This is a genomic window from Micromonospora sp. 067-2 (assembly GCF_046549295.1).
Lineage (GTDB): Bacteria > Actinomycetota > Actinomycetes > Mycobacteriales > Micromonosporaceae > Micromonospora.
Map to the genome: position 1 here is coordinate 1 of NZ_JAJPWB010000005.1, position 56,238 is coordinate 56,238.

Annotated in this window: 53 protein-coding genes, 2 tRNA genes and 1 rRNA gene (1 of these 56 only partly in view); 17 read left to right on the forward strand and 39 right to left on the reverse strand. The window is 71.7% G+C overall.

The window, feature by feature from the left end:
* Positions 1-123 (reverse strand): 16S ribosomal RNA (locus ACLJN9_RS12770); the annotation flags it as partial.
* 629 nt (positions 124-752) lie between these two features.
* Between ACLJN9_RS12770 and ACLJN9_RS12775 the strand changes: the two genes are divergently transcribed.
* Positions 753-977, forward strand: a complete 225-nt coding sequence (locus ACLJN9_RS12775; RefSeq protein WP_410811461.1) for a hypothetical protein — start codon at positions 753-755, stop codon at positions 975-977.
* Positions 978-981: 4 nt separating this feature from the next.
* Here the strand turns inward: ACLJN9_RS12775 and ACLJN9_RS12780 are convergent, their stop codons facing one another.
* Both ACLJN9_RS12780 and ACLJN9_RS12785 read right to left on the reverse strand, forming a co-directional pair.
* Positions 982-1,779: a carbon-nitrogen hydrolase family protein gene (locus ACLJN9_RS12780; protein ID WP_410811462.1), complete on the reverse strand. Its 798-nt coding sequence runs from the start codon at positions 1,777-1,779 to the stop codon at positions 982-984.
* Between the two features lie 39 nt (positions 1,780-1,818).
* A complete protein-coding gene (locus tag ACLJN9_RS12785) occupies positions 1,819-2,652 on the reverse strand; it encodes an EamA family transporter (protein WP_410811463.1) in 834 nt (277 codons plus the stop codon).
* A 41-nt stretch (positions 2,653-2,693) separates the two neighbouring features.
* Between ACLJN9_RS12785 and ACLJN9_RS12790 the strand changes: the two genes are divergently transcribed.
* The gene (locus ACLJN9_RS12790) at positions 2,694-3,320 is read left to right on the forward strand and encodes a helix-turn-helix domain-containing protein (protein ID WP_410811464.1); all 627 of its coding nucleotides are present in this window, start codon (positions 2,694-2,696) and stop codon (positions 3,318-3,320) included.
* Positions 3,321-3,344: 24 nt separating this feature from the next.
* Here the strand turns inward: ACLJN9_RS12790 and clpX are convergent, their stop codons facing one another.
* From clpX to ACLJN9_RS12815, 5 genes are all read right to left on the reverse strand, one after another.
* Entirely contained in the window at positions 3,345-4,640 is a 1,296-nt protein-coding gene (gene clpX / locus ACLJN9_RS12795) for an ATP-dependent Clp protease ATP-binding subunit ClpX (RefSeq protein ID WP_357818000.1), read from the reverse strand.
* A gap of 212 nt (positions 4,641-4,852) precedes the next feature.
* Positions 4,853-5,515, reverse strand: a complete 663-nt coding sequence (locus ACLJN9_RS12800; protein WP_410811465.1) for an ATP-dependent Clp protease proteolytic subunit — start codon at positions 5,513-5,515, stop codon at positions 4,853-4,855.
* Positions 5,516-5,525: 10 nt separating this feature from the next.
* The gene (locus ACLJN9_RS12805) at positions 5,526-6,167 is read right to left on the reverse strand and encodes an ATP-dependent Clp protease proteolytic subunit (RefSeq protein WP_410811466.1); all 642 of its coding nucleotides are present in this window, start codon (positions 6,165-6,167) and stop codon (positions 5,526-5,528) included.
* Between the two features lie 223 nt (positions 6,168-6,390).
* Positions 6,391-7,737: a trigger factor gene (gene tig / locus ACLJN9_RS12810; protein ID WP_410811467.1), complete on the reverse strand. Its 1,347-nt coding sequence runs from the start codon at positions 7,735-7,737 to the stop codon at positions 6,391-6,393.
* 135 nt (positions 7,738-7,872) lie between these two features.
* A tRNA-Pro gene (locus ACLJN9_RS12815) sits at positions 7,873-7,946 on the reverse strand.
* 193 nt (positions 7,947-8,139) lie between these two features.
* Between ACLJN9_RS12815 and ACLJN9_RS12820 the strand changes: the two genes are divergently transcribed.
* A tRNA-Gly gene (locus ACLJN9_RS12820) sits at positions 8,140-8,213 on the forward strand.
* A 69-nt stretch (positions 8,214-8,282) separates the two neighbouring features.
* On the opposite strand, the gene ACLJN9_RS12825 is transcribed toward ACLJN9_RS12820, so the two are convergent.
* Entirely contained in the window at positions 8,283-9,125 is an 843-nt protein-coding gene (locus ACLJN9_RS12825) for a hypothetical protein (RefSeq protein ID WP_410811468.1), read from the reverse strand.
* A complete protein-coding gene (locus tag ACLJN9_RS12830) occupies positions 9,122-9,631 on the reverse strand; it encodes a SigE family RNA polymerase sigma factor (RefSeq protein ID WP_410811469.1) in 510 nt (169 codons plus the stop codon). Before ACLJN9_RS12830 ends, ACLJN9_RS12825 begins: the two co-directional genes overlap by 4 nt.
* Positions 9,632-9,825: 194 nt before the next feature.
* Here ACLJN9_RS12830 and ACLJN9_RS12835 point away from each other — a divergent pair, with 194 nt between their 5' ends.
* From ACLJN9_RS12835 to ACLJN9_RS12845, 3 genes are all read left to right on the forward strand, one after another.
* Complete coding sequence (locus ACLJN9_RS12835; RefSeq protein ID WP_410811470.1) at positions 9,826-11,967, forward strand: M14 family zinc carboxypeptidase; 2,142 nt, start codon at positions 9,826-9,828, stop codon at positions 11,965-11,967.
* 200 nt (positions 11,968-12,167) lie between these two features.
* Entirely contained in the window at positions 12,168-12,320 is a 153-nt protein-coding gene (locus tag ACLJN9_RS12840) for a hypothetical protein (RefSeq protein WP_410811471.1), read from the forward strand.
* Entirely contained in the window at positions 12,281-13,507 is a 1,227-nt protein-coding gene (locus ACLJN9_RS12845) for an aKG-HExxH-type peptide beta-hydroxylase (protein WP_410811472.1), read from the forward strand. Before ACLJN9_RS12840 ends, ACLJN9_RS12845 begins: the two co-directional genes overlap by 40 nt.
* A gap of 48 nt (positions 13,508-13,555) precedes the next feature.
* On the opposite strand, the gene fxsT is transcribed toward ACLJN9_RS12845, so the two are convergent.
* From fxsT to ACLJN9_RS12860, 3 genes are read right to left on the reverse strand one after another with little or no spacing between them, the layout of a single operon-like run.
* Positions 13,556-16,756: an FxSxx-COOH system tetratricopeptide repeat protein gene (gene fxsT / locus ACLJN9_RS12850; protein WP_410811473.1), complete on the reverse strand. Its 3,201-nt coding sequence runs from the start codon at positions 16,754-16,756 to the stop codon at positions 13,556-13,558.
* On the reverse strand, positions 16,753-17,721 hold the full coding sequence (locus ACLJN9_RS12855) for a trypsin-like peptidase domain-containing protein (protein ID WP_410811474.1): 969 nt from the start codon (positions 17,719-17,721) through the stop codon (positions 16,753-16,755). Before ACLJN9_RS12855 ends, fxsT begins: the two co-directional genes overlap by 4 nt.
* A gap of 57 nt (positions 17,722-17,778) precedes the next feature.
* Positions 17,779-18,171 carry a CU044_2847 family protein gene (locus tag ACLJN9_RS12860; RefSeq protein ID WP_410811475.1) on the reverse strand — a complete coding sequence of 131 codons (393 nt, stop codon included), beginning with the start codon at positions 18,169-18,171 and terminating at the stop codon, positions 17,779-17,781.
* A gap of 130 nt (positions 18,172-18,301) precedes the next feature.
* Here ACLJN9_RS12860 and ACLJN9_RS12865 point away from each other — a divergent pair, with 130 nt between their 5' ends.
* The gene (locus ACLJN9_RS12865; protein WP_410811476.1) at positions 18,302-19,066 is read left to right on the forward strand and encodes a class I SAM-dependent methyltransferase; all 765 of its coding nucleotides are present in this window, start codon (positions 18,302-18,304) and stop codon (positions 19,064-19,066) included.
* A gap of 167 nt (positions 19,067-19,233) precedes the next feature.
* Here the strand turns inward: ACLJN9_RS12865 and ACLJN9_RS12870 are convergent, their stop codons facing one another.
* Positions 19,234-19,779, reverse strand: a complete 546-nt coding sequence (locus ACLJN9_RS12870) for a hypothetical protein (RefSeq protein ID WP_410811477.1) — start codon at positions 19,777-19,779, stop codon at positions 19,234-19,236.
* A 141-nt stretch (positions 19,780-19,920) separates the two neighbouring features.
* Here ACLJN9_RS12870 and ACLJN9_RS12875 point away from each other — a divergent pair, with 141 nt between their 5' ends.
* Entirely contained in the window at positions 19,921-20,289 is a 369-nt protein-coding gene (locus ACLJN9_RS12875) for a hypothetical protein (RefSeq protein WP_410811478.1), read from the forward strand.
* 5 nt (positions 20,290-20,294) lie between these two features.
* Here ACLJN9_RS12875 and ACLJN9_RS12880 read toward each other — a convergent pair whose 3' ends face one another.
* The 4 genes from ACLJN9_RS12880 to ACLJN9_RS12895 all read right to left on the reverse strand — a co-directional run bounded on the left by ACLJN9_RS12880 (position 20,295) and on the right by ACLJN9_RS12895 (position 23,554).
* Positions 20,295-20,762: a ribose-5-phosphate isomerase gene (locus ACLJN9_RS12880; protein ID WP_410811479.1), complete on the reverse strand. Its 468-nt coding sequence runs from the start codon at positions 20,760-20,762 to the stop codon at positions 20,295-20,297.
* A gap of 86 nt (positions 20,763-20,848) precedes the next feature.
* Complete coding sequence (locus ACLJN9_RS12885; protein WP_410811480.1) at positions 20,849-22,048, reverse strand: DUF1015 family protein; 1,200 nt, start codon at positions 22,046-22,048, stop codon at positions 20,849-20,851.
* Between the two features lie 89 nt (positions 22,049-22,137).
* Positions 22,138-22,734: a hypothetical protein gene (locus ACLJN9_RS12890; protein ID WP_410811481.1), complete on the reverse strand. Its 597-nt coding sequence runs from the start codon at positions 22,732-22,734 to the stop codon at positions 22,138-22,140.
* A 193-nt stretch (positions 22,735-22,927) separates the two neighbouring features.
* Complete coding sequence (locus ACLJN9_RS12895; protein ID WP_410811482.1) at positions 22,928-23,554, reverse strand: disulfide bond formation protein DsbA; 627 nt, start codon at positions 23,552-23,554, stop codon at positions 22,928-22,930.
* 220 nt (positions 23,555-23,774) lie between these two features.
* On the opposite strand from ACLJN9_RS12895, the gene pepN reads away from it, so the two are divergent.
* Complete coding sequence (gene pepN / locus ACLJN9_RS12900; protein ID WP_410811483.1) at positions 23,775-26,318, forward strand: aminopeptidase N; 2,544 nt, start codon at positions 23,775-23,777, stop codon at positions 26,316-26,318.
* A 68-nt stretch (positions 26,319-26,386) separates the two neighbouring features.
* On the opposite strand, the gene ACLJN9_RS12905 is transcribed toward pepN, so the two are convergent.
* The 14 genes from ACLJN9_RS12905 to ACLJN9_RS12970 form a co-directional block, all read right to left on the reverse strand.
* Positions 26,387-26,794 (reverse strand): DUF5130 family protein, encoded by a 408-nt coding sequence (locus ACLJN9_RS12905; protein WP_410811484.1) that lies wholly within the window; start codon positions 26,792-26,794, stop codon positions 26,387-26,389.
* Positions 26,781-27,077 (reverse strand): hypothetical protein, encoded by a 297-nt coding sequence (locus ACLJN9_RS12910; protein WP_410811970.1) that lies wholly within the window; start codon positions 27,075-27,077, stop codon positions 26,781-26,783. Before ACLJN9_RS12910 ends, ACLJN9_RS12905 begins: the two co-directional genes overlap by 14 nt.
* Positions 27,078-27,149: 72 nt before the next feature.
* A complete protein-coding gene (locus ACLJN9_RS12915; protein ID WP_410811485.1) occupies positions 27,150-28,613 on the reverse strand; it encodes an amidase in 1,464 nt (487 codons plus the stop codon).
* Between the two features lie 396 nt (positions 28,614-29,009).
* Positions 29,010-30,011, reverse strand: a complete 1,002-nt coding sequence (locus ACLJN9_RS12920) for an amidohydrolase family protein (protein WP_410811486.1) — start codon at positions 30,009-30,011, stop codon at positions 29,010-29,012.
* Entirely contained in the window at positions 30,011-30,535 is a 525-nt protein-coding gene (locus ACLJN9_RS12925) for a 3-hydroxyanthranilate 3,4-dioxygenase (protein WP_410811487.1), read from the reverse strand. Before ACLJN9_RS12925 ends, ACLJN9_RS12920 begins: the two co-directional genes overlap by 1 nt.
* Positions 30,532-30,954, reverse strand: coding sequence for a RidA family protein (locus ACLJN9_RS12930; RefSeq protein ID WP_410811488.1), 423 nt, complete (start codon positions 30,952-30,954; stop codon positions 30,532-30,534). The genes ACLJN9_RS12925 and ACLJN9_RS12930 overlap by 4 nt, the downstream gene beginning before the upstream one ends.
* The gene (locus ACLJN9_RS12935) at positions 30,951-31,724 is read right to left on the reverse strand and encodes a 2-keto-4-pentenoate hydratase (protein WP_410811489.1); all 774 of its coding nucleotides are present in this window, start codon (positions 31,722-31,724) and stop codon (positions 30,951-30,953) included. The genes ACLJN9_RS12930 and ACLJN9_RS12935 overlap by 4 nt, the downstream gene beginning before the upstream one ends.
* Positions 31,721-32,776: a 4-hydroxy-2-oxovalerate aldolase gene (gene dmpG, locus ACLJN9_RS12940; RefSeq protein ID WP_410811490.1), complete on the reverse strand. Its 1,056-nt coding sequence runs from the start codon at positions 32,774-32,776 to the stop codon at positions 31,721-31,723. The genes ACLJN9_RS12935 and dmpG overlap by 4 nt, the downstream gene beginning before the upstream one ends.
* Entirely contained in the window at positions 32,773-33,702 is a 930-nt protein-coding gene (locus ACLJN9_RS12945) for an acetaldehyde dehydrogenase (acetylating) (RefSeq protein WP_410811491.1), read from the reverse strand. Before ACLJN9_RS12945 ends, dmpG begins: the two co-directional genes overlap by 4 nt.
* 62 nt (positions 33,703-33,764) lie before the next feature.
* Positions 33,765-34,559: a 2-keto-4-pentenoate hydratase gene (locus ACLJN9_RS12950; protein ID WP_410811492.1), complete on the reverse strand. Its 795-nt coding sequence runs from the start codon at positions 34,557-34,559 to the stop codon at positions 33,765-33,767.
* Positions 34,560-34,582: 23 nt separating this feature from the next.
* Positions 34,583-36,064, reverse strand: a complete 1,482-nt coding sequence (locus ACLJN9_RS12955; protein WP_410811971.1) for a 2-hydroxymuconic semialdehyde dehydrogenase — start codon at positions 36,062-36,064, stop codon at positions 34,583-34,585.
* 23 nt (positions 36,065-36,087) lie between these two features.
* Complete coding sequence (locus tag ACLJN9_RS12960) at positions 36,088-37,425, reverse strand: FAD-dependent oxidoreductase (RefSeq protein WP_410811493.1); 1,338 nt, start codon at positions 37,423-37,425, stop codon at positions 36,088-36,090.
* Positions 37,422-38,735, reverse strand: coding sequence for a kynureninase (gene kynU, locus ACLJN9_RS12965; protein ID WP_410811494.1), 1,314 nt, complete (start codon positions 38,733-38,735; stop codon positions 37,422-37,424). Before kynU ends, ACLJN9_RS12960 begins: the two co-directional genes overlap by 4 nt.
* A 20-nt stretch (positions 38,736-38,755) precedes the next feature.
* Positions 38,756-39,658, reverse strand: coding sequence for a tryptophan 2,3-dioxygenase (locus tag ACLJN9_RS12970; RefSeq protein WP_410811495.1), 903 nt, complete (start codon positions 39,656-39,658; stop codon positions 38,756-38,758).
* 146 nt (positions 39,659-39,804) lie between these two features.
* Between ACLJN9_RS12970 and ACLJN9_RS12975 the strand changes: the two genes are divergently transcribed.
* From ACLJN9_RS12975 to ACLJN9_RS12985, 3 genes are all read left to right on the forward strand, one after another.
* Positions 39,805-40,269 carry an Lrp/AsnC family transcriptional regulator gene (locus ACLJN9_RS12975; protein WP_410811496.1) on the forward strand — a complete coding sequence of 155 codons (465 nt, stop codon included), beginning with the start codon at positions 39,805-39,807 and terminating at the stop codon, positions 40,267-40,269.
* A 104-nt stretch (positions 40,270-40,373) separates the two neighbouring features.
* On the forward strand, positions 40,374-40,895 hold the full coding sequence (locus tag ACLJN9_RS12980; RefSeq protein WP_410811497.1) for a hypothetical protein: 522 nt from the start codon (positions 40,374-40,376) through the stop codon (positions 40,893-40,895).
* 69 nt (positions 40,896-40,964) lie between these two features.
* Entirely contained in the window at positions 40,965-41,738 is a 774-nt protein-coding gene (locus tag ACLJN9_RS12985; RefSeq protein ID WP_410811972.1) for a class F sortase, read from the forward strand.
* A gap of 267 nt (positions 41,739-42,005) precedes the next feature.
* On the opposite strand, the gene ACLJN9_RS12990 is transcribed toward ACLJN9_RS12985, so the two are convergent.
* On the reverse strand, positions 42,006-42,542 hold the full coding sequence (locus tag ACLJN9_RS12990) for an HNH endonuclease (protein ID WP_410811498.1): 537 nt from the start codon (positions 42,540-42,542) through the stop codon (positions 42,006-42,008).
* A 301-nt stretch (positions 42,543-42,843) separates the two neighbouring features.
* Between ACLJN9_RS12990 and ACLJN9_RS12995 the strand changes: the two genes are divergently transcribed.
* The 3 genes from ACLJN9_RS12995 to ACLJN9_RS13005 all read left to right on the forward strand — a co-directional run bounded on the left by ACLJN9_RS12995 (position 42,844) and on the right by ACLJN9_RS13005 (position 45,913).
* A complete protein-coding gene (locus ACLJN9_RS12995; RefSeq protein WP_410811973.1) occupies positions 42,844-43,866 on the forward strand; it encodes a mechanosensitive ion channel family protein in 1,023 nt (340 codons plus the stop codon).
* Positions 43,867-44,098: 232 nt separating this feature from the next.
* A complete protein-coding gene (locus ACLJN9_RS13000; RefSeq protein WP_410811499.1) occupies positions 44,099-45,430 on the forward strand; it encodes an MFS transporter in 1,332 nt (443 codons plus the stop codon).
* Positions 45,431-45,487: 57 nt separating this feature from the next.
* On the forward strand, positions 45,488-45,913 hold the full coding sequence (locus tag ACLJN9_RS13005) for a globin (protein ID WP_410811500.1): 426 nt from the start codon (positions 45,488-45,490) through the stop codon (positions 45,911-45,913).
* A gap of 15 nt (positions 45,914-45,928) precedes the next feature.
* On the opposite strand, the gene ACLJN9_RS13010 is transcribed toward ACLJN9_RS13005, so the two are convergent.
* The 4 genes from ACLJN9_RS13010 to ettA form a co-directional block, all read right to left on the reverse strand.
* The gene (locus tag ACLJN9_RS13010) at positions 45,929-46,513 is read right to left on the reverse strand and encodes a YbjN domain-containing protein (RefSeq protein ID WP_410811501.1); all 585 of its coding nucleotides are present in this window, start codon (positions 46,511-46,513) and stop codon (positions 45,929-45,931) included.
* A 131-nt stretch (positions 46,514-46,644) separates the two neighbouring features.
* Positions 46,645-47,388 carry a hypothetical protein gene (locus tag ACLJN9_RS13015; RefSeq protein ID WP_410811502.1) on the reverse strand — a complete coding sequence of 248 codons (744 nt, stop codon included), beginning with the start codon at positions 47,386-47,388 and terminating at the stop codon, positions 46,645-46,647.
* Complete coding sequence (locus ACLJN9_RS13020; protein ID WP_410811503.1) at positions 47,385-47,831, reverse strand: acyl-CoA thioesterase; 447 nt, start codon at positions 47,829-47,831, stop codon at positions 47,385-47,387. The genes ACLJN9_RS13015 and ACLJN9_RS13020 overlap by 4 nt, the downstream gene beginning before the upstream one ends.
* 12 nt (positions 47,832-47,843) lie before the next feature.
* Positions 47,844-49,520 (reverse strand): energy-dependent translational throttle protein EttA, encoded by a 1,677-nt coding sequence (gene ettA, locus ACLJN9_RS13025; protein ID WP_410811504.1) that lies wholly within the window; start codon positions 49,518-49,520, stop codon positions 47,844-47,846.
* Between the two features lie 529 nt (positions 49,521-50,049).
* On the opposite strand from ettA, the gene ACLJN9_RS13030 reads away from it, so the two are divergent.
* Both ACLJN9_RS13030 and otsB read left to right on the forward strand, forming a co-directional pair.
* Entirely contained in the window at positions 50,050-51,450 is a 1,401-nt protein-coding gene (locus tag ACLJN9_RS13030; protein ID WP_410811505.1) for a trehalose-6-phosphate synthase, read from the forward strand.
* A 41-nt stretch (positions 51,451-51,491) separates the two neighbouring features.
* On the forward strand, positions 51,492-54,053 hold the full coding sequence (gene otsB, locus ACLJN9_RS13035) for a trehalose-phosphatase (RefSeq protein WP_410811974.1): 2,562 nt from the start codon (positions 51,492-51,494) through the stop codon (positions 54,051-54,053).
* Positions 54,054-54,430: 377 nt separating this feature from the next.
* Here otsB and cobA read toward each other — a convergent pair whose 3' ends face one another.
* On the reverse strand, positions 54,431-55,711 hold the full coding sequence (cobA, locus tag ACLJN9_RS13040; protein WP_410811506.1) for a uroporphyrinogen-III C-methyltransferase: 1,281 nt from the start codon (positions 55,709-55,711) through the stop codon (positions 54,431-54,433).
* Positions 55,708-56,238, reverse strand: partial view of a nicotinate-nucleotide--dimethylbenzimidazole phosphoribosyltransferase gene (gene cobT / locus ACLJN9_RS13045; protein WP_410811975.1) — the end only. It continues 555 nt past the right edge of the window; only the last 531 of its 1,086 coding nucleotides appear in the window; its start codon lies beyond the right edge, outside the window; the stop codon is at positions 55,708-55,710. Before cobT ends, cobA begins: the two co-directional genes overlap by 4 nt.

A 56,238-nucleotide genomic window follows, 5' to 3' on the forward strand; every position in this document is an offset into this window, starting at 1 on the left:
GGTTGCTCACGTGTTACTCACCCGTTCGCCGCTCGAGTACCCCGAAGGGCCTTTCCGCTCGACTTGCATGTGTTAAGCACGCCGCCAGCGTTCGTCCTGAGCCAGGATCAAACTCTCCAACAAAAAAATAGTTGAACAGCATCCTGACAACAAACAAATGTTGCCAAAGGAATCCCAACCAGCCAGAAAAACTGACCAGTCCGGGGTATAAATCATAATTGGCACTGACTTTACAAGCACCCTGTTGAGTTCTCAAAGAACAACCACACACCGATCAACAAGCCCCACACCTGGGACCCAATCTCGGGGCAACCGCTCAAACCTACTTGGTCGAACTTTCATTGTCAACCTCGTGTTCGAGGTGATCAATGTGAATTCGTCCGACCCACGATGACGCACGCCGTACTCGGCGGTCGTTACTGTCGTGGGAAGCCGCAGACCGGCCGATCGCCGCTTCGCGGCTCTCTGCCCGGCTCCTGCCGGCTTCAGAACTCTACCCGGTCGGCTTCGCGTTTGCAACCCGTGTCCGGGATGTTCCGCACCGCCCGCTCCAGCCTCGCTCGGCGTCTCCGCCACGAGCCTGGGCGCCCGTTCTCGGCCGGTTCGTCCGGCCTCCCCCGTGCAGAGAGAAAGTTACGCGGACGGTCCGGAGAAGGCAAATCAGGGTTCATCACTGGTTCGGCCCGGCAGGGCGCAACGGTCTCTGCCGCAGCCGGCGACGCGGGGTGTGTCGGCGTGCCAGAGTGTCAGGCATGGATGAGTCCGGGCTCGGCGCCACCGTGTTCGCCGAGGAGGCGCTACTCGGCCTTCTCCTGCCGTTCTGGCAGGTGGTGATCGGTGCTGTCGTGCTGGTCGTGCTGGTGCTCTCGGTGGGTCGGCTGGCACGTCGCGGCCCGTCCCGGATGACCACCGCCCTGCTGGTCACCGCCGCGGCCATCGCCGGCCTGGCGGCGATCGGCGTCCTGCTGCAGGGCTGAGGGCTCACATCCGACGGTTGGCCAGGCTGGGCAGCTCGGCGCGGATCGCAGTGAGTCGGTCGAGGTCCAGGTCGACGACGGACACCCCCGGGCCGTCCGGCAACTGGGTGAGGACCGTTCCCCACGGATCGACGACCATGCTGCGCCCGAAGCAGGTGCGGTCGGGCTCGTGGTCGCCGGTCTGGCCGGCGGCCGCCACGAAGCACTGATTCTCGATCGCCCGGGCCCGCAGCAGGACCTCCCAGTGGTCCCGTCCGGTGTGCAGCATGAACGCCGCCGGGACCACCAGCAACTGGGCGCCACCGTCGGTGGCCAGCCGTCGGTACAACTCCGGAAAGCGCAGGTCGTAACAGATCGACAGGCCGACCCGGAGGCCCTCGACGTCCACCACGACGGGCTGGACACCGGCGACGACGCTCGCCGACTCGAGGTAGGAGACCCGACCGGGGATCTCCACGTCGTACAGGTGGATCTTGCGGTAGCTCGCGGCGAGGGTGCCGGACCGGTCGAACACCAGCGACGTGTTCCAGGTGTGTTCCGGGTCGGGGCCGGCCTCGTGGAACGAGCCGGCCACCAACCAGATGCCGAGTCGTCGGGCGAGCCCAGCGAAGAAGGCGCCCACCTCGCCGTCCACCGGCTCGGGCTCGGGCAGCCCCGCGGCGGGACCGAGGTAGTCGACGTACTCCGGAAGGACGGCGAGATCTGCGCCGCCGGCGGCGGCGCGTTCCAGCAGGGCCTCCGCGGCGGCCAGGTTGGCCTTTCGGTCGTCCCGGGCGTTCAGTTGGCAGACGGCGACGCGCATGCGCCCAGGGTACGGCCGCGGGCGCCGGTGCGGACAGCATCAGATGCTGGCGAGCACCAGAGCCCCCGCGGCGAAGCCGAGACCGGCGACCTGGAGCGGGCGCAGCCGTTCGCGGTCGACGGCGAGCGCGAGCAGCACGGTGCTGGCCGGGTAGAGCGCCGCGATCGCCGCGACGATGCTCAGGTGGCCACGGGCGGCGGCGGCGAGGAAGAGCGCGTTGGCGGCGCTGTCGAGCAGTCCCGCCAGCGCGGCCCAACCCAGCACCCGGGGACCCAGTCGGAGTCGCACGCCGCTGCCGACGGCGAGCGCCAGACCCAGCGCGATCGAGCTGGCCCGCACCGCCGCCACCGGCCACATGCCGGCGCCCTCACCGGCCTGGCCCAGCAGCGTGAAGAAGACGCCGAAGAGCGCGCCAGCGGCGAGTGACAGCCCCACCAGCCGTGCGGGAACCGACCGTCGGCTGCCGCCCTCCCCCAGGCTGACCAGTGCGATCGCCAGCACTGCGAGACCCGCGCCGGTGAGCGCCGCGGCGCCGGGGAAGGTCGAGGTGAACAGGCCGGCGATGATCGGAACCACGGCTGCGGTGATCGCGGTGATCGGCGCCACCACGGCCATCATCCCGCCGGCGAGCGCCCGGTAGAGGAGCATGATCCCGGCCGCCCCAGCCAGCCCGGCGAGCAGCCCCCAGGCGATGTCCGCGACCGTCGGGGTCCCGGGCACGACCAGCACCAGGACGACCAGTAGCGGAAGGCTCAGCAGCTGCGAGACCACGGTCACGGCGATCGGGTCGGCACGGCGGGACGCCTTCCCGCCGGAGAAGTCGGCGGTGCCGAACGCGACTGCCGACATCGCTGCGAGGACAATGGGGAGCATGGCACTGTCGTATCACAATAGTGACCGCGAGGGTTAGTCTGATGACCGAAGCCGGAACCGGTCGGGTGGGTGCGGTCACCGCAGCGGTGGCCCAGCAGGTACGCGACCTACGCGCCGCGCGGGGCTGGTCCTTCGAGGAACTGGCCGGCCGATCCGGGGTGAGCAAGGGCATGCTCGTGCAGATCGAGAGCGCCCGCACCAATCCCAGCGTCGGCACCCTGTGTCGCGTCGCCGACGCGTTCGGCGTCAACATCGCCCGCCTCCTGGAGCCCGGCGAGGAACGGCCCGTGAAGATCACTTCTGCCGCCGAGGCGCCGGTGCTCTGGCAGGGCGAGCACGGCGGCTCGGCCCACCTGCTCAGCGGGCTCGGCGAACCGGACCTGGTCGAGCTCTGGGACTGGCGAATAAGGCCCGGGGAGGCACACCGCTCCCCCGACCACCCACGCGGCACCCGGGAGGTGCTGCACGTGCTGACCGGCGCGGTGGTCGTCCTCGTCGACGGACAGGATCACCTCGTCCGGGCCGGCGAGACCATCGAATTCCACGCCGACCGGGAGCACGGCTATCGCAACGACGCCGACGCGCCGGCCCGGCTGATCATGGTGGCGATCACGCCGTCGGGCGAGTGGGACCGACGAACCCGCTCGCGCCGGCCACGTCAGGACTGAGCGGCCGGCGCGACGCGAGACCGATCAGGCCGACTTCTCTTCGCGGTCCCGTCGGGCCCGACGGCCGGTGAACTCGCGCGGCACGATGGTCGGGTTGACGTTTTCCAGGACCACCTCGCGGGTGATCAGCACCCGGGCGGCGTCGGGGTTGCTCGGCACCTCGAACATCGCGGAGAGCAGAACCTCCTCGATGATGGCCCGCAGGCCACGGGCACCGGTGCCCCGCAGCATCGCCTGGTCGGCGATCGCCTCCAGTGCCGGCTCGTCGAACTCCAGCTCGACGCCGTCCAGCTCGAAGAGGCGCTGGTACTGCCGGACCAGCGCGTTGCGTGGCTCGGTGAGGATCCGCACGAGGGCGCTGCGGTCCAGGCTGCGTACGTTGGTGATCACCGGCAGCCGGCCGACGAACTCGGGGATAAGCCCGAACTTGAGCATGTCTTCCGGCATGACCTGGCTGAAGATGTCATCGGTCGATCGCTCGGAGACCGACCGGAGCCGGGCACCGAACCCGGTGCCACCCTGACCCGTGCGGGACTCGATGATCTGATCCAGGCCGGCGAAGGCGCCACCACAGATGAACAGCACGTTTGTGGTGTCGATCTGGATGAACTCCTGGTGCGGGTGCTTGCGACCACCCTGCGGCGGCACGTTGGCCACCGTGCCCTCGAGCATCTTGAGCAGGGCCTGCTGCACACCTTCGCCGGAGACGTCCCGGGTGATCGACGGATTCTCCGACTTGCGGGCGATCTTGTCGACCTCGTCGATGTAGATGATGCCGGTCTCGGCGCGCTTGATGTCGTAGTCGGCGGCCTGGATCAGCTTGAGGAGGATGTTCTCCACGTCCTCGCCGACGTAGCCCGCCTCGGTCAGAGCGGTGGCGTCGGCGATGGCGAACGGGACGTTCAACATCCGAGCCAGGGTCTGCGCCAGGTGGGTCTTGCCGCATCCGGTCGGGCCGAGCAGCAGGATGTTGGACTTGGCCAGCTCGACGGCGTCATTGCCGGAGCCCGGCGCGTTGGCCGCCTCGGCCTGGATCCGCTTGTAGTGGTTGTAGACCGCGACGGCGAGGGCCTTCTTGGCCTGGTCCTGCCCGACGACGTAGTTGTCGAGGAACTGGCAGATCTCCATCGGCTTGGGAAGCTCTTCCCACTTCACCTCGCCGGACTCGGCCAGCTCCTCTTCGATGATCTCGTTGCAGAGGTCGATGCACTCGTCGCAGATGTAGACCCCGGGGCCCGCGATGAGCTTCTTCACCTGCTTCTGCGACTTGCCGCAGAAGGAGCATTTCAGTAGGTCGCCGCCGTCACCGATCCGTGCCACCTACGTTCTCCCTGCACTCATCGGCCGGAGACCCGGCCCTGACCTGCGGACGCTGCGCTTCGTCCGGCTCTCGTTTCCTGCGCCGGCCGAACCGGCGAAGCGGTACGGACCCGACGTTACCCGCTGGCGGGACATTCTCCGACCCCCAAAACGGGTGTGTCAGAGGTCGGCCGGGAACCGCACGCCCCGGCCAACCTCTGACCCGGTGTGGCTCAGCTCGTGGAGTGGGCCGCCAGCAGGCCCTTCTTACGGCTGGTCAGGATCGTGTCGACCAGCCCGTACTCCTTGGACTCCTCGGCCGTCATGATCTTGTCACGGTCGATGTCCTTGCGGACCTGCTCCATGGGCCGGTTGCAGTGCCGGGAGAGCATGTCCTCCAGCTGCGTCCGCATCCGCAGGATCTCCCGAGCCTGGATCTCGATGTCCGAGCCCTGCCCGTAGCCGCCCTCGGTGGCCGGCTGGTGAATGATGATCCGCGAGTTCGGGAGGGCCATCCGCTTACCCGGCGTGCCGGCCGACAGCAGCACCGCGGCGGCGCTGGCGGCCTGCCCGAGGCAGACCGTCTGGATGTCGGGACGGACGTACTGCATGGTGTCGTAGATCGCCGTCATCGCGGTGAACGAGCCACCCGGCGAGTTGATGTACATGATGATGTCGCGGTCCGGGTCGGTGCCCTCGAGCGTCAGCAGCTGGGCCATCACGTCGTTGGCCGAGGCGTCGTCCACCTGCACGCCGAGGAAGATGATCCGGTCCTCGAAGAGCTTGTTGTACGGGTTGGACTCCTTGACGCCGTACGACGTGCGCTCGACGAACGACGGAAGCACGTAGCGGTTGTGCACGGCCGCGAACTGGGGCGGCAAGCTCAGATCGGTCATCGTCAGCTCCTCAGCTCAGGGTCCCGGCGCCATCCGGAACCTGAGCGGCCCCGATGATCACCTTGTCGATGAAGCCGTAGTCCATGGCCTCCTGGGCGGTGAACCAACGGTCCCGGTCCGAGTCCGCCTCGATCTGCCCCTGGGCCTGGCCGGTGTGGTGCGCGACCCGCTCCTGGAACATCCGCTTCGTGTAGAGCATCTGCTCCGCCTGGATGGCGATGTCGGACGCCGTGCCGCCCAGACCACCGGACGGCTGGTGCATCATGATCCGGGCGTGCGGCAGGGCGTATCGCTTGCCCTTGGTGCCCGCGCAGAGCAGCAGCTGGCCCATCGAGGCCGCCATGCCCATCGCCACGGTCGACACGTCGTTGTCGATGAACTGCATGGTGTCGTAGATCGCCATGCCGGAGTAGACGGAGCCACCCGGCGAGTTGATCCACAGATTGATGTCGCGGTCCGGGTCCTCCGCGGCGAGCAGCAGCAGCTGCGCGCAGATGCGGTTGGCGACCTGGTCGGTCACCTCGCTGCCCAGGAAGATGATGCGCTCCTTGAGCAACCGGTTGTAGACCGAGTCGTCGAGGTTGCCAATGGTGTCGCCACCTCGGGCATCAATCGCCCGGAGCGGCTTCGCTGGGATGTGCATGTCGGTCATGGCAGCCCTTCGCTCTCCGTACCGTCTTTCCCGACACTAACCGCTGTGGGGGGCGGCAGAGTCCCGGTCGGGGCACTGTTCGCTCTCAGCGCAGCTGTGTCGGGCGCACCCGCGGCGCGGGCTTCCGGGCGTACCCCGGCAGTGCTGGCCACCCGGGCGTACGCCCGGAATGGATTCGGCCGCCGTCCACCGCTGCGCGGCGGACGGCGGCCGCACCCGACGATCAGTGCTCGTGGTTGTGCTCCGCCTCGTTGGCCGCGCGCAGCGCGTCAAGGGTGACCTCGTTGCCGGCCGAGTCCTTGATCTTGATGCGCTCCATGACGGCCGCGAGCGCCTTGCCCCGACGGACGTCACCGAAGATCGCGGCGGCCGCGCCGGAACGCACGAGCTGGTCGTAGTACTGCTGCGGGGCCATCCCGGCGCGCTGCGCCCGGTGCACGATCTCGTGACCGAACTCGTCGTCGGAGACCTGGACGTCCTCGGCATCGGCCAGAGTGTCCAGCACCAGCTGCACCTTGACGCCCTCGGTCGCGGCCTCGGTCAGCTCGGCGTCGATCTGCTCCTCGGTCTTCTCCTCGGCTGCGAGGTATTCCTCCAGGGAGGCGCCGATCCGCTCCAGCTGGTCGACCATGGCCTGCTTGCGGCTGGCCACCTCCTCGCGGACGATCCCCTCCGGCGCCGGCACGTCCGCGGCCTCGACCAGCTCCGCGAGCGCCTTGTCGCGAGCCGCGTAGATCTGCTCGACCTGCTTGCCCTGGGTGACCCGCGCCCGCAGGTCGCCGCGCAGCTCCTCGATCGTGTCGAACTCGCTCGCCATCTGGGCGAACTCGTCGTTCAGCTCCGGCAGCTCCTTCTCCTTGACCGTGCGCACGGTCACCGCCACCTCGGCGTCCCGGCCGGCGAAGTCGCCGCCGACCAGCTGCGTGGTGAAGGTGGTGTCGTCGCCGGCGGCGAGGCCGACCACGGCCTCGTCGAGGCCCGGCAGGAGCTGCTTGCTGCCCACCTCGTGGGAGATGTTGCTGGCCTGACCGCCCGGCACGTCCTCGCCGTCGACGGTGGCGTTCAGGTCGATCTGGACGTAGTCGCCCTCGGCGGCGGCCCGCTCGACGGTCTTGAGGGTGGCGAACCGCTCCCGCAGGTTCTTCACCTGCTCGTCGATCTCGCTCTCGTCGATCTGCAGCTCGTCGACGGTCACCTCGATGGTGGTGGCGTCGGGGATGGTGATCTCCGGACGGACGTCCACCTCGGCGGTGAAGTTCAGCGAGTCACCGTCGTTGAACTCGGTGATCTCGACCTCGGGACGCCCCAGCGTCTTGAGGTCGTGCTCGCGCACGGCGGCGAGGATGTTGTCCGGAATGGCGTCCTGGACCGCCTCGTTGAGGACGGTGCCCCGGCCCACCCGCTGGTCGATCACCGCGGTCGGCACCTTGCCTCGGCGGAAGCCCGGGACCTGGACCTGCGAGCCGATCTCCCGGTACGCCTTCTTGAGGCTCGGCTCGAGCTCGACGAACGGCACCTCGATGGCGAGCCGCACGCGCGTCGGGCTCAGAGTCTCGACGGTGCTCTTCACAGGCGTACTCCTTGACGGATCTCAGTTGAGTCTTGGCATGGTTTCAGCGCATCGAGTGTAGGCGAGCCGGCGTGCCGCTCCGGCAGCGCCCGGAACCGCGTGGGTTTTCCGAGCGCGCCGGTCCGCGAACAACTGTCGGGGTGGCGGGATTTGAACCCACGGCCCCTCGCTCCCAAAGCGAGTGCGCTACCAAGCTGCGCCACACCCCGTGGCGACGTGCAGTCTATGCCGTCGACGCGCCTCGGGCGGTGCCGGGGCATCCCCCTACCGGACACATCACCCGAAGGCACCCTTAACGCACACTCATGCCCCCGAGGCCGGCGTGGTGCGCAGTGGTGCGGCTGCGCGGTCGGCACCGGGATTGGGTACGCTCTCAGCACGTCCCGCACTGGCGGGGCGTACGCGGGCGTAGCTCAATGGTAGAGCTTCAGTCTTCCAAACTGACTACGCGAGTTCGATTCTCGTCGCCCGCTCCACGCACGAAGGCCCAGGTGGACCGCACGATCGCGGCACCTGGGCCCACTCGGCCAGGCCGAGTCAACGTGTCAGCGCAGGTGGAACCGTTCGTCGACCGCGAGGGCCGCCAGCTCCTGCTCGGAGAACGGCAGCTTCGTCAACCCCGGCCCGTTCTCGTCGAACCGCGCGCCCTGCGCCACGAAGACCACCACACCGTCCGGGTGCCGGTAGGCCGACCACTGGTCGAGCCGATCGTCGCCGCTCGGTTCAACCACCACGCCGACCTGCGCCGCGCCGACGGTCTCGACCTGACACCGGCCCCGCATGCCCCAGAAACTCCGGGCCAGCGCGCACGGCTCGGTCGGCAGTTGGTTGCCGGCGTCGTGCACCTCGACGAGCACGCGCCCGGTGCCCTTCCCCTTGGCCACGGCGACCGAGGACAGATAACTCCACAGGTCGACGCCGTTCACCTTGGCCTCGAACTGCGCCTCGTGGGTCCGCAGCGTTCTCTGGTCGGCGGGTTGGTTGGCCGGATCGTCCGGCGCGGTGTGGCCGGCCGGCACCACGGAGACGACCTCGTCGAGCAGGCGGGAACCCTGGTCGTACCTGGAACCGGCCCGCGCGGTCCGGTCCTCCTGGGGGCGACCGTCCGGCCCGGTCGGCCACGCCTCCTTGGTCTCCGCCGACTCCTGCGAGGTGGTCGGTGGCCCGTGACCCGCCGGTTCGTAGACACCGTCGCCCGGGGTGCCGACCGCAGCGAAGCCGGCGACCGCCAACACGACCGCCGCCGATCCGAGGGACGCCCACATCGCGCGACGGCGGAGTCGCACCCTGCGCGCCACGCCGAGCGTGACCCCCGTACTCAGTGGTGGTGGCGGGGTGGCGCCCGCCATCTCGCTACGCAGCGCGTCGCGCAACTCTTGTTCGTTCATCGCTCCCCCATCTCGATCCCGCTGTGTGTGGGTGCCAGGAGGCCACGCAACGTGTCGAGCCCGCGTGCCGCCTGGCTCTTCACCGTCCCCGGAGAGCACGCCAGCAGGGCCGCGACGTCCTCGATCGAGAGGTCCTCCCAGTACCGCAGAACCAGAACGGCCCGCTGGCGCGGTGCAACGGAGGCCAGTGCCTGGAGCAGCACCAGCCGACTCTCCGGCGAGTCGGGCGCGATGACCTGTTCGGCGTCGTCGCCCCCCACCCGTTCACGTCGCCACCAGCCGCGGCGCCGCTCGTCGAGGAATGTCCTGATCAGGATCTGGCGTACGTAGTTGTCGAGCACCTCGTGCCGCGCGACCCGGTTCCAGACCAGATAGAGCTTGACGAAGGCGGTCTGGACCAGGTCCTCGGCCCGGTGCCAGTCGCCGCACAGCAGGTACGCGGTGCCGCGCATGGCACCGGACCTCGCCGCGAAGTACTCGGCGAACGCCTCGTCGCGATCGCTCATTCATGCCTCCGATCCCCGTTTCGAGGTAGACACGCGGGGTCCAGCTCAGCGGGTTGCACCGCGTCCGTGGAACGTTCCGGACCGGGTGCCGGTTGCGTGTCGGCCCGTGGCACCCACCGATCACCTCCCTTGACAGGTGTCGATCTATGCACTGGTCTGAGAACCAGAGACATCGATGTCCGTCAGGAGGGCACATGATCGTCCGACGACGGTGGACAGCCGCCGCAACCACAGCGATCCTGATCAGCGCGGTGCTGTCCCACCCCGGTCCGGGCACCGCGGCACCCGCCGCTCCGGCCACCCCGATCACCCTGACCACCGCCGAGACCGCCCTGGTGCGGGTCCAGCTACGCGATCAGGCGCAGCTCGACCGGCTGGTCGCCGCCGGCGCCGACCTGGCCAACCGGCCGCGGGCCCGGGACGGGCGGATCCTCGCCGACCTGGTGCTCACCGGCGCCCAACTCGCCGACCTGACCGCCCAGGGTGCGACCGCCGTCCAGATCGTGCAGCGCACCGGAGACGGCAGCCGGCACTTCGCCGACAGTGTCCGCGCGGCGCAGGCCCGCACCAGGGCCGGCCTGCGCGCCCCGGCCGCCGGCCAACGGACCACCGCGGCCGCGGACACCCTCCAGGTGCAGCAGGCGTACTGGTGGACCACGGGTGGACAGACCTTCCTGCAGGCCCAGGTGGCCACCACCGCCACCGACGACCCGGACGTGGAGATCACCGTCAACTGGCGGACGGTCGACGGCGCCACCGGCTCGTTCCCGCTTTACCGCTTCGAGGACTCCGGCGAGTACCAGTACCACTACGCACTGCCCCAGCCGGTGCCGAGCCGGCCGGTCGCGCTGACCGCCACCTCCAGCCTCGGCGGGGTCAGCCGGGTGGTCACCCCGACGCTCTGGCCGGACGCCGCCCCACCGCCGCTACCGGCCGGCTACCAGAAGGACTTCATCGACGCGTACCTGACGCCGGTGGACATCCAGGCGCGGATCAAGCGGCTGGGCCGTCAGTACCGGGACCTGGTGGACGTGATCGACCTGCCGAACAAGACCCAGGGGTACCGGCGCACCGCGGTCGCGTACCTGGGCGACCCGGCGGCGGCAGCCGTGGTGGTCGAGTCGATCCGTTTCGGCGACCAGAGCATGAACGGGGTGCAGGTGCGCACGGTCGACCCGGGCCGGCCGAACCGGGCGCTGACCGTCGGCTACCGGGACCGCGTCCTCACTGTCTCGCTGGGCACCGACGGCGCCGGCAAGACGGTGAGCACCACCGACGACGTCGCGGCTGCGATCAACGCCCGCCAACCGACCCGGTTCCGGGCCAGCGTCGAGGACGGCTCGGCCGGCCTGCCCATGCCGGTCGCCGGCCCGGCCCGACTCGACGACGGCCTGCAGGGCACCGAGGTGCCGGCGCGGCCGTGGACGGTGCAGGCGCTGCGCCTCGGCGTGCACCGGGACGGTTCTCGGGTCGGGGTGCTCGCGTACTCCCAGGAGCACGCCCGGGAGTGGGCCACGCCGCTGGTGACCCTCGAGTTCGCCGAGCGGATGCTTGCCAACGCACGCACCGACCCGGCCACCCGCGAGTTGCTGGAGCAGGTCGACGTCTTCGTCATCCCGACGGTCAACCCGGACGGCGCGAACTACTCGTTCAACGACTACAACTTCCAGCGCAAGAACCTGGTCAACCACTGCACCGGGCCGACCCGCGACCCGAGGTACCGCAACTCGTGGGGCGTCGACATCAACCGCAACTACACGGTCGGGTCCTACTTCGACGGTTACGTGGGGGCCAGCGCCAACTGCCTCTCCGGCAACTACGCGGGCACGGGCGAGCTGTCCGAGCCGGAGAGCCGCAACGTGATCGCGCTCGCCCAGGCCCATCCGAACATCAGGTTCGCGATGAACGTGCACTCCTTCGGCGGGTACTTCATGTGGCCGCCGGGGGCGTACCGGGCGGACGGGCGGATCACGCTGCCCCGGCCGTCGATCGACGAGTCGACGCTGTTCCTCGACAGCGCCCGACGCATCGTCGGCGCCATCGCCCAGGAGCGGGGCACCGTCACCTGGCCGTCGCAGACCGGTCCGGTCGCGGACGTGCTCTATTCCGCCGCCGGGAACTCCGCCGACCAGCTCTACTACGAGCTGGGCATCTTCGCCTGGGACTTCGAGGTCGGCAACGACCGGTGGAACCCGGCCACCGGCGAGTGGGAGGGCGTCGGTTTCCAGCCGCCGTTCGACGAGGCCCACGGCGAGTCCCAGGAGTACGCGGGCGGGCTGGTCGAGCTGGTCCGGGTGGCCCGCGACCACGCCGCCGCCGAGGCGGCCACCGGCTGACCGGGTGGTCCCGTACCGTCGTCGGCCGCACCCGGCGACGGTACGGCTCGGCGCCCCCGTTCCCGCCGGCAACCACCGGTGACCCCCGGTGAGCCGATGGTGATCATAGATGCTGACGTGTTTTCATATCAGCACGCCTGCGTGAACCCGGGACATCGATGACTGAGCAACCCGTACCTGATCACCTGGATGTGGTTGACGTGGCAACGCAGGGCCTGAGCCGCCTGCTACGCGACGAGGATCCGGAACTGGCCCGATGGATCGAAGAGCTGGTCGCGACGCTGAAGAGCCCCCGGCAGACCACGCTGACCGGGTGGAACAGTTTCCTCGACCCCGGAGCCGACTCCACCTGAGCCGGTCGGAGTTCGCCCGGCTCGCCGACGGTCGGGCGGACCCCGCCGCTGTTCAGGGTCTGCGGCGCGCACAGCGCAACCGCACGATGCTCGTCCTCAAGAGCCTCGCCGACCGGGACGAATCCCTGTCGGCTGCGGCGCATCTGCTCGGTCACGCTCAGCACATCGACCCCGTCGCCGTCGACGAGCTGCTCGGGCATCCGTGGCTGGCCGTCTGGGCGGTCGACCGGGTCCGGCGCGCCAGCACCGTTCGACCGGAATACCTCCCCTTCGCAGCGCTCGCGGCGGCCGCCCGCGCCGGCTGGACGGAGGCGCCGGTCCCGGTGCGGGCGTACGCGGGGCTGGTGCCCGTGCCGGGGCTCGGGGTGCTGCGCCGAGGCGACGGCGTAACGGTGGTGACGCCAGCCGATCTCGCCGGACGGCGGTGGACGCCCGTCCGCCGGTGGTGTTTCACCCACCTGTCGCTCACCCTCGACCTGCGTGTCGACGACCTGGACCCCTACCGCGACTGCTTCGGCCGGCCGGTCGCCGCCCGGCTCACACCGCAGCAGGCGGCCGGCCTGGAACGTACCGTCGGACGGGCATGGCGTCTGCTGGTCGCGAGCGCACCGGGGCACGCCGCCGAGCTGGGTGCCGGGATGAACGTGTTCGTGCCACTGGCCGGCGGCGCCACGGGCGGGCACAGCGTCACCCACGCCGACGGCTTCGGGGCCTTCGCCGCCGACGTCGACCTCACCCCCGTCGAGCTGGCCGTGACGATGGTGCACGAGCTGCAGCACAGCAAGCTCAACGCCCTGCTGGGCCTGGTCCAGCTCGCCGAACGGGCCGATCCCGAGCTCTACTTCGCGCCCTGGCGGCCCGACCCCCGCCCGATCGACGGCCTGTTGCACGGCACGTACGCCTTCACCGCGGTCGCGGAGGTGTGGGCCGCGCTCCGCGCGTACCCGGGACTGGCGTCCCAGGCCACCGAGCGGTTCGCGACGGTGCGGGCGCAACTGGACCGCGCCCTGCGGGAACTCGACCGGGCCCGGAGTCTCACCTCCGCCGGGCGTCTCTGGACCGATCTCCTGGCCGGACGGATCCGACGCCTCGCTGCCGTACCCGTCCCGGTGGCGGCCGACGCGGCGGCGCGGCGGGAGGTGGCGGAGATGGAGCGGGCCCGCCAGCGAACGATCGCCGCGGGTTGAACAAACCCGCCGGCACCGGCCGGTCGTGCCACCACGCGGAACGCCGGGTCAGGTCAGCCCGACGGTCTCGATGTCGCACTCGATGCGTCGCTGCCCGCGGGCGGCGTCCACCTCGGGATGATCCGGCCCGAACAGCGCCTCCAGCCCGGCGGTCGCCCCGTCGAGCAGCTCACGGCCCCGGGCCTCGTCGCCGACCTCGATCAGGTCCACCGCGGCGTTCACCGCGCAGTAGAGCGTGTACGGATGCTGTGGCCCCCGCAACCGGCGGGAGTCCTCGAGAATCGACGCGGACAGTTCCTGCGCCTGTGCCAGCCGGTGCGAGCGCACCAGGTTGATCGCCTGCGCGGAGCGAGCACTCAGCAGGTACGGATGGGTGACCGGCAACGCCTCCCCCATCGCCTGCAGGGTGGCCTCGCCGAGCGCCCGCGCATCACGGTCGAAGTTGCGGGCCCGCAGGATCACCCCGAGGTTGACCGCCGCGCAGAGCGTGACCGGATGCCGCTCCCCGAAGACGGTACGGAAGGTGGCGTGACCCTGGGTCGCCAGGGCGTGGGCCTGCGTGGCGTCGCCCGCCGCGCGCATCGCGTTGGCACAGGTCATACCCGCCTCCGCCGCCAGCACGTGGTCGGCCCCGAAGCGGCGGGTCACCGTGCGGTAGTTGGTGGTGCCCTCCGCCACGGCGGCGTCCAGTCGGCCGGTCTTGCGCAGGCAGGCGATGTGGATACAGGTGGCGCGCAGCACGGTGAGGTGTTCCGCGCCCAGCAACGACCGCTGCACCGGCAGGGACCTGTCCAGCAGCGCCAGCGCGTCCTCGTACCGGCCGAGCAGGTAGAGGTCGCGGGCCTGGGCTTCCTGCGCCAGCACCAGCGGGTAGGTGCCATCCTCCAGGGCCGCGCCGGCATGCCGCTCCACCTCGAGGTTGAGCTCGTACGCCCCCTCGAAGTCGCCGATCAGGCGAAGGTCGATGGCCATCGAATTCATCACCCGCAGCGTGCTCGGATGCCCGTCGCCGAGCACCCTGCGGTGGACGTCGAGGTTGCGCCGGTCCAGGTCGGCCGCGGCCGGGAAGTCGCCCGTCCGGCGCAGATCGGCACCGACGCTGTTGGCCGCGCCCAACGTGTACTCGTGCTCCTCCCCGAGGCTCGCACGCATCCGTTCCAACGCCTCGAAGCCGAAGTCGGCGGCACGGGGGTCGGCGAGCAGCCGCAGGGCGTCCGCGTATCGCCGCAGAGCCAGCAGGGTCAGTGGGTCGCCACTGCGCTCGCCACCCGGCTCCGGGTGGTCCCAGGCGGCCAGGATCTCCTCGGCGAAATCCCGGCAGCCTTCGAAGTCGCCGAGGTTGTAGATGTAGCGCAGCTGGTCCATCGCGGTACGACGGGCGTCGATGGCACCGTGGATCAGACCGGCGGGGCGGACGTGCGGCGCGATGTCGGCATGGCGCGGCCAGGTGCTCCGGTCGTCGGGGAAGCCGGGGTTGGCGGCGGAGAGCAGCCTTCGCGCGTTCTCCAGAGCGGTGTCGTCGCCCTGCTCGGCCAGCCCCTCCCGGATGACCGCCTGCACCAGCCGGTGCACCTGCACGTGCCGACCGGCGTTGTCCGCTTTCGCCAGACCGAACGACGCCAGTTGCCGGATGGCGCGGGCGATGTCGTTGCGCTCCTGCAGGATGGCGTGCAACGGGCCGGTCAGCTCGGCGCGGCGCCCCTCCCACAGCAGGCGCATCGGGACGGGCTCCGGGCTGAGGAAGGACAGCAGCTGGATCAGCTGGGCGGCGGCGGGGTTCTGCTCCCGCAGGGCGGCGAGCGCCATCGAGACGACCGTCAGCACGGTGCCCCGGTACTGCCGGGGCTGCCCCTCACCCAGCAACTCACGAGCGTGCTGCTTGAGGTCGGTGAGGTATTCGTCGACCGAGGAGAGCATCGTGAGCAGCCAGCTGGCCGCCTGTTCCAGGGCCAGCGGAAGGTCGCCCAGCTCGGCGGCGAGCCGGCGGGCGTCGTCGTCGGAGATCGACGGACGGCGCTTGCGCAGCAGCTCCACGCTCTCGGCGCGGGTGAACACGTCGACGTCCAGGGTCTGCGCGCTCGCCGACCAGGCCATGTTCCGCGAGGTCACCAGGACGTGGCCGCGTTCACCGACAAGGTTCGACGAGGGCATGAGCGACGCCAGCTCGTGGGGATCGTCGGCGTTGTCGTAGACCAGCAACCAGCTGAGCGAACTGGTGGACAGGGAGTCGAGCACCGTACGCACGGTCTGCTCGAGACTGGTGCTCGCCGGCAGGCCGAGCCGCTCGCCGAGGGCCGCGAGGGAGGTGCGCACCGCGCTGAGGTCCTCGGCGGTCATCCACCAGATGAGCTGGTAGCGGTCCGCGTACCGGTAGGCGAACTCGATCGCCAGCTGGGTCTTGCCGACTCCACCGACACCGCGCAGTGCGGCCTCCGGCAGCACCGAGGCCCGGTGCTGCGACGAGAGCAGCTCGTCGAGCTCGACCAGCTGCCCCTGCCGACCCGTGAAGTACAGGTTGCGCGGCGGGACGCCGCCCCGGATGAGAGTTCGGGAACGCTGGGGCGTCGTCTCCTCGATGATGATCGTCCTGCGCATGTCAGATTCAGGTTCCTCTCCACCGGCCTCGACCGGTGCCGCCTGTTGCGGGGATCGTAGCGACGCCCAGTGCGCCTTCGCAGCCACGCGCAGCTCGTCGAGGTCGGCGGTGCTGAGTCGCATGACCGCGGCGGCGTCCCGCAACCACTGCTCGATCGGCCTTCCGTCCGACTCGATGCCGGTGAGGACCAGCCCCGCCAACGCCACCGCCGCGGGTGCCGCCCACGCGCCCGTCGGCTGCCATCCGACGGCATCGACGAGCTCGACGAGGTTCTCCCGCGACAGCTGGGTGCCCGTGACCGCGGTGGCCGCCGCGGCCAGCACGTCGGTGGGCACGTCGGCCAGAAGCTGCGCCAGCAGCCAGGAGAGGTACACCTGCTGGGCGCCGGTGACCGCGGCGGCACCCGGATGGAAGTTGGAGATGACCTGCAGCAGCACCGGCACGCCCCGGGGCTCCTGCGCGCAGGCCCGCACGATGCGGTAGACGTCGTAGCGGACCTCGGCGTGCCTCGGCACCGACAGCGGCTTGCGCAGCTCCCCCTCCACCTCGTCGAGGTAGAGCGACCGGGTGTTCGCGTCGTTCATCGAGGTCAACGACAGCAGCGCCTCACAGATGGCCTGCACCTGAGCGGTCGGCATCCGGGGTGTCGTCACCGATTGTCCTCCGTACGCGTCAGCAGGCCCAGGCTCTCGGCAAGGTCGTGGAACGCCTTGACGGGCCTGCTGTCGTGCCCTTCCATCGCCAGCAGGACGTGATAGAGGGCGGGAATTCCATCGTCGTATTCTAAGCCCGTCCGGATCAGACTGAACATGTCGAGGCCGAGCGGCCCGAATGGGTGCACCGCACGCCACATATGCGGGGGCAGTGACTGGGTGACCAATTGACGGCTGTCAGGGTTGCGGAGTACGGGAACGTCTTCCAGCAGCCGGGCCAGCGCCATCTTCTCCGCGAACGAAACAGCTCCCACGGGCCGGCGGGCCGCCCCGGTCGCCGTCCGCCCGGCGGAGGGCAGCAGACCGGTCGGTAGCAGGCCGCTCGGGAGCAGGGCACGCCACAGCCGAACCGGAAGCATCCAGGCGACCAGTTGCTCGCCGACTCTCGTCCGGGCCATCACCATGCCCACCACGGCGCCGTCGGCGTCGTACACCCCGGCGCCACTGAAACCTCGGTCGATCCCCGCCGTCACCGAGGAGACCCGGTCCAGTTGGCGCCAACCGGTGGCGGCGTCGACCGGACCGACGGTCCGTGCCGTCACCACGACGGACGCCGGGGTGTTGGCCGGAAAACCCACGATCCGGACGTCGAACTCGTCGTTCCCACGGTCGGCAAGGGTGGCGGGAGCGGACGGCAGGGGTGTGGCGCAGCGCAGGACCGCCACGTCGCCGTCCCCCTCCGGGCCGACGCTGCGGGACCACGCCACCTCGGCGGTCACTCGCGCCTCGGGGTGGGCCGGGGTGTCGACGAGCAGCCCCGTCGGGTTCGACCCGGCGCCGTCGTGGACGACGTGCCAGCAGGTCAGCACGTGATCCGAGGTCAGTTGGATGCCCGCGCCGACGACCGACGCGGGCCGGCCGGCGAGCACCCGCACCCGACCGTCGAGCGGCCGGGTGCCGATCATCGGCGGCCCCGCGACAGGTCGACCTGGGCGCCGGGCCACCGGCGGCGGGCCGTGCCGTCAGCCATTCGCGGCGATCTCGTCCGACCCGGTCCGGTGTGCCCCCGCGCCCTGCCGGGAAGCGGCCCCGGCCGGTGCCTCGTCGAGGCCGTCGGTCCAGATCAACGTGACCTTCAGGTGGCCCTGCACGCTCGTCCGGGCGACCACGGCGCCGGCCTCCGCGGTGAGCGTCACGCCGATCTCGACCTCGACCTGACCGGGCCGCGCCGGCATCTCGCGGACCACCCCGAGCACCGCGCCGAGCGCGGGCTTGATCTGGGCCAGTGCCGTTTCCAGCGACTGCCGTGCGGGACGGATCCGGTCGAGCAGACCGACCCGTTCCAGATCGGTGCCGACGTGTTCCTCGACCAGCAGCACGCCCTGCTCGGATTCGAAACGTAGGAGATCTGCCACGCGAGGAATTCTCGCCGAGAGATCCTTCGGAATCGGTGTCAGATCACTGACAGTGGTCATTGACTACGCCCCGTGCCGACACGGGCATTCCTGCTTGCGACCGAGGTGGTTGCCCTGTCAGCCTGGCGGAATGTATGACACGGCGACCTTCGAAGATCTGCTCGTCGAAGGCGCGAGCGCGCCCGTCGATGGCTGGGACTTCTCCTGGCTCCAGGGTCGTGCGAGCGAACAGCGCCCGTCCTGGGGATATCTGAGACTCATCTCGGCCCGCATGGCGGCGGCCCGCGCCGCGCTGGACATCCAGACCGGCGGCGGGGAGGTCCTCTCGGAGGTGCCGAAGCTTCCACCGGTGACGGTGGCCACCGAACACTGGCCGCCCAACCTCCGGCTCGCCAGGCGCACCCTCGAACCGCGCGGCGTACGGGTCGTCGACGTCGCCGAGGACGCTCCGTTCCCGTTTCCCGACGAGAGCTTCGACCTGGTGGTGAGCCGCCATCCCAACGTGGTGCGCTGGGACGAGATCGCCCGGGTTCTGATCCCCGGCGGAACGTACCTGGCCCAGCAGATCGGGCCGGGCTCGAACCGGGAACTGGCCCAGTTCTTCACCGGTCCCCGCCCGATCGGCGACGAACGAAGCCCGGAGCGTGCGGCGGCCTCCGCCCGGGCCGCCGGCCTGGTGGTCGACGAACTGCGGCACGAGGCGCTGCGGACCACCTTCGACGACGTGGCCGCGGTGGTGTACTTCCTCCGCAAGGTCATCTGGGCGGTGCCCGACTTCTCCGTGGACCGATACCGGCCCCGCCTCGCCGACCTGCACGAGCACATCCGTCGCCACGGCCCGTTCGTGGCCCACGCGCAGCGTGTCCTGGTGCGAGCCCACAAACCGCAACGGTGAACCGGCCGCGGATGAACCGGGGCCGAGCGGGTAAGTAGCCGCCGGCCTGGTGGGGAGACGACCGGGTCGCGGGTCTGCCGCGATCGGGCGCGCGGACGGGCGGCGCTGGCCGGCCCGTCCGGGCGTACCCCGAGGGCTTCGTCGGGCGCCCGACCGGCCCACCGGGATCAGTTCGAGGTGACCCAGTTCCAGGCCGACACGACCCACTCGGTCTGCTGCAGCCAGGCAACACCGAGACCGGCCAGGAACACCGCCGTCGCCAGGTGCGCGCCGCGCGCACTGCGCCGGACCCGTCCCAGCTGCCGCTCCAGCACCACCCGGCCGATCAGACGGAACAGCGCGAACAGGCCGACCGCCACCAGCAGGCTCACCACCAGCACGAGGAGCGGGCCGGTCAGGTCACCCTGGCCGGAGAGCGCCCAGATCCCCCAGCACACGAACGCGAAGAGCCCGGCCGCGACGCTCCACTCGCCGCCGCGACGCAGTTGCGCCAGACGCCAGCTCAGCGGCCGGCGCGGCACCGCGTCGCCCGGCCAGCCGGTGCCGGTCGGCTCCTGCTCGACCACCGGGAACGGCTCGGTCCGCGGTGTGCGCGGCTGGCCCACCGAGGCCACGCCCCGGCGGAAACCGTCCCGCTGCGCCGGCACCCCGACGTCGCCCTGCGGTGGCACCTCAACGGTCCGCTCCGCCCACGGCTGCGTCTGGTCTGCCATTTCGCCCTCCCCCTGACCGGTGGCACGACCGCCACCTGAATGCGAGGGTAACCAGCCGGCAAACCGGTCGGGGAGCCCGTCCGGGGCCGAGCGCCGGCACGACGGTGTCGGAACCCACACCGGTGCGGGTACGGTCGCCTGATGGGTGACTCGGACCGACGACGACGGCGGCTGCGCCACCATCCCGACTCGGAACCGGCCGGGCGGGCCGCCGACAGCCCGGCGGTCAGCACGGCCGGGATGCACGACGGCGCGGAGCCGTCGCCGCCCCGCCGCCGCGGCCCGGCCGGCTCGGGCGGTCTACGCGGTCAGGCCGACGACCGCGACGGCGAGCGAGGGCTGCGCGGGTTGGTCGGCTCCGGCTCGTCCCAGGTGGGGTTGAGTGCCGCGCTGCGGGCCCGGGACGCGGCCCGGCCCACCGACGACGACCTCGCCGAGGCGGAGGCCCGGGTGGTGGTCGTCCGGCGCAACTGGGTGCCCCGCGAGGATCTTCCCCGCCCCCCACGCTGACCGGGTCAGGGCAGGTCGGGCAGCTGCCGGGTCAACTCGTACTCGGCCACCTGGGCGATCCGGCGGGCGTGCCGCTCGTTGCCGGAGAACGGGGTGCTCAGGAACGCCTCGACGATGGCCGTGGCCTCGTCCAGGGTGTGCTGGCGGGCGCCGACCGCGACCACGTTCGCGTCGTTGTGCTGGCGGGCCAACTGGGCGGTCTCGACGCTCCAGGCCAGCGCGGCGCGTACCCCGGCGACCTTGTTCGCGGCGATCTGCTCACCGTTGCCGGACCCGCCGATGACCACCGCGAGGCCGGTCGCGTCGGCCACCACCCGGTCGCCGGTGTGCAGGCAGAACGTCGGATAGTCGTCGTCCGGGTCGTAGCCGTGCGGGCCGACGTCGACCACGTCGTAGCCCTGCTTGGCCAGGTGGTTGGCCAGGTGCACCTTCAACTCGAAACCGGCGTGATCGGATCCCAGGTAGACGCGCATACCCGGAAGTCTGTCAGGCGGTCGTCTCCGACGCCGCAGCGGCGGCGTCGGGAAGCCGGGTTCGTCACACGGTCGTGGGTGCTCGCTCAGCGAGGCAGTTCGGCGACCACCAGACCACCGCGCGCCTTCGGGGTGAACCAGGTGCTCTTGCGAGGCATCTTCTCGCGGGCCAGGTTGACCGCCACGAAGTCCGCCACGGTCACCGGAGCGATCAGAATGGCCAGCTCGGCCCGGCCCGCGTCGACCTCACCGGTGAGCCAGCTCGCCGGGTAGTCACCACCGACATAGGTGATCCGCTTGTCGCCCGGGTCCAGTCCCAGCACGTCGCGCAGCAACAGCCGCTCGACCAGGGCGTGGTCCAGGTTCTCCAGGTGGCCGTCGGCGGTGGCGGGCAGGCGCACCGCGTACCCCTGGTCGGTCAGCCGAAGGTGGACGGTGCCGCCGGCCGCCGGGACCTCGACCGGGCCGGCGATCGGCTCGACCCCGGCGCCCGCCGCGCGCAGCCGGTCCAGCAGCTCCTCTGGCGTGGTGGTCAGCTCGCTGACCAGCCGGTTGTAGGGCTGGATGGCCACCGACGCGGGGGTGGTGACCACGGCCAGGAACTGCCGCAGCCCGCCGGTCTGGGCGGCCAGGCTGCGGTGGTTGCCGTCGGCGACCACCAGATCCCCGCCACCGGCGAGTGCGGTGAGCGCGTCCTGCTCGGGGCCCGGGCCGAGCAGCCAGATGGCGTGGGTGCGCCCCGCCTGGTCGGTGTCCGTGGCCGCGGGCACGCCGGCCGCGTCGCTCGCCGCCGCGAGCGCGGCGTGCAGTTCGTCGCCGCACCCGGTCTGCAGCAGGAGTACGGGCGAGAGCAGGTGCCCCAGCGCGTCGGCGAGCGCCACCCGCTCACGGACCTTGGCGGGAAAGACGTCCTCGTTGCGGATGACCAGGCCGGGCTCGTCGGCCCGGGTGGAGATCTGGTCGGTGTCCACCATCGCGAACAGCCCGTACGCGGACTCCTCGCCCGGCGCGCTGATCCGGTAGAGCACCACCACCTGCTCCGCCGGTGTGTAACTGCCGTCGGCCCTGGCCTCGGCGAAGCGGGCCACCGCGTCCGGCAGCGCGTCGAGGAACGACTTCCCCCGGCTCTCCGGCGCCCGGTGCGGCATCTCGATGCCGAGGGCACTGTGCGGGTTCGCCTCGATGATCGCGGTGATCTCCGCGTCGTCGGCGAACTCGTCGTAGTTCTGCGCGCCGGTGCCGCCGGTGGTGATCCAGGCCCGGGCGATCGGGGATACGACCGTCATGCCCGCTGACGCTACCGGCGACGAGGCCGGCACCGGCGGGGACCCGCACGGCGTCCACCAGATGAAAGTGCCGGAGCCTCGGGCGGCGGTCAGCCGGCGCGGCCGGAATAGCCGTTGTGCCGGCGGTGCCGGCCGGCGGCGGCGGCTCCGCCGTTTCCTCGGCGGCCGGTCGCGGCGGGGCCGGTGGTCGCGTTTCGTCGGGGTGCCGCGGGCGGCCCGGGCACGGGACGCGGCTCGGGTGGCGGCGACGGGACGGGTCGTGGGCTCAGCGGCGGCGTCGGCACCGGCCGCGGGGCGGCGGGCGCCGGCGGAGGCGGCGCCGGCTCGGCCGGCGCGGCCGCCGACGGCACGACCACCGACGGCACGACGGGCACGGGCGTCGGTGCGCCCGCTGACGGTACGACGGGCGTCGGCGGTTCGGCCGGCGCGGCGCCTGCGGTCGGTGTCGACGGGCCGGCCTGGCCGGTGCCGGGCGGAGGCCCGGGCGGAGTGAGGCGGGACGTTACCGGGACCCGGGCGACGCCGACCACGATGGGAGGCGCGAGCAGGTCCACCAGGTGGGCGGGCAGGTCGGGACGGACCGACGGCCAGCGGGAGTCGTCAACCGACCAGTAGGCCGCGCCGGGTGTCTCGATCACCCCCTGCGGGGTCAGCTGATCGTCACCGGACGCACGGTGCTTGGCCATCGGGATTGCCTCCACGAGCTGCGGTGCGGCCCTGCGGGTCGCTGCGGCGGACACCGAGGGAAACGACGCCGCCCGCCCACCGGTGACGCAGCAACCGCCGCCGACCGCGGGTCCGGCGGCGCGCCGAACGCGACGCGCCCCCGTTTCCGGGCAGTCGAGGCTGCCGGAGACGGGGGCGCGTCGCGGTCCTGGATCAGTCGAAGATCGGGCCCTGCTCGCGGGTGCGCTTCAGCTCGTAGAAGCCCGGAGCACCGGCGACCAGCAGGACGCCGTCCCAGAGCCGGCCGGCAGCCTCACCCTTCGGCGCCGGCGTGATCACCGGACCGAAGAAGGCGACCGGGCTGCCGTCCGGACCGGGCGCGTGGACGACCGGGGTGCCGACGTCCTGCCCGACCGGGCGCATGCCGGCCTCGTGGCTGGCCCGCAGCGCCTCGTCGTAGTCGGTGCTGTCGGCGGCCGCTGCCAGCGCCGGGTCCAGACCGGCGTCGGTCAGCGCGGCGACGTAGAGCTCCTGCCCCCGCTCCTCCTTGCCGAGGTGGATCCGGGTGCCGAGCGCGGTGTAGAGGGCGCGCAGGACGTCGCCGCCGTACCGCTGCTCGGCGGCGATGCAGATCCGCACCGGGCCCCAGGCGGTGCGAAGGAAGGTCCGGTATTCCTCGGGCAGCTCGTCCCGGCCCTCGTTCAGCACGGCCAGACTCATCACGTGGAAGCGGATGTCCACGTCACGAACCTGCTCGACCTCGAGCAGCCAGCGGGACGTGATCCACGCCCACGGGCAGGCCGGGTCGAACCACATGTCGGCGGTGACACGATCGGTCACGGTGAGGTCCCTTCGCGACGGGTGGCGCCGGCAGTCCGGCGTCTCTTCGAATCTTCACCCCGCAGCGCATCGACCGGCACCCGAATGAGAGCGTGACCTCGGCCACCGCGGGCTGCCCGTACATGGAAGACTCGGATCGGGCTGGCCGCCACGAGCGGTTGGCGGACGGGCGCCGCCGGGCGTACGGCGAGATGTGGGATGGAGACAAACAGTGCCGGGAGTGCGCAACCTGACGCAGGTCGAGGCGACCGAGCGGGCACGCCTGCTCGACGTGACCGGGTACGACATCAGTCTGGACCTGTCGACCGCCGTGCTGGCGGCCGACGGCCGCACGTTCTCCTCGACGACCGAGGTCAGGTTCCGCTGCGTCGAGCCGGGTTCGAGCACGTTCATCGAGGTGGCCGCCGACTCGGTGCGCTCGGCCACGCTGAACGGCGCCCCGGTCGACCTGTCGGGCTGGTCGGCCGAGAAGGGCCTGACCCTGTCCGGTCTGGACGCCGAGAACGTCCTCGTGGTCGAGGCCGACTTCGGCTTCTCCAACAGCGGGCAGGGCCTGCACCGCACGGTCGACCCGGTGGACGGCGAGACGTACCTGTACAGCCAGTTCGAGACGGCCGACGCGCAGCGGGTGTTCGCCTGCTTCGACCAGCCCGACCTGAAGAGCGTCTACACGTGGCACGCCATCGTGCCGGCGCACTGGCGGGCGGTGTCCAACATGCCGGTGCAGCGCGAGGAGCCGGCCGGCGAAGGCCTCAAGACCCTCCACTTCACCGAGTCGCCCCGGATGAGCACCTACATCACGGCGCTCTGCGCCGGGCCGTACCACGAGGTGCGCGACACCCACGACGGCATCGAGCTGGGCGTGTTCTGCCGGGCGTCGATGGCGCCCTACCTGGACTCCGACGATCTGTTCCTGGTTACCAAGCAGGGCTTCGACTTCTTCCACGAGAAGTTCGGGGTGCGCTACCCGCTGCCGAAGTACGACCAGCTCTGGGTGCCCGACTTCAACGCCGGCGCGATGGAGAACTTCGGCTGCGTGACGCACGCCGAGTCGCACTACCTTTTCCGCTCGCAGGTCACCGACTTCGAGTACGAGCAGCGGGCCAACACGATCCTGCACGAGCTGGCCCACATGTGGTTCGGCGACCTGGTCACCATGCGCTGGTGGAACGACCTGTGGCTGAACGAGTCGTTCGCCGAGTGGGCGAGCCACTGGTGCAACACCAACGCGACCCGGTTCACCGAGGCGTGGACGACGTTCCTGTCCATCCGGAAGAACTGGGGCTACCGGCAGGACCAGCTCTCCTCCACCCACCCGGTCTACACCGAGATGCCGGACATGGAGGCCGTCGAGGTCAACTTCGACGGCATCACCTACGCCAAGGGCGCGAGCGTGCTCAAGCAGCTCGTCGCGTACGTGGGTGAGGAGCCGTTCGTGGCCGGGCTGCGGGCCTACTTCGGCAAGCACGCCTGGGGCAACGCCACCTTCGACGACCTGCTCACCGAGCTGGAGGCCGCGTCCGGCCGGGAGCTGCGCAAGTTCGCCGCGCAGTGGCTGGAGACCGCGCAGGTCAACACGCTGCGGCCGGAGGTGACTCTCGGCGCGGACGGGACGTACGAGCAGGTGGTGGTGCGGCAGGAGGCGGAGGCGGCGTACCCGACGCTGCGGACCCACCGGATCGGCGTGGGCCTGTACGACCTGACCGACGGGCGGTTGGTGCGCCGCGAGCGGTACGAGGTGGACGTGGCCGGTGAGCGGACCGACCTCGCCGAGCTGCGCGGCGTCCGGGCGGCCGACGTGCTGCTGCTCAACGACGACGACCTGAGCTACACCAAGCTGCGCCTCGACGACCGTTCGATGGCCACCGTGGTGCAGCACATCGGCGGCTTCGAGTCGTCGCTGGCTCGGGCACTGTGCTGGACGGCGGCGTGGGACATGACCCGGGACGCCGAGCTGGCGGCCCGTGACTACGTGGCGTTGGCGCTGGCCGGGCTGCCGGCCGAGACCGACATCAACCTGGTCACCGCCACCCTGCGGCAGGCGACCACGACGCTCACCCTGTATGCCGACCCGGCGTGGGCGCCGACCGGTTGGGCCGACCTGGCCCGTACGGCCGGCGACGCGCTCGCCGCGGCCGCGCCGGGCAGCGGATTCCAGCTCGCCTGGGCGCGGGCATACGCCTCGGCGGCCCGCTCGGAGGACGACCTGGCCACGTTGCGCGGCTGGCTGGACGGCTCCGGCGCGCCGGACGGGCTGACGGTGGACACCGAGCTGCGGTGGGCCGTGCTGGGCGCACTGGTGGCCAACGGCGCGGCCGGCGCCGCCGAGATCGAGGCGGAGCTGGCAGGCGACCGCACCGCGAGCGGTGAGCGGGAGGCCGCCTACGTGCACGCGCTGGTGCCGACGGCAGAGAACAAGGCCGCTGTGTGGGACCTGCTGACCGGCCCGGAGGCGCTGCCCAACTGGCGACACCGGGCGTTGCTGCAGGGCTTCGCCCACCCGGCGCAGGTGGAGCTGGTCGCCCCGTACCGCGAGCGGTACTTCGCGGCTGTCGGTCAGGTGTGGGCCAGCCGGGACAGCGAGCCGGCGCAAGAGTTCGCCCAGCTGGCGTACCCGACCTACCTGGTGGAGGACGACACGGTGTCGGCCACCGACGCGTGGCTGGCCGGCGACGGGCACCCGGGCCCGCTGCGGCGGCTGGTCGCCGAGGGCCGTGACGGCGTGGTGCGGGCGCTCAGGGCCCGCGCGAGGGACGCCCAGTAGAGCTGAGCAGTGAGTACGAGGCCCGGCCCGCTGCAAAGCGGACCGGGCCTCGTCGTACGAGGAAGGGCTCAGCCCTTGCCTGCGTGGCTGGCGAGCTGGTCGAGGCCGTTGATGATGCCGCCGGCCAGGTCGCCGCCGCTGAACGCGCCGACCATGGAGAGCGCGGCCAGCTTGGCGTACGTGTCGGGGATGCGCTTGCGGGCGTGCCGCCCGGTGACGACCTCCAGCTGACGCTGGTTGGGCGACACCGCGATCAGCACCGACCTGTCGGGGTCGGCGAGCTGGTGGTGCAGCCGTTGGGCGTGCTCCCGGACCGGCTCGTCGAGGCCACCGACGAAGACCGAGAAGACCAGCCCGGTGCCCTGGTCGGCCAGGCGCAGCGCCTCGTCGATGCGCAGCAGCTGGCGGGTCGAGAACGGCCCGTCCAGTACGTCGGGAGGGGTGTCCGTCCCGTCCTGCTTCTCACCAACGGTCACTTGCGCCTCCGGTTCCGCCGGCCGGCGCCTCGACGCTGGCCTGCTCAAGCTTGTGGCTGGTCAGCGCCGGCGCCTGCGCGCCCGCGGCCAGCGCCGTGCCGGCCGAGTCGGCCAGCTGCTCCGGGCGGCCCAGGAACCAGACCGGAGTGAAGTCGAAGGGCCGGCCCGGCCGGTAGCGCTTGGCGCCACCGCGACCGCCACTCGCACCACCGCGACTACCGGCGTACGACAGACCGGCGATCACCAGCACCGCGGCTGCCGGGATGCCGACGAAAATCAGCAACGTCTCGGTAACAGACAATCCCAACGCCCCCAGGCGGAAGAAGGACCTCAGACAACCGGGTCGGATGGACGATCATGACGGCGACCGTCCGACTCCGTCGCCATTCACGTTAGCGGAGTCGACGGCCCGCCAGATTGCGGGGTGCCGATCCCATCCGCCACTGGAGTTCTCCAGTTGCGCAGCGGTCGCGATAAGTCGCGCGTCGTCGCCGAACCGACCGGTGAGCAGCACGCCGACCGGCAGGCCGTCGGTGGTGACGCCCAGCGGCAGGGACACCGACGGGTCGCCCGTGACGTTGAAGATGGCGCAGTACGGCGAGAAGCGACGTTGCCGGTCGAAGTCCGCCGCCGGGTCGGCGTCGGAGGTGAACCAGCCGACGGGTGCCTGCGGGGCGGCCAGGGTGGGACAGAGGAGCAGGTCGCAGCCGGCGGTGCGGCGGGCACCGAGGCGTACCTGCGCCTGCAACTCACCGAGCGTGGCGGCCAGGGTGCCGGCGGAGACCTCGGCGCCACGGGCGCGCAGCAGTCGGGTCAGCGGCAGCAGCTCCGACTCCCGCTGAGGTGGCACCGGGGCGAGCGCCAGCACGTACCAGATGATCTCGAAGAGCGGCCATGCCTCCGGCCCGAGCGGCGGCGCCACCTCGACCACCTCGTGGTCGGCGGCGGTGAGCAGCGCGGCGGCCCGGTCCACGGCGGCCACGCAGTCGGGGTGCACCGGCTCGTCGGCGAGCATCGGGGTGGTGAACCGACCGATCCGCAGCCGGCCCGGCGCGGCGTGGCGGGCGGCGGCCAGGTAGCCGTCGGGCGGCGCGGCCGGCGGCAGGTAGGGCTCACCGGGCACCGGCACGGCCATGACGTCCAGCAGCGCGGCGACGTCGGGAACGGTTCGCCCGAGCGGCCCGCTGGTGGGCAGGCCGAACGCGCCGGAGCCGAGCGGCCCGCCGGAGACCACCCCTCGGCTGGGTTTGTAGCCGACCAGGCCGCAGAGTGACGCCGGGATTCGCAGCGAGCCGCCGCCGTCGGAGCCCTGGGCGACCGGGACCAGGCCGGCCGCCACGGCCGCCGCCGCGCCGCCACTGGACCCACCTGCGGTGTACGCGAGCTGCCACGGGTTGCGGGCCGGTGGCGCGACCCGGCCCTCCGAGTAGAGCGAGCAGCCCAGCTCGGAGGTGGTGGTCTTGCCCAGACTGACCAGTCCGGCGGCCTTGATGAACCGGACCACGTCGGCGTCGACCGGCGGAATGAAGTCGACGAAGGCGGCCGAGCCGAAGGTGGTGCGGACCCCGGCGGTGAGGGTGAGGTCCTTGATCGCGGTCGGTACGCCGTGCAGTGGGCCGCGCTCCTCGACGGGCACGGCGTCGGCGGCGCGGGCGGCATCCCGGGCAAGCTCGGCGGTGACGGTGACGAACGCGCCCACCGTGTCGCCGAGCGCCGCTACCCGGCTCAGGTGGTGCTCGACCAGGTCGACGCTGGACAGCTCGCCGCGCGCGATGGCGGCGGCCTGCTCCAGCGCGGTCAGGTCGTGCGGCTCGGCCATGCCGTCATCCTGCCCGGCTCCGGCCCCCGCCGCACTCGTCACGCGCCGACGACCTGCCGACGGCCGGCCTGCGCCGGCGATGCCGGCCTGCGTCGGCGACAGCCGGCCTGCGTCGGCGACAGCCGGCCTGCGTCGGCGACAGCCGGCCTGCGTCGGCGACAGCCGGCCTGCGTCGGCGACAGCCGGCTCGCGTCGGCGACAGCCGGCCTGGGTCGGCAACGGCCGGCCCGCGTCGGCAACGGCCGGCCATGGTCCGTCACCAGCCTTTGCTCTGCTTCACCGCACGCACCAGCGAACGTCCGTTATCCGGACGCTCGACGGTGCGTGGAGTGAAGCAGAGCAAAGGCTGCTGAGGTGGTGGGTGCGGGGGTAGGTCCGCTGGCCGCGGTGCGACCGTCAGCCGTGCAGGAAGCGCCGGGCGTTGGCGGACAGCAGCTTGTCGCGCTGGTCGTCGGTGAGGAAGTCGGCCGCGTGGACCACCGCGCCGGCCGGCCGCTCCCCCAGCGGGTACGGGTAGTCGCTGCCGACCAGCACCCGGTCCTCGCCCATCGTGTCGACCAGCAACCGCAGCGCGGGCGGCGCGAAGACCACCGAGTCCACACTGAACCGGTCGACATAGCTGCTGGGCGGGGCCGCCGAGACGCCCCGGACCAGATCACCCCGACGGTGCCAGGCGTTGTCGGCGCGGCCGAGCCAGAACGGGAAGCTACCGCCGCCGTGTGCGAAGCAGATCCGCAGCGTCTCCGGCACCCGGTCGAAGACGCCACCCAGGATCATCGCCAGCACCGACAGGTGCGTCTCGGCGGGCATCCCGGTGAGCCAGCGGGCCATCCACCGGTCCAACCGGGGCCCGCCCGGCATGTCCCACGGATGGACGAAGACCGGCGCGCCGACCTCGGCACAGTGTTGCAGGAAGGCGACCACGCCGGCGTCGTCCAGGTCCCGGTCACCGACGTGGTTGCCGATCTCCACGCCGACGTGCCCGGCCGCGAGGCAGCGGTCGAGCTCGGCGCAGGCGGCGTCCGGATCCTGCAGCGGCACCTGGCAGAACGGCACCAGCCGGTCGCCGCCGGCCGCGGTGACCTCGAGCGTCAGGTCGTTGAAGATCCGGGCGACCTTTCCCGCCTGGTCGGCGGGGCGGTCGTAGCTGAAGAAGACCGGGGTCGGGGAGACCACCTGCACGGCAACGCCGTCGGCGTCCATGTCGGCCAGTCGCGTCGAGGCGTCCCAGCACTCGCCGCCGACCGGGCGGAACTCCGACTCCCCCACCATGATCATGGCGGCCCGCTCGGAGTCGACCCGCAGCCAGGGCCAGCCGGACCCGCCGCACGCTGCGCCGAGGTCCGGCCAGCCTTTCGGTACGACGTGCGTGTGCACGTCGACGACATCTGGCGCCATCAGCCCTTGCCCGGGTGCAGGGTCCCGCAGTTGCCGCACGTGCGCGCGGCCTCGTCGCCGTAGAACGCCTGGAACACCGGCGGCAGGTCGGCGGCGATGTCCCGGACCTGCAACTCCACCTCGTGCACCCTGTGCCCACACTCCGAGCAGTACCACTGGAACGTCTCGAGGGTGCCCTCCTCGCGGACCCGCTCCACCACCACACCGATCGAGCCGACCTCGGGCCGCTGCGGCGAGTGCGGGGTGTTGCGCGGCAGCATCCACATCTGACCCTCGCGCACGTGCACCGTACGCGGTCCCTCCGGGGTCATCAGGTTGATGTGCATGTTGCCCTTGACCTGGTAGAAGAACTCCTCGTACGGGTCCACGTGGAAGTCGGTGCGCTGGTTGGGACCGCCCACCACCATCACGATGAAGTCGTCGCCGCCGGGGAACATCTCCCGGTTGCCGACCGGCGGCTTCAGCAGGTGCTGGTTCTCCGCGATCCATCCCGGAAAACTGAACGGCTCGGCGATCTCACTCACTTCTGACCTCCGGGGGGAAGAAGGGCCACGGCCTGGATCTCGATGAGCAGGTGCGGGTGCGGCAACTGGTGCACCGCCACCGTCGTCCGGGTCGGCCCGGACGCGTCGAAGAACTCCGACCACACCTCGTTGTAACCACCGAAGTCGTTCATGTTGACCAGGTACGACGTCACCTGGACGAGGTCGGTCAGGTCGGCGTCGACCGAGCGCAGCAGGTCCCGGACGTTCTCGATGACGGCCCGCGTCTGCGCCCGGATGTCGAGGGCGGTGGTGCCGAACTCGTCGACGGACACGCCGGCGAACGTGTTGTCCGCCCGCCGCGACGACGTACCGGAGACGAAGACGAAGCCGCCCGCGACCTTGACGTGCGGAAACGCCCCCCGAGGAACGGCCTTGCCGGCCACCACCCGCGCGGTCATGACCGCGCCCGGAGCGAGGCGGTGCCCAGCTTCTCGACCACGGCCCGGACGTGCGCACCCGGCCGCAGCGGCACCGCGGCCGTGGCGGCACCGGCCAGGAAGACCCATCCGGACTGCAGCCGCACGCCGTGCCGACCGGCCAACCGGATGCCCTCGTCGAGCGCCCGACGGGGATCGCCGAGGATCGCCGCCGTCGAGCCGACCTGGACCACCCGGCCGTCCACCTCCAGCAGCACGCCGAGGTTGCCTAGCCCCGCCGGCACCGGTGACCACGGCCCCACCACGAAAGCGGCGGCCGAGGTGTTGTCGGCGATCACGTCCGGCAACGAGAAACGGAAGTCGGCGTACCGGGAGTCGATCAGCTCGATGGCCGGAGCGACCGCGCGGACCGCGCCGGCGAAGTCGCCGACCGGCTCGCCCGGCTCGGGCAGCCGGTCCAGCAGGAACGCCACCTCCGGCTCGACCCGCGGGTGGATGTACGCCGACGGGTCGACCAGGCCGCCGTCGGGCACCCGCATCGCGTCGGTGAGCCGACCCCAGATCACCTCGTCCACGCCGACCTGGGCCATCTTCGCCCTACTGGTCAGGCCCATCTTCAGCCCCACGAGCCGCTCGCCGGAGTCCAGTCGGCGCTGCACCAGCGCGGCCTGCACCTGGTAGGCGGTCGGCACATCCAGCCCCACCTCGGCGGCGAGCTGCGGGATGGCGGTGACCGTGTCGGCCGCCGCATACAGCCTCTCCGCGACGTTCACGACGTCCAGACCGATCACGATTCCCCCTTGGCGGCCAGGTCGAGCGCCACGTCCACGATCATGTCCTCCTGGCCGCCGACCATCCGGCGTCGGCCCAGCTCGACGAGGATCGAGCGGACGTCGACGCCGTAGCGCGCCGAGGCCCGCTCGGCGTGCCGCAGGAAGCTGGAGTAGACCCCGGCGTACCCCAGGGAGAGCGTCTCCCGGTCGACCTGGACCGGCCGGTCCTGCAGTGGGCGGACCAGGTCGTCGGCGGCGTCCATCAGCGCGAACACGTCACAGCCGTGCTTCCAGCCGTGCAGCTCGGCGACCGCGACGAAGACCTCCAGCGGCGCGTTACCGGCCCCGGCGCCCATGCCGGCCAGGGAGGCGTCGACGCGGACGGTACGGCCGGACGGGGAGCCGAGCGGTCCGGCACCGAGGATCCGGCCGTGCTCGACGGCCAGGACGCTGTTGGCCACGCCGAGCGACAGGTTGTGGTGGGCGTGGATGCCGATCTGCGTTTCCGGTGCCAACACCTGGCGGTACGCGTCGACCCGTTGCGCCACGTCGGACATCAGCAGCCGGCCGCCGGAGTCGGTGACGTAGACGCAGTGCGCCCCGTACGACTCCATGAGCCTGGCCTGCCCGGCGAGACCGGCCGGGTCGGACATGTGCGACATCATGAGGAACCCGGCGACGTCCATGCCGTTCTCCCGAGCCCAGGTGATGTGCTGGGCGGAGATGTCCGCCTCCGTGCAGTGGGTGGCGATCCGGACGCTGGTCACCCCGAGCGCCTTGGCCGCCCTCAGGTCGGCGATGGTGCCGATGCCCGGCAGCAGCAGCGTGGTGAGTCTCGCGCTGGTCAGCACCTCGGCGGCCGCGGAGATCCACTCAGCGTCGCTGGCGGCACCGTGGCCGTAGTTGACGCTGGAGCCGGCCAGCCCGTCGCCGTGCGCCACCTCGATCGCGGCCACCCCGGCCGCGTCCAGTGCGGCGGCGACCGTGCGCACCTGCTCGACCGTGTACCGGTGGGCGATGGCGTGCATGCCGTCGCGCAACGTCACGTCCTGGATGTACAGGTCGGTCATGCCACCGCTCCCTTCGCCCGCAGCGCGACCAGCCGCTCCGCGGTACGCAGCGCGGCGGAGGTCATGATGTCCAGGTTCCCCGCGTACGCCGGCAGGTAGTGCCCGGCACCGGAGACCTCCAGGAAGACCGACACCTGCAGTGCGGCGAGCTGCCGTCCGAGCGTCGGCACGTACGCCTCGACGCGGTCGAACTGCACGTCCTGCTTGAGCCGGTAGCCGGGAACGTACTCCTGCACGGTCGCCACCATGTCCGCCACCGAGGCGGCGATGGCGTCGGTGTCGGCGTCGGCGTCCGGGCAGAGGCAGTAGACGGTGTCGCGCATCAGCAGCGGCGGGTCCGCCGGGTTCAGCACGATGATCGCCTTGCCGCGTTCGGCACCGCCGACCACCTCGATGGCGCGGGCCGTGGTCTCGGTGAACTCGTCGATATTGGCCCGGGTGCCCGGGCCGGCCGAGCGGGACGCGATCGAGGCGACGATCTCCCCGTACGCCACCGGGGTGACCCGGCGCACCGCGGCGACGATCGGCACCGTCGCCTGCCCACCGCAGGTCACCATGTTGACGTTCGGCTCGTGCAGGTGTTCGTCCAGGTTGACCGGCGGCACCACGTACGGGCCGAGCGCGGCCGGTGTCAGGTCGACGACCGTACGGCCGTGCGCGCGCAGCACCTCGTCGTGACGGCGGTGTGCGCCGGCCGAGGTGGCGTCGAAGACCAGCTCGACGTCGGCGAACTCGGGCATCGCGACCAGGCCGTCCACGCCGTCGGCGGTGGTGGCCACGCCGAGCCGGCGGGCCCGGGCCAGGCCGTCGGAGGCCGGGTCGATGCCGGCCATCGCCACCATCCGCAGCTCGCTGCTGAGCCGCAGAACCTTGATCATCAGGTCGGTGCCGATGTTGCCGGAACCGAGCACCGCCACACCGGTCACTGAGGCTGTTCCTTCTTCCGGTCGCGACTGCGGGGCTCGCAAGACCGGCTCACTGCCCGCGCTCACTGGTCCGCCTTGCTGAAACAGGTCCGTACCGAGCCGAGCCCGGAGATCCGCGCCTCGTAGGCGGCGCCCGGGGTGACCGGCACCATCGGGCCGAGCGCCCCGGAGAGCACCACGTCCCCGGCGCGCAGTGGATCACCGGCGCGGGCGAGCGTGCCGGCCAGCCACGCCAGGGCGTGCAGCGGGTTGCCCAGGCAGGCGGCGCCGGCACCCACCGACACCGGCTCCCCGGCGTGCTCCAGCACCATCCCGCACAGCCGCAGGTCGACGTCGGCGAGCCGGCGGGGCGACGTGCCGAGCACGAAGAGCCCGCTGGAGGCGTTGTCGGCGACGGTGTCCACGATGGAGATGTCCCAGGCGGCGATCCGCGAGTCGACGATCTCGATGGCGGGCAGGACGTGGTCCACGGCGCGGATCAGGTCGACCGTGGTGATCTGCGGGTCCGGCAGGTTCCGGTCGAGCACGAAGGCGATCTCCGCCTCGACCCGCGGCTGGAGCAGTCGGTCGATGTCCACCTCGACGCCGTCGCCGACGGCCATCGCGTCAGTCAGCATGCCGAAGTCCGGTTGGAAAACCCCGAAGGTCTCCTGCACCGCCCGGGACGTCAACCCGATCTTCGCGCCGACCCGGCGCTCGCCGCGGCCCTGCCAGGCCCGCGCCTGCAACTGCTGCACGCGGTACGCGGACTCGACGTCCCCCTCGGGCAGCAGCCTTCCGCGCAGCGGCGGACACGGCTTCCCGGTGCTGCGGGCGTCGGCCAGCTCCCGGTTGGCGGCCTCGATGTCAGCTTTCATGCCCGCTCCCGCATTCGGTGCGCTCACGACAGGTCCACGCAGACGTTCGTGAGCTCGGAGTAGAAGTTCAGCGAGTGCACGCCGCCCTCGCGGCCGATGCCGGATGCCTTCACCCCGCCGAATGGGGTGCGCAGGTCGCGCAGGAACCACGTGTTGACCCAGACGATGCCGGCGTCCAGCCGAGCTCCGGCGCGGTGCGCGACGCCCACGTCCCGGGTCCACACGGTCGCCGCCAGGCCGTACTCCGTGCCGTTCGCCAGGGCGTACGCCTCGTCCTCGGTGTCGAACGGTGCGACGTGCACCACCGGCCCGAAGATCTCCTCACGGTTGGTGCGGGCGCTCGGGCCGAGCCCGGTGAGCACCGTCGGCTGCACGTACGACCCGCCGTCGCGGGCGTCACCGAAGGTGGGCGTGCCGCCGCCGGTGAGCACCTCGGCGCCCTCGGTGCGGGCCAGCTCGTACGCGCCGAGCACCTTCGCCCGGTGCTGCTGCGAGATCAGCGGCATGGTGGCGGTGCTCTCGTCGGTCGGCCAGCCGTACGCCAGCTCGCCGGCCCGCTTGGCGAGCCGGGCGGTGAACTCCTCGAAGACCGGGCGCTGCACGTAGAGGCGTTCGGTGCAGAGGCAGACCTGCCCGCCGTTGGTGAAGCTGGAGCGGACCGAGCCGGCCACGGCGGCGTCCAGGTCGGCGTCGGCGAAGACCAGGCCGGCGTTCTTGCCGCCCAGCTCGAAGCTCACCGCCTTCACGCCGTCGGCCGCGGCCCGCATGATCGCGCCGCCGGTGGCCGACTCGCCGGTGAAGGTGATCGCGTCGACGCCCGGGTGGCGGGTGAGGAACTCACCGGCCGAGTCCGGCCCGAACCCGTGCACCAGGTTGAACACCCCGGCCGGTACGCCGGCGGCGGCCATCACCTCGGCGAGCAGCGTCGCCGAGGCGGGCGTCTCCTCGCTGGGCTTGACCACGACGGCGTTGCCGCAGGCCAGCGCCGGGGCCACCTTCCAGGTGAGCAGCAGCAGCGGCAGGTTCCACGGCACGATGACCGCGACCACGCCGACCGGCTTGCGCAGCGCGTAGTTGAGCGCCCGGCCGCCCGTCGGGGTGACCGTGGTGAACGACTCGGTGGGCGCGGTCGACACGATCTCCGCGAACGCCCGGAAGTTCGCCGCGCCGCGCGGGATGTCCAGCGTGCGGGCCTGGGCGATGGACTTGCCGGTGTCGGCGACCTCTGCGGTCACCAGGTCGTCGAAGCGGCGTTCCAACTCGTCGGCGACCCGACGCAGCACCTCGGCGCGCTCGCGCTCGCCGAGGCGGCCCCACGGCCCGCGCAGCGCGGCCCGGGCGGCGGCCACCGCGTCGTCCACCGTGGACCGTGACGCCTCGACCACCTCGAAGACCGGCTCCCCGGTCACCGGGCTGGCCTTGGGAAACGTCCGTCCACCGTCGACGAACTCACCCGCGACGAAGTTGCGCAACCGCTTCGGGCCGTCCGGCGCGTGACCGGTCATCAGCCGTGGATCCCAGGTGCCGGTCACGCGCGCCTCCCTCGCCCCAGTGCCGCGCCGATCGCGCCGACCAGCAGCAGCGCGGCCCCGCCGACGACCGCGCCGAGCACCCGGTGCTGTCGGCGCACCCGGCGGCGAACCTCGGCATACGGCGTGGTGGAGAAGGACACCAGCTCGTACTGGGAAACGTACCGGCCGGGCAGCGCCCGTTCCAGTGCGTGCTCGACCTCGCGGCGGAGCTGGAAGACCGGGGAGGCGACCCGGTCCCGCATCTCCACGAAGTTGGTCAGCGCCATCTGCGCGATGGCCTCGGTGTTCTCCTGCCGGCGTCGCTGGAACAGCGGCAGCGCCGCCAACCAGTCGTCGGCGCACTCGTCCAGACAGCGATCCAGCTCCACGACGTCCTCGAAGGCGCAGTTTGCGCCCTGGCCGTAGAACGGCACGATGGCGTGCGCCGCGTCGCCGAGCAGGGCGACCGTCCCGTTGACCTGCCAGGGAGCGCAGCGGACCGTCCCGAGCACACCCACCGGGTTGTGCTGGTAGTCGTCCACCAGGTTGGTCGCCAGTGCGATGACGTCCGGATAGTGCTCGGCGAAGTGCTTCTCGATCGCCGCTGGGCTGTCCAGGGCGGCGAAGCTGCCGGCGCCCTCGTTGGGCCAGAACAGCGTGCAGGTGAAGGAGCGGTCCGGGTTCGGCAACGCGATCATCATCGAGGTGCCGCGCGGCCAGATGTGCAGCGCATGCTCCTCGAGCGCGAAGTCCCCGCCCAGCGGCGGGATCGTCAGCTCCCGGTAGCCGTAGTCGAGGAAGTCCACGCTCTCCCTCAGCAGCCCGTGCGCCAGCAACTGCCCCCGCACAGCGGAGCCGGCGCCGTCGGCGCCCAGCACCACCGACGCCTTGGCGCTGACCGGTCCCTGCGGGGTGTCGAAGCTCAGGCCGCCGTCGGTCGGGTCGAGCCCGACCAGCCGGTGGTCGAAGACGATCCGCACCCCGGGCAACGCGGACGCCGCGTCCAGCAGGGCATTGTTCAGCGCGCCCCGGCTGATCGAGTTGATCGCCCGGTCGCCGGCCGCGCTGTACGACTGGAACTGCGGCTCCCCCTCGACCGGGTGGATCATCCGGCCGCGCATCGGCAGCGCGTCGCTCATCACCTGCTCAGCCAGGCCGATCCGGCGCAGCGCGTCCAGCCCGCGCTCGGAGAGCGCCAGGTTGATTGAGCGGCCCCGCTCGGCCGTGCCGGCGCGCGGGTCTCCCCGGCGCTCGTAGAGGGCCACCGGGTAGCCGCGCCGGGCCAGGAAGCAGGCGGCCAGGCAGCCGGCCAGCCCCGCACCAATGATCGCGATCTCGTCGCGCCGAGCGGTCATGAGGTGACCCCGACCGTCGCGGCGAGCGCCACGGCGGCCCGCCAGCAGTCGTGGTACGTGGAGTAGAGCGGCACCGGGGCGAAGCGCACCACGTCCGGCTCGCGGGCGTCGGCGATCACGCCGTACTCGTGGCGAAGCCGCTTGGTCAGCTCGGCGGCGCTGCCGGTGCCGATCCGCACCGAGAGCTGGCACCCACGCCGGGCCGGATCGCGCGGGGTGACCACGCGCAGCGGCCGGTCGGCGGTGACCTCGTCGAGCAGCGACTCCAGCCAGCCGGTCAGCCGCAGGCTGCGGGCGCGCAGCGCCGGCATGCCGACGGCGTCGAACAGCTCCAGCGAGGTACGCACCGGGCCCATCGCGAAGATCGGCGGGTTGGAGATCTGCCAGGCCTCCACGGTGGCCGGTGGCCGGGACACCGGCGTCATCTCGAACCGGGTGGCCGCCGCGGTGCTCCACCAGCCCTCGAAGCGGGGCAGGGCCTCGTCGCCGAGGTGGCGCTCGTGCACGAAGACGCCGGCCAGCGCACCGGGCCCGGAGTTCAGGTACTTGTAGGAGCACCACGCCGCGAAGTCGACGTCCCAGTCGTGCAGGGCCAGCGGTACGTTGCCGGCGGCGTGGGCCAGGTCCCAGCCGACCACCGCGCCGGCCGCCCGGCCAGCAGCCGTGATCGCGGGAATGTCGAGCAGCTCGCCGGTCAGGTAGTTGACCCCGCCGAGCAGCACCAGCGCCACCCGGTCGCCCTCGGCGGCCAGGTAGCCGGTCACGTCCTCGGTGCGCAGGGCGTCCTCGCCGGGGCGCGGGCGCAGCCGGATGACCGTGTCGTCGGGGTCCAGGCCGTGGAACCGGGCCTGGCTGCGCACCGCGTAGCTGTCCGAGGGGAACGCGGAGTCCTCGATGACGATGCGGGTGCGGGCGCCGGCCGGGCGGTAGAAGCTGACCATCAGCAGGTGCAGGTTGACGGTGAGCGAGTTCATCACCACCGTCTCCGCGGGCCGGGCACCGACCAGTCGGGCGGCCGGTGCCGTCAACAACTCGTGGTACGGCAGCCAGGCCCGCTCCGCCTCCAAATGACCCTCGACGCCCAACTGCTGCCAGGCGTGCAGGTCGGCGAGGAGTTCGGCGCGGGTGGCACGGGGTTGCAGGCCGAGCGAGTTGCCGGCGAGGTACGCCGACTCGGGGTGGCTGCCGCCGTCCGAGGGTGGGACGTGGAACAGGTGGCGGTGGCCCGGGTCGGCCGCGTCGAGGCGGAGCGCCTGGGCTTCGCCGGCGGCGGAGACCAACGGCTCAGCCTCAGCTTCAGGGGTCGTCATGGCGTGTTCTCGCTCTCCGGTCACATCGCGGTGCGGGCCGACCACAGCTCCGGGAAGACCACCCGGGCCATGCTGCGCTGCAGCCACGCCAGGCCGGCGGAGCCGCCGCTGCCGACCTTGGCGCCCATTGTCCGCTGCACCGCCTTGACGTGGTTCCACCGCCAGTCGCCGAACTCCTCGGCGACCCCGCTCAACGCCTCGCCGAGCAGCCGCAGGTGGTTGTCCGGGCCGGTGTCGCCGTAGATCCGCACCCAGGCCGCCTCGACCGACGGCTGCGGGTCGTGCTCGGCCGCCAGGTCCCTGTTGAGCAGGTCGGCGGGCAGGTCGAAGCCGCGCCGGGCGAGCAACGCCAGCACGTCGTCCCAGAGGCTCGGGGCGGCCAGCGTCGCGGTCAGCGCGGCGTACACCTCGGTCTGCCGGCGGAACGGCCGGATCAGCGTCGTGTCCCGCAACCCGAGCAGGAACTCCAGGTGCCGGTACATGGCCGACTGGAAGCCGGAGCCCTCGCCGAGCAGGTTGCGGAACCGGTTGAAGTCGGCCGGCGTCATCCAGCGCAGGCCCTGCCAGGCGGCGTTGAGCCCCTCCAGGTGCAGCGCGGCGCGGCGCAGGGGAGCCAGCGCTTCCCAGATCTGGTCGGCACGCAGCAGTCGCTGGGTCTCCCGCAGCTCGTGACAGGTCAGCCCGAAGTACAACTCCATGATCTGGCTGACCATCAGGAACGACATCTCGCCCGGGTCGGTGCTGAGCGGCTGCTGCAACTGGTGCAGGGTGCTGGCCTGCACGTACGCGTCATATGGCACCCGCTCGGCGAACTCCAACGTGGGCTCGCCACCATTGCGCGCGGCGCGGGCCGCCCGCTGTCGCGGCGTCACCGGCCGCACCGTGGCGGGGCGGTTCGGCGCCCGCCGCTCCGTCTGATCCACCGTTCGTCTCCCTCCCCCGGACTACCGAGGTCATGATCTCGCGGTCGGATCGGCCCGCGGAATGCCGGATCAACGGCACTTGAGCCGCCTGGTTGCCGAAACGGAGGCAGTTCGGCGAATCAGGTTCACGAAAGTAAGGTCTGAGCGTGGACGACATGGACTGGGCGCTGCTGCGCGAGCTGCAGGCCGACGCCCGCCTCTCCTTCAGCGAGCTGTCGCGGCGGGTGCACCTCTCGCCACCGGCCGTGGCGGAACGGGTCCGCCGGCTCGAAGAGGCCGGGGTGATCATCGGCTACCACGCCCAGGTCGACCTGACCCGGGCCGGCCGCACCGTGGTCGCGCTCATCCGGATGTCCTGCTACGGCGCGCGGTGCATCCTGCACGACCCGGCGGTGGTCGGCTGGCCCGAGATCCTGGAGATCCACCGGATCACCGGGGACGCCTGCAGCATGCTCAAGGTGGCGGCCGGTTCGATCGGCGAGTTCGAGGCGGTCATCGACCGACTCGCCCCGTACGGTCAGCCGTCCAGCACGATGGTCCTGTCCTCCCCGCTGGACTGGCAACCGATCACGCCGCTCCCGGAGACCGGCACCGTCCCCCGGCGCCACTGACCGACCCCACCCCGCCCACCTGCGGGTTTGTCACCCGGCCAACGGGAAAGCAGCGCCCGTGCCCAGGGGAGGGTTCCGGCGGTCGTCGCCGGTAGGGGGAAATCATGCACGCTCTTCGCACGATCAACCGCGCGCTCTCGGCCGTACTGACTCTGGTGGGGCTGGTCGGCGCATTCGTCCTGTGGTCGGTCGCGCCGGCGCACGCCGGTGAGACCACCTTCATCGAGGTGACGCCGAACAGCGCCCCGGCCGGGAGCCGGGTCCAGATCAGGGCGAGCTGCGACAACGACAACAACCGTCAGGCCACCGTGCACTCCGACGCGTTCGGGCACCTGATGCTCAGACCGGACAAGGGCTTCCTGACCGGTTCGATCACCATTCCGGGCAACAAACAGCCCGGCGACTACCAGGTGGAACTGCGCTGCCAGAACGGCCAAACGGCCTCCACCATGTTGACCGTGCTGAACATGGCGTCGCCCAGTAAGGGACCGGCGACCGGGGGCGGCGGCACCGCCAGCGGGCGGGGCACCGGATCGCTGCTGGTGCTCGGTGGCGTGGCACTCGTGGCAGCCACCGTCGCGCTCGGCATGGCCGGCGGCCGGCGGCGTACCGGGGCAGGCTCCTGAGCCGGACACGCCATGACCCGATCCCCCGCGCGTGCGCGGCCGGACCGCGGCGCCCGGTCCCGGGCGGCGCTGCGCGCCTCCGGCCGGCTGGTCGTCCGCGCCTCCGGCCGACTGCGCAGGGTCGCCGGGCAGGCCGTGTCGGCCAGCGTCGCCACCACCGATCCGGCCGCCCACCCGCTGCCGCCGAGCCGCCCGACCGGCTCGTCGTCGCTGCGACGCCGACTCAACAGCGGACCGGGACTGCCGGTGCTGGCCGTCGCCGCGCTGATGGTGCTGATCGTGGCGATGCTCGGCATCGAGCAGGTGACCGGAGTCAGCCTGTTGCCGGACCGGATCGCCGCCGGCCTGCGGCCGCCACCGAAGAAGTTCCCGGTGCTGCCGGCCAGTCGCCCGACCGGCCTCGCCATCGGCGAGATCGGCCTGCAGGCGCCCGTGCACGACGTGGGCATCGCGCCGGACGGCACCATCGCCGTGCCGGACGTGGCCAGAGCCCAGGAGGCCGGCTGGTACGACCAGGGGCCCACACCCGGGCAGTACGGCCCGGCGGTGATCGTCGGGCACGTGGACACCACCACCGGGCCGGCCGTCTTCCACGGGCTGCGCGACCTGCGCTCCGGCGACCGGATCGAGGTCACCCGAAGCGACCACAGCGTGGCCGTCTTCGAGGTGGACTCGGTGGAGCGCTTCGACAAGGGGCGGCTGCCGGTGGACGAGGTGTACGGCGACTTCAGCCGCCCGAGCCTGCGGCTGATCACCTGCGGCGGCCGGTGGGTCGGCGGCGAGACCGGCTACTCGGACAACCTGGTGGTCTTCGCCTCACTGGTGAAAGCTCGTACCGGTTGAGGACCGGGGCGGCAGAGGGGCGAGTTCGACCCCACCTCTGGCCGATCCTGCGGTGCGATCGTCCTCACCAACGATCCCGAGGACATCGCCGCACCTCTCGGCCGCATCGGACGCCAAACCAGGGCTGGTCATCCGCCGCCTCTGACCAAGAGGGACGTCCCGGGTCGAGGTTCGGGGTTGCGCTGCGGCAGGAAATGGCGGGTTTCTGGCCCAGATCCCCAACCGGCTGGCCCCCCGCCGCCCGCTGGACTCTCCGCGACCACGAGATCAGGCGGCCGCTTCGGGCTCCCGCAGGTCGAGCCAGTCGGCCCAGCGCGGATCGGGGGCGCGGTGCCCGAGCACCCGCCAGGCGGTGCCCTTAGGCGCGGCCGGCAACGCGTGCAACCGCCAGCCCAACTCGGCCGGAGTCTTGTCGCCCTTGGTGTGGTTGCAGCGCGCGCACGCGGCGACCACGTTCTCCCAGGCGTGCCGACCGCCGCGGCTGCGCGGGAAGACGTGGTCGATGGTCTCGGCCGGGCCACGACAGTAGGCACACCGCCATCCGTCCCGGGCGAAGATCGCCCGCCGGGACAGCCCGACGTGAGTGCGGTAGGGGACCCGGACGAAGCGGGTCAACCGGACCACCGACGGGACGGGAAGCGCGTCCCGGGCGCTGTGCAGGATGCCCTCGCCGTCGGCGACGCAGACCGCCTTGGCGGAGAGGACGAGGATCGCGGCTCGACGCACCGACACGACACACAGCGGCTCGTAGGTGGCGTTGAGGACCAACGCGCCGGAGCCCACCGTGGGTCGTATGTCAGGCATCGCGCTCACCCTCCCGGTTCAGCGGCTGCTGCGTACCGCCGCCGACCGGGGCCGGGCACGACGGCCCAAACGGTCGACGCCGGCCCATCACCGACGTCCGTTGCGCCAATAGTCCCTGATCGGACCCCGGAATGCACGTACTAATCCGGGGTCCGACATGAAGCTCTTTCCCGCACCTGTCACGATGGCCGGTTCGCCCCGGTCCGGCCCCGCCGTCGGCCGCAGGTCACCCGGCCGGTGGGTCGCCGACGGCCCCGGCGCCTCGTTGCGGTACGAAGACAGGGTGAGCGCCGCCAGCCTGATGCCCCCTGCCCTGTCCACCGCCAAGCCGCCGAACTGTCAGGGCAGCACCTCCTGCGAGTGGCTGTACGACCTGACCAAGTCGGCCTGGTTCGCCGAGGGCAGTTACTGGATCCTGCTCAAGCCGCTGCGGGTGCTGCTGATCGTGGCGCTGGCGATGGTGGCTCGGTGGGCGATGCACCGGACGATCGACCGGCTGGTGCGGACCACCACCGACGGTGCGGTGCCGACGATGCTGCGGCCGCTGCGCGAGCGGGTGCCGACCGCCCCGGTCGACCCGACGGAGTTCGTGCCGGAGCGGCGTCGGCAGCGGGCCGAGGCGATCGGCTCGGTGTTGCGCAGCCTGACCACCGCGTTCGTCTTCGGCATCGCGCTGCTGATGATCCTGCGCGAGTTCAGCTTCGACCTGGCCCCGCTGCTGGCCAGCGCCGGGATCGCCGGCGTCGCGCTGGGCTTCGGTGCGCAGAGCCTGGTCAAGGACCTGATCGCCGGGCTGTTCATGCTGATCGAGGACCAGTACGGCGTGGGCGACACCGTCGACCTGGGCGAGGCCACCGGTGTGGTCGAGTCGGTCGGGCTACGGGTCACCACGGTGCGCGACGGGCGGGGCGTGCTCTGGTACATCCGCAACGGCGAGATCGTCCGGGTGGGCAACAAGAGTCAGGGTTGGGCCCTGGTGGTGGTGGACCTGCCGATCGGCTTCAGCGGCACCGAGGAGGCCACGGCCGTGCTGCGGACCGCGGCTGCCTCGATGGCGCTCGACCCGGAGTTGTCGCCGGAGATCGTGGAGGCACCGGAGGTGCTCGGCGTCGAGCAGATGACGGTGGACGGTGCGGTGATCCGGACGGTGGTGAAGACGAGCGCGGAGGGGCAGTTCTCGGTGGGTCGGGAGTTGCGCCGGCGGCTGGCCGAGGCGCTGGAGAACTCGGGGATCACCGCCCAGATCGCCGCCACCCGCAGTTATCCCGGCATTGCGAACCGGCCCCTGGCCGACGGCGAGACCGGTCAGGGCGGCGCCACCTGACCCGGATGACGGTGTCCGGGCATCGAGGGGTCGCGAGCCGTAGGGCCCCTCAGGTATCGTCCGTTCGTTCAGTCAGGGATGCGACGAACGATCCGTTCGCACTAGCTAGTTGTCAGACGATCGGGCAGAATCCGGCTCAGCGTTCCTGCCGGAGCGTGGTCACATCCTCGCTGATCCGCAGATCTGACGAGCGTTCCCGGCCCGGCTGTCACGAGCGGCCTTCCGGGAGCCGATGGAGGCGACGGTGCCCGACGAGCGACCTTCTGCGGAGGGCCCGGCCACTTTTCGCGACGTGTTCGCCCAACGGGAGTTTCGGGCCGTGCTCGCGGCCGGCGCGCTCTCCTGGGTCGGCGACTACGTCGCGAAGGCCGCGGTCACGCTGCTCGTCTACCAGCAGACCAGGTCCGTCACGCTCTCCGCCGCCGCGTTCGCGGTCAGCTTCCTGCCGTGGCTGCTCGGTGGGCCCCTGCTCGCCGCGCTGGCCGAGCGGCACCCGTACCGGCGGGTGATGGTGACCTGCGACGTGATCCGGATGGCGTTGATGCTGCTCATCGCCATCCCGAACCTGCCGTTCCAGGCCGTTCTGGTGCTCGTCTTCGCCGCCACGCTGGCCAACCCGCCGAGCCAGGCCGCGAAGTCCGCGCTGATGCCGCAGATCCTGGTCGGGGACCGGCTGGTGGTCGGTTTGTCGTTGAACAGCAGCGTGGGACAGGCCGCGCAGGTGATCGGCTACCTGCTCGGCGCGGCCGTCGCGTCGATCAACCCGTCCCTCGCACTGCTGATCAACGCGGTGACCTTCGCCGTCTCCGCACTGCTGGTCCGTTTCGGTGTCCGCGACCGGGTCCCGGTGATGACCTCCGCGCACCGCAGTCACCTGGTCCGCGAGACCGGCCAGGGATTTCAGATCGTGTTCGGTACGCCGGTGCTGCGGGCCATCGCGGTGCTGGTGTTCAGCGCGATGCTCTTCTCGGTCGTCCCCGAGGGGTTGGCCGCCGGCTGGGCCGACCGGCGCAACGATGGCCTGGGCGCGGGCCCGGCCCAGGCGGTGATCATGATGGCCGGCCCGCTCGGGTTCATCCTCGGCGGGCTGCTCGTGAGCCGACTGTTCGGCCCGAGCCGCCGGATGGCCCTGATGCGACCGCTGGCGGTGATCTCCCCGCTGGCGCTGGTGCCGGCTCTGTTCGACCCACCCCCACTCGTGGTGGCGCTGCTCGCGGCTCTCTGCGGGTTCGCGGTCGCCGGCATGCTGCCGATGGCCAACGGGCTGTTCGTCCAGGCGCTGCCCGCCGAGTTCCGGGCCCGCGCCTTCGGTGTGATGGCCACCGGCGTGCAGGTCATCCAGGGCCTGGCGGTGCTCGTCACCGGGTTCCTCGCCGAGCGGTTCTCCATTCCGCTGGTGGTCGGTGTGTGGAGCGCGGCCGGCGTACTGCTGATGGTGGTGGCCGCGCTGCGCTGGCCGGACAAGCAGGCCATGGACAGCGCCATCGCGGCGGCCTCCGCGGCGAACGCCGGGCCGCGGGCCAGCAACCCGGCGCCCAGCAACACACCGGCAGTGCGGGCGTGACCGGACGCACCACTTCCGGGTCGCGCCGGCAGGGTGCCCGCCTGGCAGGATGGAGCGGTGACTTCCGCAGGTGACTCCGACCGGACCGGTGCGTCGACGACCCTCTTCGAAGCGGTCGGCGGCGAGCCCACCTTCCGCAGGCTTGTGGACGAGTTCTACGCCGGCGTCGCCACCGATCCCCTGCTGCGGCCGATGTATCCGGATGATCTGGCCCCTGCGGCGGACCGGATGACGCTGTTCCTGATGCAGTACTGGGGTGGACCGAACACATACTCCGCCCAGCGTGGGCATCCTCGGCTGCGGATGCGGCACGCCCCGTTCCGGATCGGCGCGGCCGAGCGGGACGCCTGGCTGCGGCACATGCGCCACGCCGTGGACCAGCTCGACCTTGAGCCGGAGGTCGCCAGCGCGCTCTGGGACTACCTGGAGCGGGCCGCGTACTTCATGGTCAACGCCATGGAGGACCCGGCCGACGGGGCCTGACGGCCCGCGGCTGCCTCAGAGCAGCGCGCCCTCGTCGTGCAGCCAGTCCACGAAGCTGGTGGCCACCGCGGCGCCGCAGTCGAGCATCTCGACCAGCAGCGCGTCGTGGGTGCCGGCACCGAGCGGCACCTGAAGCTCGGCGTAGATCGGCAGTTGCCCGCGTTCGGTGGGATCACCGATGTAGGCCTTGCAGAACCGCCGGGTGTGGTTCCACTCGTTGACCACCCGGTAGGCCCGGTCGGCCCAGTCCGGGGGAACGGTGGCGTGCGGACGGGCCCGCATCACGAGGATCTCGTCCTCCGGGCCCTCGAGAGCCACCAGGACGGCGTGCCGCTCCCACATGGCCAGCAGGTTGCCGTCGCCGTCGGCCAGGTATCGCACGTCGAGCAGGTCGAGTGCGTCACAGACCCGGCGCAGGCTCACCGGCTCGACGGTGGCCGGCATCTCGGTCAGCGCGGGCCGCTCGTTGGACGGGCAGTCGTCCCCCGGCTGGCGAGGGTTGGGCGGTCCGACCCGGACCGCGCTCTCCACTGTGATCCCGCTTCGGGTTTCCGGATCGCCGCCGTCGGCGGGACCGGGGCGCCATGACCACCACGGCATCGCTCGCGCACCTCACTCCCCAGCGGATCCAGCCGCCTACGGTGCGTTGGATCCGAGCATGGACGGTACCCGGACAGCCGGGTTGAAGCACCCCCCCAACCACCGCCCCAGCCCAGAAGAACGACCAGGGGTCATCCGTTCGGACGAGCCGCCAGGGGCGTCACGGCGAGATCGGTGGCCTTCTGCGACCACGCTGCTCCGTGCGGTCCCACCAGGCCAACCCATCGGCCGGCCACCCGCACCTGGACGGCAGCATCGGCCGGGGCGCCGGCCGGGCCGTCCACCGGCCCGAGGAAGCCCATCCGGACCAGCCCCTGAACCAGTCGTTGCGGCACCTCCACCGGCGCGACCGGGGGGCCGTCCGGGGTGACCAGCACGGCCACGTGGTCGAGCAGCGCGTCGCGCAGCATCCGCTGGCCCACCGCGCGGCCGGCGACGCCGTGCTCACTGGCCGTCCGCAGGGTGCCGGCGGCCGCGTCCGCGATCCGCCGCAGCTCGGCGGCAGGGAGCGCCTCGACCGGCCGGCTGCTCGCCGGCGGCAGCGGCCACCGCCACTGCGCGTCCCGGCGCGTCGGCAGTGCCCCGCCCCCGCGCTCCAGCTCCGCCAGCAGCTCCGTGGCGGCCACGGTGACGTCGGCGGCGGCGCCGTCGGCCGGACCGCCCGCGACCGTGCGGACCACCAGCACCTGCCACGGCAGCCGGGCCCAGAGGGCGACCCGACCGGCGGCGCCGGCCGGCCGCAACCGGACCGGCGCGACCGGATCCAGCCGCACCAGCCGGGCCAGGAAGGCGCCGGCGTCGGCCACACCGGTGACGCCGTGCCCGGCCGTCGACGCCGCCAGCCCGTCCGACCCGGCGGTGCCCGGCCGGGTCACGTCGTGCCGCTCTGCGGGGCGTACGTGAGCAGGAAGTCCCGCTCCTCCGTGCTGATCCGCCGGGGCACCTGACGGGTCAGGTCGAACGGCACCAGCACCGAACGTGCCCGGCTGGCGAGCACCTCGCCGTCGTACAGCTCGTAGGCGACGGTGAAGCGGGAGGCCCGGATCTCCTCCACCCACAGCTCGATCCGGACGGTGGGCGCGGCCACGGCGGTGGCCCGGCCCAGCGCGTAGTCGACCGGGCGCAGGTAGTCCACCTCGTGCCGCCGGATCACCACCCCGTCGGCGAACGAGCCGACCCCCCAGGCCCGGCCGCCTGCGAACATCAACGCCACCCGCGCCTCCTCGTAGAGCGTGAGGAAGCGCGAGTTGTTGACGTGGCCGTACGCGTCCAGGTCGGACCACCGCAGCGTGCAGTGGTAGACGAACCGGTCAGACACCGTGTCGCCCGATCAGTCGCGGGTCAGCTTGCGGTAGGTCACCCGGTGCGGCCGGGCGGCCTCCGCGCCGAGGCGGTCGATCTTGTTCTTCTCGTACGCCTCGAAGTTGCCCTCGAACCAGAACCACCTGGCCGGGTCCTGGTCGTCGCCCTCCCAGGCCAGGATGTGCGTGGAGACCCGGTCCAGGAACATCCGGTCGTGCGAGATGACCACGGCGCAACCGGGGAACTCCAGCAGCGCGTTCTCCAGGCTGGAGAGGGTCTCCACGTCCAGGTCGTTGGTGGGCTCGTCGAGCAGGATCACGTTGCCGCCGATCTTCAGCGTCAGCGCCAGGTTGAGCCGGTTGCGCTCGCCGCCGGAGAGCACCTTGGTCGGCTTCTGCTGGTCCGGTCCCTTGAAGCCGAACGCGGCGATGTACGCCCGCGACGGCATCTCGACCTTGCCGACCATCAGGTAGTCCAAGCCGTCGGAGACGACCTCCCAGACGGTCTTGTCGCCGTCGAGGCCCTGCCGGTTCTGGTCGACGTACGACAGCGAGACGGTGGGGCCGACGCGGACCTCGCCGTCGGTCGGCTGCTCCAGCCCGACGATGGTCTTGAACAGCGTGGTCTTGCCGACACCGTTGGGGCCGATGATGCCGACGATGCCGTTGCGCGGCAGCGAGAACGACAGGCCGTCGATCAGCAACCGGTCACCGAAGCCCTTGCTGAGGCTCTGCGACTCGATCACGGTGCTGCCCAGGCGCGGACCCGGCGGGATCTGGATCTCCTCGAAGTCCAGTTTGCGGGTCTTCTCCGCCTCGGTGGCCATCTCGTCGTACCGGTCCAGGCGGGCCTTGGACTTAGTCTGGCGGGCCTTGGCGTTGGAGCGGACCCACTCCAGTTCCTCGGTGAGGCGCTTCTTCATCTTGGCGTCGCGACGGCCCTCGACGGCCAGGCGGGCCGCCTTCTTCTCCAGGTACGTGGAGTAGTTGCCCTCGTAGCCGATGGCGCGGCCGCGGTCCAGCTCCAGGATCCAGCCGGCCACCTTGTCCAGGAAGTACCGGTCGTGGGTGATCGCCATGACGGTGCCGGCGTACTTGGCCAGGTGCTGCTCCAGCCAGGAGACGCTCTCCGCGTCCAGGTGGTTGGTCGGCTCGTCGAGCAGCAGCAGGTCGGGCGCCTCCAGCAGCAGCTTGCAGAGCGCGACGCGGCGGCGCTCACCACCGGAGAGCTGGGTGACGTCGGCGTCCGGCGGCGGGCAGCGCAGGGCGTCCATGGCCAGCTCGAGCTTGGAGTCGACGTCCCACGCGTCGAGGTGGTCGAGCTCCTCCTGGAGCTTGCCCATCTCCTCCATCAGCTCGTCGGAGTAGTCGGTGGCCATCTGCTCGGCGATCTTGTTGAACCGCTCCAGCTTGGCCTTGGTCTCGGCGACCGCCTCCTCGACGTTGCCGAGGACGGTCTTGGCGTCGTTGAGCGGGGGCTCCTGGGCGAGCATGCCGACGGTGTAGCCGGGCATCAGCCGGGCATCGCCGTTGCTCGGCTTGTCCAGTCCTGCCATGATCTTGAGGAGGCTGGACTTACCGGCGCCGTTCGGGCCGACCACACCGATCTTGGCCCCCGGCAGGAAGCTCAGCGTCACGTTGTCGAGCACGATCTTGTCGCCGTGCGCCTTGCGCGCCTTTTCCAGGACGTAGATGTACTGGGCCACGGTGCGGGCTACCTCCGTCGATTTACTGTCGCCTGATCGGCGGCGCGGCGCGGGCTGAGAGAACCGCCCGCCGCCGTCGGCCGGGAGCCGGCCGCACGCACGCCATCGTCAATCCTGACAGGTACGCGGCGCTTCGCCCACATCACCCCGCCCCAGCAGTACGCGGCGAGCCCCGTCGCCGGCGCCGGTATTACTGGCCAGCGTCGCGAGTATGACCAAGAAGATTGCCATCAGTGTCCCCGACGACGTCGCGGAAGGGTCGGCCAAGGAGCTGACCTGGCTCAGGCGGCACTGGAGGCGGCACGAGCGACGACGCCGATCATGACGGATCAGCGGGAGCTGCTGGGCGAGGCGCTGCCCAGGGAATGGCCGATCATCGACCTCTGACGGCGTCCTGTCGACAAGATCACGATCGGGATTCCAGCGACCGTGGGACGGGTAGGGCACTCCGGCACAAGGGCCCAGAGGCCGCAGCTACGCTCAGTACGCTCAGCGCGGTGGACCCGTCAGTACCCGGAGGTGGCCGATCGTGACCGTCCGTAGCTCCTTTGTCGTCGTGGCGAACCGTCTGCCGGTCGACGAGGTGAGCACACCCGAGGGACGGCAGTGGCGACGCAGCCCAGGCGGGCTGGTCACCGCGCTGCATCCCGTGCTGGCCGAACAACAGGGGACCTGGGTCGGCTGGGCCGGTGGCACCGGCGCCGCCCCCGAGCCGTTCGACCTGGAGGGGATCCGGCTGCACCCGGTTCCGCTCAGCGCCGAGGAGTTGGAGCGGTACTACGAGGGTCAGTCCAACGCGACGATCTGGCCGCTCTATCACGACGCCGTCGAGACGCCGGCCTACAAGCGCCGCTGGCGGGAGGCGTACCGCCTGGTCAACGCGCGATTCGCGGAGGCTGCGGCAGAGGTCGCGGCCGAGGGCGCGACGGTCTGGGTGCAGGATTACCAGCTTCAGCTGGTCCCGGCGATGCTGCGCGAGCTGCGTCCGGACCTGCGGATCGGCTTCTTCCTGCACATCCCGTTCCCGCCGATCGAGCTGTTCATGCAGATGCCGTTCCGCACCGAGATCCTGCGCGGTCTGCTCGGGGCCGACCTGGTCGGTTTCCAGCAGCGGCTGGCCGCGCAGAACTTCGTCCGGCTGGCCCGGCACCTGCTCGGGCTGCGCTACGAGGGGCAGATGATCCAGGTCGACGGGCGGCAGGTGAAGGCGGGCGCGTTCCCCATCTCGATCGACACCCAGGAGATGGAGCGGATGGCCGCCGACCCGGCGATCCAGGCCCGGGCCAAGCAGATCCGCGCGGAGCTCGGCGACCCGAAGACGATAATCCTGGGCGTCGACCGGCTGGACTACACCAAGGGCATCGAGTTGCGGCTGAAGGCCTTCCGCGAGCTGCTGGCTGACGGAAAGCTGACAGTTCCCGACGCGGTCATGGTGCAGGTGGCCACTCCCAGCCGGGAGCGCGTCGAGCACTACCAGGCGCTTCGGGTCAAGGTGGAGCGCGAGGTCGGTCGGATCAACGGCGAATTCGGCAGGGTCGGCGTGCCTGCGGTGCACTATCTGCATCAGTCGTACAGTCGCAGTGAACTGGCCGCGATGTACGTCGCCGCCGACGTGATGATGGTGACCCCGCTGCGAGACGGAATGAATCTGGTAGCCAAGGAGTACGTCGCATCGCGCGCCGACCAGGGTGGCGCGCTCGTGCTCAGTGAATTCGCCGGCGCCGCAACGGAGCTGCGCCAGGCCTTTCTGTGTAACCCGCACGACCCGGACGCGGTCAAGGACGCCCTGCTCCGGGCCGTGCACGTGGAGAAAACCGAGGCGCGCCGCCGGATGCGGACAATGCAACGTCACCTGCGTACCCACGACGTGGGGCACTGGGCCAAGTCTTTCCTCTCCGAGCTCGGAGTTTCCGAGACGGAGGCCGCGTGAACACGTCCGTCAACGACGGAGCGGCGATCGCCACCGGGGTGATGGATCCCGAGTTGCGTGCCGCCATCGGGCGGATCGCCCGGATCCCCCAGCTCCTGGTCGCCTGCGACTACGACGGCACACTGGCGCCGATCGTGGAGGACCCGAGCACCGCCGTACCGCTGCCCGAGTCGGTGGCCGCGGTCCGCGCGCTCGCCGCGCTGCCGCAGACCACCGTGGCGGTCGTCTCCGGCCGGGCGCTGCGCGACCTGGCCGCACTGTCCCGGCTGCCCAGCGAGGTGCACCTCGTCGGCAGCCACGGCTCCGAGTTCGACATCGGCTTCGTCGAGCGGCTCTCCCCCGAGCTGGTCGCCGTGCGCACCCGGGTACGGAACGCGCTGCGCGAGATCGCCGCCGAACACCCCGGCATCCGGCTGGAACGCAAGCCGGCAAGCGTCGCCGTGCACACCCGCGGGGTCGACCCGCAGATCGCCGGCGCGGCCATCGAGGCGGTCCGCAGCGGCCCGGCCACCTGGGACGGCGTCACGGTCACCCAGGGCAAGGAGGTCATCGAACTCTCCGTGGTGGCCACCCACAAGGGCACCGCGGTCGACCAGCTGCGGACCCAGCTCTCGGCCAGCGCGGTGCTCTTCATCGGCGACGACGTGACCGACGAGAACGCGTTCGGCAACCTGCACGGGCCGGATCTCGGCATCAAGATCGGCCCGGGGGACACCCAGGCCACCTACCGGGTGGCCGAGCCGCTCGAGGCGGCCCGCGCGCTCGCGCTGCTGCTGGAGACCCGGCGGCACTGGCTCTTCGGCGAGCGTGCCGTGCCGATCGAGCGGCACTCCATGCTGGCCAACGGCCGTACCGTCGCGCTGCTCACCCCCGAGGCCAAGGTCAGCTGGCTCTGCCACCCCAAGCCGGACTCGGCGGCGATCTTCGCCGACCTGGTCGGTGGCAGCCCGGCCGGTCACTTCAGCGTGGCACCGGAACGCGGGGGCATCCCGCTGGGTCAGCGCTACCGCTCCGGCACGATGACCGTGGAGACCCGCTGGTCCGGGCTGACCGTCACCGACTGGCTGGACAAGCCGGCCCAGGAGACCACCCCGGAGGGCCCGCCGGTGGTCACCGGCGACTCGACCCTCATCCGGGTGCTCACCGGCCACGGCAAAGCCCGTGTGGAGTTCGCGCCGCGCCCCGAGTTCGGTCAGGTCGCCGTGCAGATGCAGCCGCTCGGTGACGGCCTGCTGGTGCTCGGCTCCAACGAGCCCGTCGCGCTCTACTCCCCCGGCGTCGAGTGGACGGTCGGGAACGACGGCGGGTACGAGACCGCCAAGGCCGTCGTCGACCTCTCCGCCGCCGGCGGGCAGGTCGTGCTGGAGCTGCGCTTCGGCACGCACAGCCTGGAGCACCACCGGGTGCCGATCCACGAGCGGCAGGCCGCGGCCGAGCAGCCGTGGAAGGACTGGGTTGCCTCGCTGCGGCTGCCGTCCACCGCCCGTGACCTCGTCGCCCGCAGCGCGCTCACCCTGCGCGGGCTCTGCCACGAGGCGACCGGCTCGATCCTGGCCGCGGCCACCACCTCGCTCCCCGAGGAGCTGGGCGGCGTCCGCAACTGGGACTACCGCTACTGCTGGCTCCGCGACGCGGCACTGACCGCCCGCGCGCTGGTCGACCTGGGCTCCCTCGGCGAGGCCGAGGGTCTGCTGCGCTGGGTGGACGGCTGCATCGAGCGGACCGGTGGGCACCCGGAGCGGCTGCACCCGCTCTACACCATCGACGGCTACGAACTGGGCGCCGAGGCGGTCATCGACACCCTGCCCGGGTACGCCGGCTCCCGGCCGGTCCGGGTCGGCAACCTCGCCAACCACCAGCTCCAACTGGACGTCTTCGGCCCGATCGCCGACCTGATCGCGGCCGTCGCCGACGCCCGTGGCTCGGTACGCGAGGACGAGTGGCGGGTGCTGGACAACATGGTCGAGGCGGTCCGCCGCCGCTGGCACGAGCCCGACCACGGCATCTGGGAGGCCCGGCTGCCACCCCGGCACCACATCTTCTCGAAGGTGATGTGCTGGATGACCGTCGACCGGGCGCTGCACGTGATGCGTCAGCACGGTGGCGAGGACCGGCCCGAGTGGGTGGAACTGCGCGACCGGATCGGCGCGAACGTGCTGGAGCACGGTTGGCACCCCGAGGTCGAGGCGTACAGCGTCGCGTACGGCGACGAGGACATGGACGCCTCGTCGCTCTGGATCGGGCTCTCCGGTCTGCTTCCGGGCGACGACCCTCGCTTCCTGTCCACCGTCCTGCGCATCGAGGCGGACCTGCGGAGCGGCCCGGTCGTCTACCGCTACCACTGGGACGACGGCCTGCCCGGCCGCGAGGGCGGCTTCCACATCTGCACGGCGTGGCTGATCGAGGCGTACCTGCGCACCGGCCGCCGCACCGACGCCGAGGAGCTTTTCGCGCAGATGGTGCTCACCGCCGGCCCGACCGGGCTGCTTCCTGAGCAGTACGACCCGCTCGCCGAGCGCGGATTGGGCAACCATCCGCAGGCGTACAGCCACCTCGGTCTGATCCGCTGCGCCCTGCTGCTGGACAACATGCTCAAGCAGTAGTCGACAGCCTGCACGACGACGTGGCCGGAGCGCTTGCGCTCCGGCCACGTCGTCGATTCGACCCCGCCGATCGGTGGCTGCGCCGGCTGGCACCGGTCACCCGAGCGCCACCGCCCTGGCGCCCGCGCTCGCGCTCGGCCTCGCCCCTCGGCCTCGGCCTCGGCCTCGCCCTCGCCCTCGGCCGACCCTTTGCTCTGCTTCACCCGGCGCACCACAAACACCTTCGTCCTGTTGCGTCGGGTGAAGCAGAGCAAAGGGCGCCCGGGAACCACCCGATCCTCGTGCCGAAGGTGCGACCCCACCATCCTGGATGAGGCTCCGGAGCGATGAGCGACGACAGCCGAACCGGGCAACAGGCAGCCCGCACTCCCGGCCCGTCAGGCGTCGAGTGCACCCACCACATCGCCCACCACGACGACGGCGGGCGGGCGCAGGTCGGCGGCGACCGCATCGGCGGCCACCGCGCCGAGGGTGGACCGCAGCGACCGTTGCGCGCCCGTCGTGCCCTCCTGGACGACGGCGGCCGGCGTCTGCGGCGACCGACCGTGGGCGATCAGGGTTGCCGTGATGGCGGCCAGGTTCTGCAGGCCCATCATGATCACTAGCGTCCCGCGTAGACCGGCGAGGGCCTCCCAGCGCACCAGCGAGGCCGGCGAGTCGGGCGCGAGGTGCCCGGAGACCACGGTGAACTCGTGCACCACCGACCGGTGGGTCACCGGAATACCGGCTGCCGCCGGTGCCGCGATCGAGCTGGTCACCCCCGGGACCACGGTCACCGGAACGCCGGCGGCCGCGCAGGCCAGCAGCTCCTCGCCGCCCCGGCCGAAGACGTAGGGATCGCCACCCTTGAGTCGCACCACGGAGGCACCGGCGAGGGCCCGGTCGACCAGGATCCGGTTGATCTCCTCCTGGGTCCGGGACGGGCCGTAGGGGATCTTCGAGGCGTCCACCAGCTCGACGTCGGCGCGCAGTTCGTCCAGCAGCAGGCCGGGCACCAGCCGGTCGGCGACGACCACGTCGGCCTCGGTGAGCAGCCGCCAGCCCCTAACCGTGATCAGCTCCGGGTCACCCGGTCCCGCCCCGACGAGGGCCACCCGCCCGATCTGGCCCCCGTCGGCTGTCCCGGCCGCGCCGCCTGTCGCGGCGGTATCGGGCCGATCGCGCGTCGGAGCGGCACCGTGCGTCGGAGCGGCATCCAGCGGGGTCAGGCGGGCGGTGAGCAGCTCGCGGATGGCGTCGCGGACGTTCATCGCCCGTCGGGGGTCGCCGCCGCCGAGCACGGCCACGGTGACCGGGCCGTGCCGGGTCACCGCCGGGGTCCAGGCCGTGGCGGCCGTCCGGTCGTCGGCCCGGACGCAGAAGATCCGACGTTCGGCGGCGGCGACGCTCACCGACTCGGCGGCCACCGGATCGTCGACCGCCACCTGGACGAGCCACGCGCCGTCCAGGTCCTCGGGCGCGAACCGCCGCTCTGCCCAGCGCAGCCGGCCCGCGTCCGCCCGGGCACGCAGCGCCGGGGTCAGCTCCGGTGCCACCAGCAGGACGTCCGCGCCGGCGTCCAGCAGCGCCGGCACCCGTCGGGTGGCGACCGCGCCACCGCCCACCACGACCACCCGCCGCCCGTCCAGCCGCAGACCGAGGGGGTACGGGTTGCTCACTTCTCGGCCACCCCGGCGGAGTCGAAGGTGGCCACCTCGTGCAGCACCCGGACCGCGCCGGTGACAACCGGCAGGGCCAGCAGCGCGCCGGTGCCCTCACCGAGGCGCAGTCCCAGGTCGATCAGCGGGTCGAGGCCGAGGTGGCGCAGCGCCACCGTCGCGCCCGGCTCGGCCGAGCGGTGACCCGCGATCATGGCGCCGACCGCGTCCGGGGCGAACGCCGCGGCGGCGAGCGCGGCGGAGACCGCGATCACGCCGTCCAGCAGCACCGGTGTGCGGCGGGCCGCGGCACCCAGGATCAGCCCGGCCAGCGCGGCGTGCTCCAGTCCGCCGACGGCGGCCAGCACACCCAGCGGGTCGGCCCGGTCGGGCGCGTGCCGGGCCAGCGCGGCCCGCACCACCGCCACCTTCCGGGCGTACGTCGGGTCGTCGACCCCGGTGCCCCGGCCGGTGGCGTCGAGCGGGTCGGCCCCGGTGAACGCGGCGATCAGCGCGGCTGCCGGGGTCGTGTTGCCGATGCCCATGTC

Excerpts from the sequence above, each read along its gene's own strand:
- ACLJN9_RS12990 (WP_410811498.1), bottom strand. The coding sequence starts at position 42,542 with ATGCCTGACATACGACCCACGGTGGGCTCCGGCGCGTTGGTCCTCAAC.
- ACLJN9_RS13000 (WP_410811499.1), top strand. The coding sequence starts at position 44,099 with ATGGAGGCGACGGTGCCCGACGAGCGACCTTCTGCGGAGGGCCCGGCC.
- ACLJN9_RS12790 (WP_410811464.1), top strand. The coding sequence starts at position 2,694 with ATGACCGAAGCCGGAACCGGTCGGGTGGGTGCGGTCACCGCAGCGGTG.
- kynU (WP_410811494.1), bottom strand. The coding sequence starts at position 38,735 with ATGACGACCCCTGAAGCTGAGGCTGAGCCGTTGGTCTCCGCCGCCGGC.
- otsB (WP_410811974.1), top strand. The coding sequence starts at position 51,492 with ATGGATCCCGAGTTGCGTGCCGCCATCGGGCGGATCGCCCGGATCCCC.
- ACLJN9_RS12830 (WP_410811469.1), bottom strand. The coding sequence starts at position 9,631 with ATGAGCGATCGCGACGAGGCGTTCGCCGAGTACTTCGCGGCGAGGTCC.
- ACLJN9_RS12780 (WP_410811462.1), bottom strand. The coding sequence starts at position 1,779 with ATGCGCGTCGCCGTCTGCCAACTGAACGCCCGGGACGACCGAAAGGCC.
- ACLJN9_RS12855 (WP_410811474.1), bottom strand. The coding sequence starts at position 17,721 with ATGATCGGCACCCGGCCGCTCGACGGTCGGGTGCGGGTGCTCGCCGGC.
- ACLJN9_RS12825 (WP_410811468.1), bottom strand. The coding sequence starts at position 9,125 with ATGAACGAACAAGAGTTGCGCGACGCGCTGCGTAGCGAGATGGCGGGC.
- ACLJN9_RS12835 (WP_410811470.1), top strand. The coding sequence starts at position 9,826 with ATGATCGTCCGACGACGGTGGACAGCCGCCGCAACCACAGCGATCCTG.
- ACLJN9_RS12920 (WP_410811486.1), bottom strand. The coding sequence starts at position 30,011 with ATGGCGCCAGATGTCGTCGACGTGCACACGCACGTCGTACCGAAAGGC.
- ACLJN9_RS12885 (WP_410811480.1), bottom strand. The coding sequence starts at position 22,048 with ATGACGGTCGTATCCCCGATCGCCCGGGCCTGGATCACCACCGGCGGC.
- ACLJN9_RS12785 (WP_410811463.1), bottom strand. The coding sequence starts at position 2,652 with ATGCTCCCCATTGTCCTCGCAGCGATGTCGGCAGTCGCGTTCGGCACC.
- ACLJN9_RS12980 (WP_410811497.1), top strand. The coding sequence starts at position 40,374 with ATGCACGCTCTTCGCACGATCAACCGCGCGCTCTCGGCCGTACTGACT.
- ACLJN9_RS12865 (WP_410811476.1), top strand. The coding sequence starts at position 18,302 with ATGTATGACACGGCGACCTTCGAAGATCTGCTCGTCGAAGGCGCGAGC.
- ACLJN9_RS12875 (WP_410811478.1), top strand. The coding sequence starts at position 19,921 with ATGGGTGACTCGGACCGACGACGACGGCGGCTGCGCCACCATCCCGAC.
- ACLJN9_RS12800 (WP_410811465.1), bottom strand. The coding sequence starts at position 5,515 with ATGACCGATCTGAGCTTGCCGCCCCAGTTCGCGGCCGTGCACAACCGC.
- ACLJN9_RS12870 (WP_410811477.1), bottom strand. The coding sequence starts at position 19,779 with ATGGCAGACCAGACGCAGCCGTGGGCGGAGCGGACCGTTGAGGTGCCA.
- ACLJN9_RS12890 (WP_410811481.1), bottom strand. The coding sequence starts at position 22,734 with ATGGCCAAGCACCGTGCGTCCGGTGACGATCAGCTGACCCCGCAGGGG.
- ACLJN9_RS12930 (WP_410811488.1), bottom strand. The coding sequence starts at position 30,954 with ATGACCGCGCGGGTGGTGGCCGGCAAGGCCGTTCCTCGGGGGGCGTTT.
- ACLJN9_RS12955 (WP_410811971.1), bottom strand. The coding sequence starts at position 36,064 with ATGACCGGTCACGCGCCGGACGGCCCGAAGCGGTTGCGCAACTTCGTC.
- ACLJN9_RS12960 (WP_410811493.1), bottom strand. The coding sequence starts at position 37,425 with ATGACCGCTCGGCGCGACGAGATCGCGATCATTGGTGCGGGGCTGGCC.
- ACLJN9_RS12915 (WP_410811485.1), bottom strand. The coding sequence starts at position 28,613 with ATGGCCGAGCCGCACGACCTGACCGCGCTGGAGCAGGCCGCCGCCATC.
- ACLJN9_RS12775 (WP_410811461.1), top strand. The coding sequence starts at position 753 with ATGGATGAGTCCGGGCTCGGCGCCACCGTGTTCGCCGAGGAGGCGCTA.
- ACLJN9_RS12805 (WP_410811466.1), bottom strand. The coding sequence starts at position 6,167 with ATGACCGACATGCACATCCCAGCGAAGCCGCTCCGGGCGATTGATGCC.
- ACLJN9_RS12995 (WP_410811973.1), top strand. The coding sequence starts at position 42,844 with ATGCCCCCTGCCCTGTCCACCGCCAAGCCGCCGAACTGTCAGGGCAGC.
- ACLJN9_RS12880 (WP_410811479.1), bottom strand. The coding sequence starts at position 20,762 with ATGCGCGTCTACCTGGGATCCGATCACGCCGGTTTCGAGTTGAAGGTG.
- dmpG (WP_410811490.1), bottom strand. The coding sequence starts at position 32,776 with ATGACCGACCTGTACATCCAGGACGTGACGTTGCGCGACGGCATGCAC.
- ACLJN9_RS12950 (WP_410811492.1), bottom strand. The coding sequence starts at position 34,559 with ATGAAAGCTGACATCGAGGCCGCCAACCGGGAGCTGGCCGACGCCCGC.
- ACLJN9_RS13010 (WP_410811501.1), bottom strand. The coding sequence starts at position 46,513 with ATGCCGTGGTGGTCATGGCGCCCCGGTCCCGCCGACGGCGGCGATCCG.